Origin of the sequence: Pseudoalteromonas sp. TAB23 (assembly GCF_000498075.1) — a bacterium.
Classification (GTDB): Bacteria; Pseudomonadota; Gammaproteobacteria; order Enterobacterales; family Alteromonadaceae; genus Pseudoalteromonas; species Pseudoalteromonas arctica.
Genome location: NZ_AUTP01000229.1, coordinates 1 through 50,896 on the forward strand (window position 1 = coordinate 1; position 50,896 = coordinate 50,896).

The window sequence follows — 50,896 nt, forward strand, 5'->3', positions numbered from 1 at the left end:
ACTTTTACTGCTTGGCGGTTACGGTTGCCGTCTTGCCCTATACGCACGCCTTCTGGGTTATAGCCGTATGCACCAAAAGGTGATGTGCCGCCAGTGCCCACCCATTTATTGCCGCCTGCGTGGCGTTTTTGTTGCTCTTCTAAACGCTCTTTTAGGGTTTTCATAAGCTCATCGAGCCCGCCCATAGCTTTAAGTTGGGCTTTTTCTTCATCGCTTAGGTTTTTTTCGAATTCTTTACGTAGCCAGTCTTCAGGTAAGTTGTGCTGTTGCTTTAAGCTCTCGAGCAAATCGAGGTCAGCAATACCACTAAAATAGTCGCTAAAGGCTTTGTCAAATCGGTCAAAGTGCGTTTCGTCTTTTACCATTATAGTGCGTGCTAAATAGTAAAAGGCGTCTACGTCGGCAAATATAACGCCTTTTTTTAAGGCGTTTATTAAATCAAGTAGCTCGCGCAGGCTTACAGGCAAGCGGTATTCACGCAGTTTGAAGAAAAACGCAATCAACATCTTAACGGCGGCTCATAAAGGCAAGTTTTTCGATTAGGCTTATATCTTGCTCATTTTTAAGGAGTGCGCCAAACATGGGCATTAAACCGCCTTTTTTAGCTTTATCATGCAGTGTTTTAGCGTCTATGTCTTCTGCCATAAGTAGTTTAAGCCAGTCGAGTAATTCGCTGGTGGAAGGTTTCTTTTTAAGGCCGCTTGCTTCGCGCAGGTTAAAAAACACTTCGAGTGCTTGGCGTACTAAATCCTGTTTAACGTTAGGGTAGTGCACGTCGATAATTTGCTGCATTTCGTCGCTGCTAGGAAAATCAATGTAATGAAAAAAGCAGCGGCGTAAAAATGCGTCCGGTAATTCTTTTTCATTATTGGAAGTGATGATCACAATAGGGCGCTCTTTTGCGACAATACGCTCGTTAGTTTCATAAACATGAAACTCCATTTTATCAAGCTCAAGTAGTAAGTCGTTTGGGAACTCTATGTCGGCTTTGTCTATTTCATCAATTAATAGTACTGGGCGTTTGCCGTTAAGCTCTGCATACGTAAATGCCTGCCAAAGCTTACCTTTAACGATGTAGTTGCCAATATTGTGTACACGCTCGTCACCTAATTGGCTGTCGCGCAGGCGCGAAACCGCGTCGTACTCGTATAAACCTTGCTGCGCTTTAGTGGTCGATTTTATGTGCCACTGAATAAGCGTGGTATCTAAGCTTTTAGCCAACTCCTCAGCCAGCATAGTTTTACCTGTGCCTGGTTCGCCTTTAATTAAAAGTGGTTTTTCGAGCATAATGGCAGCATTTACAGCTTGTTTAAGCGCGCTACTCGCTATGTAATTGTCAGTTGAATTAAATTGCACGGTGTACCCTTGTCTGGTCTGAGGAGTAAGTTGTTTTGCTATAATGCCATAGTTAAACGGCAGGTCCAAGGTAGGCAAAACGCGGTATGACCTCACCTTCTTTTTCAACAGTTTCTAAAAACATACTAAGTGGGCGCGCCCACATACCAAATTCACCATATAGCGCTTGATAAATCACAAGCTGCTCCTCGGTTTCGCTATGGGTGGCAACATGAACAACTTTGTATTGCGGCCCTTTGTAGTGTTGGTATATGCCTGGTTTGAGTGAAAGTGGTTTTATTGCTGTAGTCATGTTTTGATCTCTTGTATAATTTGGCTTTGCACTTTTAATGTTAACTAATTTGCCAATACTATGAACTATATTTCGCTAGATGATTACAAAAAAGCATGGGTTTTTCGTCATAAAGACTTACCTGTATCAGATGAAGACGCAGTAAAAATAAAGCCTATGGGAGATGAGCGCGCAGCCGTACTTTGGACAACCATGGTAAGCCGTGAGTTTGATCACCCAGATTTTTTTGAAGACACCGATTGGTGTGGCCAAGAAAAAAGCTTTAGCCAAGAAGTAGATTGGCAAGATGCGTGGGAAAATGGTGATGCGCAACCACCAGAAGCAATCTTAACGTTTTTAGATTGGGAAGCTAACACCACTGTTTATTTTTGTATGGCACGCGATAATATTATCGAAACAACATTTGATGTATTTAAACGCAATTGGCAAAACTTTATGTTTTTAGCTGATGGCAGTTTGCTGATTGGTAAAAAGCGTAATACGGTTGTGCAATTTTTAGAATCAGGTAAAGCAAAATTAGGTGAAAAGCCAAGCGCTTAATTAGTGCGCTGCGCTTAAAAAACATTCAATACTGTGTTATAAAACATTTATCTGAATATTTTTGAGTACAGCTTTTGGTCGCTAAAAATCAGTCACTTGGTGCTCAGCAGCAAGTTGAAATTTGGCAAACTGATGCACAAAAAGTGTTGTATGCACAATTGTGCAATGCGTTTTATCAGCGTGAGGTTCAGCGATTAGTTGCAGAGCCTAATGCCGATAAACTGCGCCGTCAGTTAAAAAGCCTACCTTATTATATTGAGCGAGCTGCAACGTTAGTTGCCAATGGTGACACGCCTTTTACGCTGGACGCGCAAAATGGTACGTGGCTTGAAAAGCAAAAACCGACCCCACCCGATGTGAATGTTCAAGCTAATGAACTTTTTTATCAAACGTATGCCAAAGTGGGGCTTATAGTGCCCGTTATATTACATGGCTACGATCAGGTGCGTCTTAGAATAGACAGTATCGATCAGTTAGACGAAAATAAGCTGCATTGTAACGAGCTTGGTTGGTTTGATTTTTTAGGAAATGGGCTAGAGCAGCAAAATGCTCAGTTAATAAAGCCAAGTAAAGTGAGTTTAACCGCTGCATGTTGCGGGCATCAGTGGCAATTTTCGAAGCGTTGTATGCCACGGGTTTTATCACTACGCGAAATGCTTTTAGCGGGTAGTATTAATTGGCGCAATTTAAAGCGCCCCTTAGCGTATTAAAGTTAAGGTATTTGGAATTTAAAATAAGGAGTGTTAAATGCGTATTTTTCAAGTTGGCTTACTGTGCTTAGCACTGTTTGTACAATACAGATTATGGTTTGGTCATAATGGTTTACAAGACTACACACGGCTAAAAGGTGCTGTAGCGTCGCATCAAGAAACCAACGAAAAGCTCATTAAACGTAATAAAGTACTTAAAGCAGATATTGAAGACTTAAAGCTTGGCCAAGAAGGCATTGAAGAGCGTGCACGCAACGAATTGGGAATGATTAAACCGGACGAAACATTTATTCGTGTTTTACCGGGCAAACAATATGACAAATAAACAGACTATTGCAGCAATTGTACCTGCTGCGGGTGTTGGCAGTAGAATGCAGCACAATGCGCCTAAGCAATATATACAATTAGCCGGTAAAACCATTTTAGAACACACCTTAGCTAAACTTTCTCAATTATCTCAATTACGCACTATTGTTGTTGCCCTTAGCGACAGCGACCCCTATTTTGACGAACTCCCAACACTTGATAAGCGCATTGTTCGCGCCAGTGGCGGTAAAGAGCGTGCAGATTCGGTACTTAATAGCTTACTTTTTTTAGCGCCTAACCCGCCTACATGGGTGTTGGTGCACGATGCTGCGCGTCCGCTAGTTAATATCAGTGATATAGAACGTTTAATTGATGAATGTATACGCGCTGATGAAGGCGGTATTTTAGCTAGCAAAGTAAAAGACACCATAAAACGCGGCCACACTCATGCCCTACAAACTGTGCCACGAGACGATTTATGGCAAGCACTTACCCCGCAGTTTTTTAAATATGACGAGCTTAAAAATGCACTTCAAGGCGCATTAGCAAGTGGGGCAACTATTACAGACGAAGCAAGTGCAATTGAATGGGCGGGTAAACCGGTAAAGCTTGTAGCAGGTCGCAGCGATAATATTAAAATAACCACGCCAGAGGATTTAGAATTGGCTGGGTTTTTACTACACAAACAACAAAACGAGAGTGCATTATGATACGAATTGGCCATGGTTTTGACGTACATAAATTTGGCGGCGAAGGCCCGTTAACTATTTGTGGTGAAAAAATTGATTATCCACAGGGCTTTTTAGCGCACTCAGATGGCGATGTCGCTATTCATGCATTATGTGATGCTATTTTAGGCTCGCTTGCAATGGGTGATATTGGTAAGCACTTTCCAGATACGGCTANGACAGCCGTATTTTACTTCGCCATGTGGTGAGCTTAGCTAAAGAGCAAGGTTATGTAATTGGCAATGGCGATGTGACTATTGTTGCGCAGGCGCCAAAAATGCTGCCACATATTCAAGCTATGCGCACTAATTTAGCCAGCGATTTAAATTGTGACCTTAGCCAAATTAACGTTAAAGCCACTACTACCGAAAAGCTAGGCTTTGAAGGGCGCAGGGAAGGTATTTCTAGCCATGCAGTGGTTATTATGAGTAAAGAGCTTGCGAGTACAAAAAACGCATGAGCGATTTAAATTATTTATACGGTGCGCCGCTTTCTAAAGCTGATTTTAAAACCACTGCTGAAGATTTTATGGTTGATGAAGACCTAGGTATAGAGTTTACCGGTAGTGGCGAGCACGTGTGTTTGCAGGTGGTTAAAAAAGGCGAAAATACGCAATACGTTGCAAAGCTAATTGCACAGCGTGCGGGTGTTTCACCGCGAGACGTAAGTTACGCCGGCATGAAAGATCGCCACGGAGTGTGCTCACAGTGGTTTAGTGTAAAAGTACCGATTAAAAAGCCTATCGATTTTAGCGATTTAAATAGCGAGAGTATTTTTATTGTGTCGCAACAGCGCCACGACCGTAAATTACGCACGGGCTGCCACAAAGGTAATAGATTTACTATTACGCTTCGTAATGTAACCAAGCCCCTTGATATTTTATGCCGTATTAATGCTGTACGCGCAGGTGTGCCTAATTATTTTGGTGAACAACGCTTTGGACATGGCGGTCATAACTTAGTAATGGCTGAAAAAATGTTTGCAGGGGAGCGCATTCGCGATAAAAAACTACGCGGCATTATTATTTCAGCAGCGCGCTCTCATGTGTTTAATCAAATAGTAAATTTACGTGTTAAAGAGCATGGTTTAGCTAAAACAATGCACCGTGAAGTATTTATGCTCAGCGGCAGTAATGCATTTTTTGAAGATGCAATTAACGACGAAAACATAGAGCGATTAGCCACTGGCGATATTATGATGTCGGCACCTATGGTGGGTAAAAGCGAAAAAGGTTTAACCGAACAAGAAAAAATATGGCTTGAACCTTTCCAAACATGGTGCGATGGCTTAGGTGAGCTAGGCCTTAAAAATGAGCGCAGGATGCTGCGTTTAATTCCGCAAAACTTAACGGTTGAGACCATAGATGAAACCAGTTTAAAACTGAGTTTTGGTTTGCCAAAAGGGTGTTTTGCAACTGCATTATTACGTGAGCTGGTGGATTATAAAGATGCTAGCCCTCGAGAGCGCAAAGAAAAGGATAATGACATAAATGAAGATACTGTTAAGTAACGATGATGGCGTAAATGCTAAAGGCATTGCGGTTTTATATCAGGCGCTTATACAAATTGCAGATGTAACCCTTGTTGCACCTGATCGCAACTGTAGTGGCGCGAGTAATTCTTTAACATTAATGAACCCGCTACGAGCGACTACACTCGAGAATGGTTTTATGTCGGTTAATGGCACACCTACTGATTGTGTACATTTAGGTGTAAATCAGTTAGCTGATGAAAAACCAGATCTTGTTGTTGCTGGTATTAACCATGGTGCCAATTTAGGCGATGATACGCTTTACTCTGGCACTGTTGCAGCTGCAACTGAAGGTCGCCATTTAGGCTTACCTGCAATTGCAGTATCGCTTTGCTCACATAAGGGCGAGCATTTTGAAACAGCCGCTGCTGTTACCGTAAATATTATTAAAGGTTTGGCTTCGCATCCGCTTCCAAAAGATCAAATAATAAATATAAATGTGCCAGATATTCCATTAAGTGAATTAAAAGGGGTGCAAGTAACACGTTTAGGTGCTCGTCATAAAGCCGAAACCATGACCAAACAAACCGATCCTTGGGGTCGAGATATTTATTGGTATGGATCGCTGGGCATAGAAAGCGATGCAGGTGAGGGTACCGACTTTTACGCAATCAATAACGGTTATGCCTCTGTTACGCCATTAAGTGTTGATATGACAGCCAAAGACAGCCTAAAAGCAGTAGGAGACTGGTTAGCCGATTTGGAGATTAATCGTGCTCGCTAATTATACCCGCAGTGCAAAAGCGCTATCTGACTTACTAAAGCGCGAAGGCGTTGAAGATACACAAGTACTGAGTGCTATAGCTGATATTCCGCGACATATATTCGTAGACGATGTGCTAAAACACAAAGCTTATGAAAATACGGCGCTACCTATTGGGCAAGGGCAAACTATTTCCCAGCCTTATATAGTAGCGCGCATGACAGAGCTACTTCGCTTAGCTGGTGTGCGCAATAAAGTGCTGGAAATTGGTACTGGCTCTGGATATCAAACTGCAATATTAGCCAAAACGTTTACAAAGGTTTATTCGGTAGAGCGTATTAAAACGCTTCAGTGGCAGGCAAAGCGTCGATTGCAGCAACTGGATTTATATAATGTAACCATGAAGCATGGTGATGGTTGGCAAGGCTGGCAATCACAAGCACCTTTTGATGGTATTATAGTGACTGCTGCGGCCTCTAAAGTTCCGCAAGACTTACTTGCTCAGTTAGCCGATGGAGGCGTGTTATTAGCGCCCATTGGTGAGAGCGATCAAAAATTAGTAATGGTTATCCGCGAAGGCGATAATTATAAAGAGCATGTTATTGCTCCCGTTAGATTTGTGCCGTTAGTACCTGGCGATATTGAATAGGAATTCATTTTGAAGTTGTTTACCAAGTTATACGATATGGCCCTAGTGTGGGCAAAGCACCGCCATGCGGAACGTTATTTAGCTGCAATGAGCTTTGCAGAGTCAGTTTTTTTTCCGATACCACCCGATGTAATGCTTGCACCTATGTCGCTTGCACAGCCCAAAAAAGCGTGGCGTTTTGCAAGTTTTGCCACAATAGCATCGGTTGTTGGTGGAGTAGTTGGTTACTTGCTTGGGTTTTGGCTATTTGAACCCGTTGTTGAGCCATTGATTGTACAAATGCACTGGCAAGAAAAGTTTGATATCGCATTAAATTGGTTTAAAGATTACGGTGTTTGGGTTGTGTTTTTAGCTGGTTTTTCGCCTATACCATATAAAGTATTTACCATTGGCGCAGGTGTTTTACAAATGGCATTTTTACCATTTTTACTCGCATCGGCGATTGGACGTGGTGCGCGATTCTTTTTAGTTTCAGCCTTAATGAAGTGGGGCGGGGCTAAAATGGAAGCAAAATTACGTCAATATATTGAAATACTTGGTTGGGGATTAGTGGTATTAATTGCGCTAGCGTACTTTTTATTGCGTTAAGCGTTAAAAATATCAATTGTCTAATTTGGGAGAAAAATACAATGAATAAACAGTTTTTACTGTATGTGACTATATTTGTTGGTGTTTTTCTTTCTGGTTGCTCTTCTCGCCATATTCCAGCGCCTGTTAGCAGCCTAAATAATAATGTTAATGATTTAGGTCATACCATTAACATAAATGGCGATATTTATAAGGTGCAAAAAGGTGATACGCTCTATTCGATAGCCTTTAGCGCCGGTAAAGATTTTAGATTACTTGCAAAAAACAATTCAATTCCATCACCTTACACAATTTTCCCTGGGCAAAACATCTCCTTAACCCCCAAGCCCGAAAAAACAAAAAGGGATGAAAAATATACGAATTCGAGTAAAAAGTCTATAAAAAACACACAAAAAAATAACATAATATTAAAGAAAGAGCTTGATCCTCCAAAACAACGAGAGTATGTTCAGAAACAAGCCAGTAACAAAGTTAGTAATGCTAAACGTTTGTCGAGCAGTAAAGTTAATTGGTTTTGGCCTGCAAAGGGCAAAATTACCAAACGCTTTTCTAATAAGGAAAACGGTTATAAAGGTTTACAGATTACTAATCGTAAAGGGGCTTCAGTCTTAGCTGCGGCACAAGGAACAGTGGTATACGCGGGTAACGCTCTACGAGGTTATGGTAGTTTAATCATATTGAAACATAATGATGATTACCTAAGTGCTTATGCACATAACTCGAAATTACTTGTTAAAGAAAAGCAGAAGGTTAAGGCAGGACAAAAAATAGCAGAAATTGGTAATTCAGAATCTCCGGTCACCGCGCTTCGTTTTGAAATTCGCTACCGAGGGCAAGCTGTCAATCCTGCTAAATACCTACCCTAATTTTCAGGTATTGATAATTGCTCGGGAGAAGGCTTATGGCTAGCGCAGCAAAACTTGACAAACACACTACGACTGACGAGAAATTCGATGACATCGCTGCTGATGAAAGCACAACTTTACTAGATAAAGTAGAAGACGATGAAATCTTTGCAAAAGAAGAAGTAACTAAAAACCTTGATGCAACCCAACTTTATTTAGGCGAAATTGGTTTTTCTCCTTTGCTTAGCGCAGAAGAAGAAGTGTTTTTTTCTCGCAAATCACTTCGAGGTTGTGAAGCCTCACGCAAACGTATGATTGAAAGTAACTTACGTTTAGTTGTTAAAATAGCACGCCGTTACAATAACCGTGGCCTTGCTCTACTCGATTTAATTGAAGAAGGTAACTTAGGCTTAATTCGCGCTGTTGAAAAATTTGACCCTGAACGTGGCTTTAGATTTTCTACTTACGCTACATGGTGGATACGTCAAACAATTGAACGTGCCATTATGAACCAAACGCGTACCATTCGCTTACCTATCCATGTAGTTAAAGAGCTTAATGTTTACCTGCGTACAGCACGTGAATTAACTCAAAAGCTTGACCATGAGCCAACAGCTGACGAAATTGCAGCTTGCCTAGACAGACCCGTTGAAGACGTAACTAAAATGCTACGTTTAAACGAAAGAATTGCATCGGTTGATATGCCGATTGGTGGTGAAAACGACAGTGTACTGCTTGATATCATCCCAGATGAAAAAAGTGCAGGCCCTGAAGGCGAAGTACAAAATAATGATATTAATAAACATATTGTAGATTGGTTAGGAGAATTAAACCCTAAACAACGTGAAGTGTTAGCACGTCGATTTGGTCTACTTGGCTACGAGCCATCTACACTTGAAGATGTAGGTCGTGAAATAGGCTTAACACGTGAGCGTGTAAGACAAATTCAGGTAGAGGCATTACGTCGTTTAAAAGACATTTTGCAACAAGAAGGTTTAAGTACAGATAGCTTGTTTAATCAGTTTTCGTAACTAGTTAAATAGTATAAGAGACTATGTGTGTTAAAAAGCCGAAGAATTTATTCTTCGGCTTTTTTATGCTTGTAAATTAGATGATATAAATTACAACAATGCTTTTAGTTTATATAACAAATCGTGCGCTTGGCGTGGCGATAAATTATCAGGGTCAATTGCGCTTAACTGCTCTTCAACTTCGGAAGGTGTACTTTGTGCAATTTCGTTATTAAAAGTAAAGGCTTGTTGCTCTGTATTTGGTGCAGTAACGCTTTGATGATTTTCAAGTAACTTAAGTTTTTGCTTTGCTTGTGCAATAACAGCTTTTGGCACACCCGCAAGAGCAGCTACCTGTAAGCCAAAGCTCTTACTTGCTGCGCCATCAAGTACTGTATGCATAAAGGCGATTGTATCGTTATGCTCTATTGCATCAAGGTGCACGTTTACCAGACCTGTTGTTTGTTCAGCAAGTTCTGTTAACTCAAAGTAGTGCGTAGCAAATAATGTTTTAGCTGATATTTTTGACGCTAAATGATCGGCTGTTGCATACGCAAGCGAGAGCCCATCGTAGGTACTTGTACCGCGACCAATTTCATCCATTAACACTAAAGACTGCGCCGTGGCATTATTTAAAATAGTCGCTGTTTCGGTCATTTCTACCATGAAGGTTGAGCGACCTGATGCTAAATCATCGCTAGCACCAATACGTGTAAATATGCGATCAATATTACCTATTTTAGCGCTGTCTGCAGGTACATAACTGCCAATGTGAGCCATTAGTACAATAAGTGCTGTTTGGCGCATATAGGTTGATTTACCGCCCATGTTTGGACCCGTAATAATCAACATTTTACGTTGGCTGTTTAATTCAACAGGGTTAGCAATAAACGGTTCTTTCATTACTTGCTCAACAACAGGGTGACGACCTTGCTTAATGCTTATATTGTCGTTATCGCACAGTTCTGGTTTTGCATAATTGAGTGCAAAGGCACGTTCGGCCAAGTTATTTAACACGTCTAAATCGGCCAGTGCTGCTGCCATCATTTGCAACTGTTCAATATGTGGAGCGATAAATCTGAACAGCTCCTCGTATAGTTGTTTTTCAAGCGCTAAGGCTTTTGATTGGCTACCAAGTACTTTATCTTCGTGCTCTTTAAGCTCAGGAATTATATAGCGTTCGTTATTTTTGAGTGTTTGACGACGAATGTAGTCGGCTGGCACTAAGTGAGCATTGGCGCGGCTTACTTCAATAAAAAAGCCATGTACGCGGTTATAACCAATTTTAAGCGTACTAATACCCGTGCGTTCGCGTTCACGCAACTCTAGTTGATCAAGTACATCGGTTGCACCTTTACTTAAGTTACGCCACTCATCTAGTTCGCTGTTGTAACCAGGGGCAATAACGCCACCATCACGAATAAGTACCGGTGGGTTTTCTATCACTGCACGTTCTAATAACTCTTGTAAATCAGGGAGCTCAGGCGAGTGCTTGATAATACCCGTAATACGAGGATCGTTAGCACCACCTAACAAAGTGTGCAGTGGCGCAAGTGCTTGTAATGCATTGCGAAGGCGAGTTAAATCGCGCGGGCGAGCTGTGCATAAAGCTAGGCGTGCAATAACTCGCTCTACATCACCAATCTCTTTTAATGATTCGTGTAATTCACCGCACAGTTGTACATCTAAAATAGCGCTAATGGCATTTAAGCGTGAATTTAGCTCGTCTTTATTACGTACAGGTGTATGAATACGGCGCTTAAGTAAACGAGAGCCCATAGGTGTTGCTGTTTTATCAAGTACCTGGGCAAGTGTATTTTCAAACCCACCTGATAAATTAACGGTAAGTTCTAAGTTTTTACGGGTTGCGGCATCTAAAATAACAGCGTGTTCGTTGTGCTCAAGTGTAATTGCACGAATATGTGGCAGTGCAATACGTTGTGTATCTTTTACGTATTGCATTAAACAACCGGCAGCAACAAGCGCGCTGTGGGCTTTATCAACACCAAAACCAACTAAATCTTTAGTACCAAACTGATCGCATAATAAGTGCTGAGCCGTATCTAAGTCGAACTCCCACTCTGGGCGGCGGCGGGCACCTTTTATATGCTCAATTAAATGAAAGTTTTCAAAGCTTTCGCTATACAGAAGTTCTGCAGGAGCTAAGCGCTGAATAGTTGAGCTAAAGGCTTCGTCGGTGTTAACCTCTACAACGTTAAAGCGACCAGAGTTAATATCAAGGTACGCGATACCGTACAGACCTTTTTTACTTTGCCAAACGCTGGTAAGGAGGTTGTCTTGTCGTTCTTGTAAAAGCGCTTCATCAGAAATTGTACCAGGTGTAACTATACGAACAACTTTACGATCGACAGGGCCTTTACTAGTTGCAGGGTCACCCACTTGTTCACAAATAGCGACTGATTCACCCATTTGAACTAAGCGTGCTAGGTAGTTTTCTACTGCATGATAAGGTACGCCCGCCATAGGGATAGGATCGCCACCGGCTTTACCGCGATGAGTTTGCGAAATATCGAGTAATTGAGCGGCGCGTTTAGCGTCATCAAAAAAGAGTTCGTAAAAATCGCCCATACGATAAAACAATAAAATATCGCGATGCTCTGATTTTATTTTTAGATACTGCTGCATCATAGGGGTTTGTTGTTTTATAGTGTGTGGTGCATAAAGATCAAACGACATGTATTTACCCAAAGGCTGAATATGGAATTACATCAAGATATTAAAACACTTGCTGCGCAATTAGGCGCTATTTTAACGGATAAATGCTTATGGATCACTAGTGCTGAGTCATGTACTGGTGGCGGAGTGAGTTATGCCCTTACAGATACGCCCGGAAGCTCTGCTTATATTGACCGCGCATTTGTGACTTACAGCAACCAAGCAAAGCAAGATTTGCTAAATGTAAGTGCAAGCACATTAGCAAAGTACGGTGCTGTGAGCGAACAAACAGTGCGTGAAATGGCATTAGGTGCTATTAAAGCAACAAATGCAAATATATCTATAGCTGTATCGGGTATTGCAGGACCTGGCGGGGCAACTGATGGCAAACCTGTGGGACTTGTGTGGTTTGGCATACAAATTAATGACAAAGTACTGACCTTTAAACAAGTATTCTCTGGCGATAGGGCTCAAGTTAGACTGCAAGCTATTGTATTTGCATTGAAAAGTGTAATAGATGAGATAAAATAAAAAAATTAGCTTGATACTGTGATTTCATACAGTATACTTGATTCCATTAGCTGGATTTGGAGAATAAAATGAACGATAACAAACAAAAAGCGTTGGACGCTGCACTATCACAAATTGAACGTCAATTTGGTAAAGGCTCAATTATGAAATTGGGTGATAACAAAGCGTTAAACATTGAATCTGTATCTACAGGCTCATTAGGTATTGATATTGCTTTAGGTATAGGTGGTTTACCTATGGGACGTATTGTTGAAGTATACGGACCTGAGTCATCTGGTAAAACAACGCTTACTTTACAAGTTATCGCAGAAGCACAAAAAGAAGGCAAAACATGTGCCTTTATTGATGCTGAGCATGCTCTAGATCCAGTATATGCCCAGAAATTGGGTGTAAATATAGATGAATTATTTGTATCTCAACCAGATACAGGTGAGCAAGCACTAGAAATTTGTGACATGTTAGTACGCTCAAGCGCAGTAGATGTTGTTGTAATTGACTCGGTTGCTGCACTAACACCAAAAGCTGAAATTGAAGGCGACATGGGCGACTCGCACATGGGCTTACAAGCACGTTTAATGTCGCAAGCATTACGTAAGCTTACTGGTAACATTAAACGCTCTAACACGTTATGTATTTTCATTAACCAAATCCGTATGAAAATTGGTGTTATGTTTGGTAACCCAGAAACAACAACGGGTGGTAATGCACTTAAGTTTTACGCATCGGTACGTATTGATATTCGTCGTATTGGTTCTGTTAAAGAAGGCGATGAAGTTGTTGGTAACGAAACTCGCGTTAAAATTGTTAAAAACAAAGTAGCGCCGCCGTTTAAACAAGCTGAATTTATCATCATGTATGGTGAAGGTATTTCTAAGCAAGGCGAGCTAATTGACCTAGGCGTTAAGCATAAAATTGTTGAAAAAGCTGGTGCTTGGTATAGCTACTGTGGCAACAAGGTTGGCCAAGGTAAATCTAACTCAATTAAGTTTTTGAAAGAAAACCCAGAAATTGCAGATGAGATTGAAGGCAAGTTACGCGAAATGCTTTTATTAAAAGCAACTATTGAACCAGATGATGGTGAAGATAAGTTGGGCGATGACGCTGATCTTTAACAGTCTCAAATGAGTTTTTAAGCTTGATTTGACCCGAGCTTTAAAAAGCGTTAATCAGTAATGATTAGCGTTTTTTTGTTATTAAAAACTTAAAGTAGATAACCTGAGCTCTGGATAATAAATCTATCTCGAGCAGCTATTTTCAGCGCTAACTGCGTTGAATTTACTTACAATAGGCCAGCTATTGACGCGTAAATTCGCCTTGTTTCCACTGAAAATCTTTGGCTAGAGAAAATAAATTTAAATACCACTATGATTCAATACGTTAGTAAATCTCTTAACCAGAGTTTAGGTTAGATAAAATAAAAACGACACATTAAAAATGTGTCGTTTTTTAATTTAACCGCAAAAATCTACAGCCTTTAATTAATCAAATATATTTATAACTGCCAATTTACAGATAGAGCGTAGTTACGCGGTGCACCGTAGTAACCTTGTTCCCAGTATAGGCTGTGCAAATATTTTTCACCTGTGGTGTTATTAACGTTGAAAGTGACTCCTACGTTATCTGTAATTTTGTAAGTGGCCATTAAATCAAGTAACCCGTATGCATCTTGGTTGGTAGTAACACTTGCAATACCATTAGCATCTTTAACTTGAACTCGGCTAGTTGAATCCTGCCAGCGATAGTTTGCACCAAATGATAAGCCATCAACTAAAGGTACTTGATAGGTTGCGGCCACTTTAAGTTGGTTTTCTGGTGTGTAATCTTTTACTAAATCATCACCATCAATATTTAAATTACTAAAGCTAATACTTGCACTTAAATCATCTGTAAATTTACCACTTAACTCTACTTCAAAACCATTACTACTAATGCCATCAGCTGCATAATAACGCGTATCACTTGGTAATGAGTTAGCTATAGCAACAGCAAGGCCATCTTGTTTTGCATCAAAATAAGCAAACGTTACAAATAACTGGTCGTCTAGAAGCTGTGCTTTGACACCTATTTCGCTACTTTTGCCAGTAACAGCAGGTAGTTGATTGGCATTTATGTCTAGTTCTTTTTGCGGTACAAATGTTTCTGTATAGCTTGCATAAGCCGATAGAGATTCGTTAAAGTCGTACACTGTACCAATGTACGGTATTAGCTCAGAGTCACTTCGAGTTTGAGCAACGCCATAGGCTGTGCCTTTTGTTTCCCAATCGGTATAACGCACGCCAGCGAGCACACTTAAAGGCTCACTTAATTTAATGCGAGTAGATATGTAAGCTGATTTTTGCTCGTTAGTAATATCACTACCATTTACGCCATCAGCAAGTGTTGCCTCTGGTACTACACCATCCCACGTTTTAAGTGATGGCATATCTGGAAAACCATTGCCTGTAGTGTAATCGTAAAGAGATTGCTCGTTGTAATCCATTTTAGCTTGGCTAACACCAAATGATAGATCGTGCTCTTGATTAAATAAATCAAATTTACCACTGGCATATAGATCAAATAAATCATGCTTATCTTCGTAATCATAACGACTTGCATAACCTGTTAAACCAAGTTCAGTGTCTTTATTTGGTGTACCGTATACGTAGAACAGCTCTGAGTCTTGCTCGTTTTCGATGTGCGCATAGCGTGCTCTAGACACCCATGTTGCTGATAAGTTTTGTTCAAGCGTTACATATACTTGCTCTGCACTGTTATCCCAGTAAGACCAATCAGCAGCAGTACTGGTTGATTCGTCATAGTCGGTTGGTGAGCCGTCGGTGTAATAAATAGGTAGTGCCCCCCAAAGTGGGCTATCAGCATCTTTTTGTTGGTTAACGTAGTTAACGCTTAATAATGTGTTGTCTGTTAATTTGCCTTCGTAGGCTAAATAAATAATTGTTTTATCTGTTTCGTAGCGATCTAGGTATGAATCAGCTTTTTGCTTTGTAAATACAGCACGTACGGCGTGTTCTTCATTTATTGGCGTAGATACATCTAAATCTAAACGTTTTTTATTCCATGAGCCATACGAGGCTGATGCATTTGCTTGTGTTGTGTAAATTGGTTTCTTTAAAACCATATTTACAGTTGCAGAAGGATTACCGGCACCGGTCATTAAGCCATTAGCGCCACGAACTATTTCTACACGGTCATAAATTGAAGTATCAAGACTGCCTTGAATAGATCCAGAGCTTTGTGGAATACCTAAGCCATCAACTTGAAAGTTAGTAATTTCAAAGCCACGAGCTTTAAAGTAAGTACGATCTGTTTCTATTTGCTCTACTGTTACGCCGGGGGTGCTTTCAAGTACTGAGTTTATATCGTCTAGTGAAAAGTCGTCCATTAATGCGCGTGATACTACCGAGATTGACTGTGGTGTTTCTTTAATTGTTAAACCTAGTTTGGTAGCTGATTGCGCTTCTTCTGTTATGTAGTTTTTGTGATGTTGACCATATACCGCAATTTTTTCGAGAGGTTCATCTTTTACAGTTGCGTCATCAGCAAGTGCATAACCAGATAGAATTAAAGAAGTAGCAAAGCTTAATTTAGATAAACGCAAAACTTGAGGGGACGACATAAGTTTTTCCAGTTAGTTAAAAAAGAAGTGCGTAACTTAATCTAAATGATATTGATTTGCAATTGAGTTGTGTGTTTTTACCTATTATTATTCTATTTTGTTGGATTTTAGCGTCACATAAAGAGATTATGGGTACGAATTGATGAATTATATAGAACTTAATATCCCTTATAAAAAAAGCGGCCTAGGCCGCTTATTTAAAGTAGTTAGCTTTTTAGTTATTAAAAAGAGTATTTAACAGAGAACTGTAAACGATCTAAATCGCCATCTACACCACTTTCAGTTTCACGCTCAGCATGCTTTAGCTCAGCTCCAAATGTTAGGCGTTTAACAGGGGAGTATAAAATGTTAGCGCTATAGCTTTGGCTTGATTCAGTCGGATCACCAGAAATAGCTAATAAATCAGTGTTGTTATCAGCAGAGAAGAAAGAGTATAAGAACGTTGAACGCCATTGGCTTGTCCACTTGTGCTGGTAAGCAACAAAACCAGAAGTCGAATCAATTGCATCTAGTTCATCGCCATTAAGTACTGCGCCGTGAGCAACGTTTAAGCCTACGTAACGGCCTAAGCCTTTACCTTGAGTAAGCATAAATTTAAGGTTGTCTTCACCAAGGTTTATTTTACCCGACGCACTAATACCAAAAGATGTTTCATCTGCATCAACACTGCCTACTTTATAAGTAAGTTGGCGAGCAAGCGCTGCAACAACAATGTTACCCCAATCAGCTTTGTGTGTGTAACGAGCTGTAAAGTCAGGCAATGATGCATCATCAGTTACTACCATACCGCTAGTAGTAGAAATTGTACTTTCTGGGTTTTCTAATGAGAAAGACCATGCGCCAGTGGTATATTTAATTTGCGATTGACGAACAAATATAGTGCCTTCAGCTGGGCCTACAAAATCAAGCGTTTCAGCAAGGGCACCCACGTTTTGAAAGTTAGACCATGTTTGACCAAATAACCAACCGTCGTATGTCACAAACGCATGGCGAATACGTGGAGCATAAGAGTTTGATACACGTTCATTGCCGCCAGCAGCTGAGGCTAAAAAATCAATCTCAATTTTAGTGTTAACGGTCTTACCGTTATCCATAACAGTGGCTGTGCCAAAGTTAAAGCGTGACTCGCGAGCATGCATATCAAACACAGCATCTGAGCTGTTATCGTCGCCAACTGTTAGCGTACTTGGTACGTAAAAGTCACGACCTACGTTTGAGCCTGCAGGCGCACCCGCTGAATAATCACTCCACATAGAGTCGAGTTTAATATATCCACCGTAAGTAAATTCGGTATCACCAATTTTTGCAGCAGTTGCCGCGTATGCAGTACTTGATAGTGCACATAGTACAGCGCTTGCTGCCAATGTTTTTAATGGGGTAAATTTCATTGTGGTGTCCTTTATAGGCTACTTGTTATTTGTTACTTTTTTTTCATGTAAGGTTGTATTACTTGCTACGAGTATTACTTACGAATAAAAAGGGTTGTTAATTTGGCTTTCAATTCACTTTCTATTTTCATTCGTTAAATAAAGCATTTTAGTAAGTACAACAAAATGTCTTTATTTAGAGTACGAGAACACTGTTGAATATGTGCAATATTTACTCAATTACCTATTGGTCTATAAGACTAAGGTTTGAGAGCTGATTAGTTTGTATTTACTTACATTTAACGCGTTGTATTATTTATGTAAAAAAATTGAAAGCAGAAGGATTATAAACTACAAATGAGGAAATTGAAGGGGTGTACAACTAAGGTCTAATACTTAATGTAGCACTGCTGAGTAATCCTTGATAAAAGCTTAAGGCAAGTAATTTAAATGGAGACTAAGATGTCACAAAGTATCTATCCAGTTCCTGCGCATATTAAAGATGCGACTCTTGTAGATAAAAATAAATATAATACGCTTTACAAGCAATCTATTGATGACCCAGAAAGTTTTTGGCGTGAGCATGGCAAACGTCTTGATTGGTCTACCCCTTATACAAAAGTTAAAAACACATCATTCGACAAAGGCCATATAAATATTAAATGGTATGAGGATGGCTACCTTAATGCTTCGTACAATTGTATCGATCGTCACTTAAAAACCAAAGCAGATAAAACGGCGCTTATTTGGGAAGGTGACAGCCCATCTCAAAGTGAGAATATTACTTATCAACAATTGCATGATGAAGTAGCCAAGTTTGCCAATGGTTTAAAAAAGCTAGGTGTTCAAAAAGGTGACCGTGTAGCGATTTATATGCCTATGACGCCTCAAGCTGTTTATGCAATGCAAGCTTGTGCACGTATTGGTGCTATTCATTCGGTTGTATTTGGTGGCTTTTCACCTTCTGCGATTGCAGATCGTATTCGAGATTCGGGTGCCAAGGTCGTTATTACTTCAGATGAAGGGCGCAGAGCGGGTAATTGTGTTCCATTAAAAGCAAATGTAGATGAAGCGGTAGCGCAAGAAACTGTAACCTCAATTGAGCATGTTATTGTGCACCAATTAACCGGCGGTGAAGTTGATTGGAATGAGCACGATATATGGTGGCATGACCTAGTTGCTGATTTACCAGCAAAGTGTGAACCAGAGCCAATGAACGCTGAAGATCCATTGTTTATTCTATATACGTCAGGTTCAACAGGTCAGCCGAAGGGGGTTGTGCATACGACTGGTGGCTACTTAGTTTACTCATCAATGACACATGAATACGTATTTGATTTAAAAGAAGACGATGTGTATTGGTGTAGTGCCGATGTAGGTTGGATCACAGGCCACAGTTACATTGCATACGGGCCATTAGTAAACGGTTGTACACAAGTATTATTTGAAGGTGTACCAACTTATCCAACTGCAGGACGTATGGGCGAAATTGTTGATAAACACGGTGTAACTATTTTATATACTGCGCCTACAGCAATTCGTGCGCTAATGGCGAAAGGTGATGAGCCAACAGCTTCGTCAAATCGCGATAGTTTACGTATTTTAGGCTCGGTTGGTGAGCCAATTAATCCAGAAGCATGGACGTGGTATTACGAGAGTATTGGTAAATCTAATTGTCCGATTGTTGATACGTGGTGGCAAACAGAAACCGGTGGCATAATGATTACGCCTTTACCGGGTGCAACTGATACAAAGCCTGGCTCTGCAACCCATCCATTTTTTGGTATTGCGCCAGCATTATTTGATGCTGAAGGTAATACACTCGAAGGTGCCGTAGATGGTAATTTAGTTATTTTAGATAGTTGGCCATCGCAAGCGCGAACTGTTTACAACGACCATGAACGTTTTGAACAAACTTATTTTAGCGCCTACCCAGGTGTTTACTTTACTGGTGATGGGTGTCGTCGTGATGAAGACGGTTATTACTGGATCACAGGACGTGTGGACGATGTACTTAACGTATCAGGCCATCGCTTAGGTACTGCGGAGATTGAAAGTGCTCTTGTATCACATCCAGCAGTAGCAGAAGCCGCTGTTGTAGGTTACCCGCATGATATTAAAGGCCAAGGTATTTATGTTTATATTACGCCTAACGAAGGTGTAACAGTAAGCGATGAATTAACTAAAGAGGTACGTAACTGGGTTCGTAAAGAGCTTAGCCCAATAGCATCACCAGATATGATTCAATGGTCTCCAGGTTTACCTAAAACGCGCTCAGGCAAGATTATGCGTCGTATTTTACGTAAAATCGCTGCAAATGAGCACCAACAACTCGGTGATACGTCAACGCTTGCAGATCCATCTGTAGTCGATGAACTAATCGAGAACAGATTAAATCGTTAAATGTGCGTTAAAAACTTGATTACAAGTTGATTCTAAACGTAGTATATCGGCTGTCAGTGAGGGTTTTATACCTAACTGGCAGCCGAATTTATTAGGAGTGAACCATGAGTCAGTTTTTAATAGCGGACGACCATCCGTTATTTCGTGAAGCACTAAAGGGCGCACTGAGCGCAAAATTTGAAGGTTTAGAGGTTTTTGAATCATCCGATTTTGACAGCACACTGCAAGTGTTAAGCGAGCAAGAGGATCTTGATATATTACTGCTAGACCTTCACATGCCAGGTAATGGTGATTTATATGGTCTTATTCGTATTAGAGAAGAATACCCAAGCTTACCTATTGCCGTTGTTTCGGGTAGTGAAGACGCTAATATAGTTTCTAAAGTAATGGGTTACGGCGCTATGGGTTTTATTCCTAAATCGTCATCGTCTGATGATATTGCCAGTGCAATTAACCAAATACTTGAAGGCGATACATGGCTACCAAAAGAGCTAAAAAACAAAGTAGCTGAAATTGAAGGTGAAGACCGAGAAATAGCAGCGCAAGTTGCCTCATTAACACCTCAACAATACCGAGTGCTGCAATATCTGCACGAAGGTTTACTTAATAAGCAAATTGCTTATGAACTGCACATATCAGAAGCAACAGTAAAAGCACACATTACAGCCATATTTAGAAAACTCGGCGTGTACAATCGTACCCAAGCCGTTTTAATTGCCGCTAAATTAAAACTCGAGCCAATAGAGCAGGCATAATTTACATTTAAAAAGTCACTTGCTTATTTATGAGCAAAAAAATGCCAGCAACAATGCTGGCATATTTTTATGTGTAGAATAATCAATCAGAATTCAGGTTAATAACAAAATGCATACCTTGTTATCAACACTGTTTTATTACCTCAAAATAAACTACTTAATTAAGCGAATTGGTACAATGCTAAGAAAACACTACAGTTTTATTACCATTAATAAATAGCTTATGCTCTGATGCAAGTTGGAGTGCTTTACAAAACACTGTTTTTTCTACATCTTTACCCATTTTAGCCATCATTTCGGCGGTATTAGCATGTGTAACGCTTGTTACATCCTGCAAAATAATAGGGCCTTCATCAAGCTCGTTGTTCACAAAGTGAGCGGTAGCACCAATGATTTTTACGCCGCGCTCAAATGCTTGATGATAAGGTTTAGCACCAATAAATGCGGGTAAAAATGAATGATGAATATTAATTATTTTACCTTCAAATCGACCCACAAATTCAGGACTTAAAATACGCATGTATTTGGCAAGGCCAATAATGTCAGGGTTGTAGCTGGCAATTAAATCACCTACTTTTTGATCGTGCTCGCTACGGGTTAACCCTTCGTGCGATACAACATGAAACGGCACATCAAACCCTTTTGCTAAAGGCTCTAAATCAGCGTAGTTAGCAATAACGGCTAATACTTCAATATTAAGAGTTTGTTCAAATTGCTTTAGCAACATACCACCTAAACAATGGGCTTCTTTAGTTGCAAGTAAAACTACTTTAGTTTTTGCACCGCAATGTAGGGTAAGCTTAGCACCTTGTGGCAACAGTGCGCGTAGTTGATCTAAAAAGTCGCTTTGTGGCTCGCCTGTAAGCTCTGTACGCATAAAAAATCGCTGCGCGTCTTTATCTACAAATTCGTTGTTACGCGTAATATTTAAATTATTTTTATGGCAAAGCCCTGTAATTTTAGCTATTAAGCCTACGTCATCAGCACATTGGGTGGTTAGTATATAGCTCATTGTCCTCATTCTTACCCTGTAATTAATCCTTTCATTATTTGTGTTTTGGCACATAAAGCAAGGGCTTTGTGAACTAATCCAATATTAATCATGTTGTTGAGTGCAAAAGAGGTAATAAAGTTAAAAAGTATTGAATAGAGGTTAAAAAAATGCCACCTAATTTACAAGGTGGCATTAATACTAATAATCCAGAGTTTAAGTTAATTAACCCTTTGGCTCGGGAGATAAGTTTTCTTCTTGTCTTAAATACCCTGCAGCTTCTTCGTCATCTTTAGCTATCGCTTGCTGAGTAGGTATAGCACGCGTTTGCTGGTTTAATTGATGTATTTGTGACGCATTACCTAAATCACGCTCACTGGTGATTGAGGCGATAGATTCGCGGTCTTTCAAGAACGCGATAACGTCTTTTTTGATTGCTTGCAATTGTCCTTCGTCTTTATGCATTTCCATAATATGACGAGGATGTTCAAGATTTTTCATACCTGTTGCTGCAAACGTAGTAGAAATAACACGAGAAACAATAATCCAAGGCGTTATGCTACTGCGTACTAAAGTATTTTCTGAGCGAGTACTATCGTGAATACCAGTACCTGTTGATATTTTAGACTCAGTAAATGTGCCTTCGCATTTAAAGTACACTAGTAGTGATTCAAACTGCATTTCAGCAAAAAATAGATGAGCTGTATTTGTAAGCAATTGCGCAAATGCTTTAATAAGTATACCTATTAGCAATAAGTGAAAGCTTGTCATTAATAGCTCACTAAATTGAATAACATGTTGGTTATTAAATGCTTGTTTAAAGCTACTAATATTTGCAGCGTCAACGTAATGATAAATATTAATAAACGAATACGCTAAAAACACAGTAAACGCTAAGGCTATAATATAAAGCAAGTTACCACTTACTAAAGCAAGTAACCTTGCTAGCGTAAAGTTTTTACCTAAGTCTATTGAGTGCAGTTTAGGTTGAATCTCTTGGATCATTTCACCTTTAAAACCGCCTTTACCTTCAATTTGTTCTTGAAGCTTAGGATCTAATTCTCTGTAAACTCTGTTAGGTACTTCTTTATAACGACGGTTAGCCATTACCAGGTTGTCTAGGTTTATAAAAATTTCGTCTGGATGAACAGACTCTTGCCAGTTTTCACGTAGTTCTGATACTTCAGCAGAAGGGGTAACTGCATTTAAACGCGCTTTAATCATAATAAAAGCAATTGCGCAGCTCAGAGTGGCTAATACAATAATCGCAATTAAGTACATGCCAGCATGAAGACTAGGTAGTTGCTCAATCCAGCCATCTATTTCTTGTTTGCTAATGTGTTGTTCTTTCATCAGCCATGACATAGAAAGACCAATAGCGATTGGTAGAATAAAAGATAAAGAAATAATTTTAGCGAGTGCACCGGTACCAAGTGCTTCAATATTTTTTTCAGCGTTTCTAGAAATAGGTTTACCCGTAGAGCGCCACGAAAAAAGCACGTAGAACATTAATATGGCACTATAAACAGGAAATGCTAATTCGCCTGCTTCACCGGTAAAACCCGATAAAGATACAAATGCCACAAGGCCATAAGCAATAAGTGCAACAAGGGTACTTACCCATGAGCCAAATAAGCGCTGAGCAACATTACGAATAGGATAAGGTAGGAATAATAACTTAGGGATTAAGCTGTGAAGTAAACGTGATAAAAAACCATTAGGCTCTTTAAACGTACTGTTTTTACGACCAACCAGCATTTCTTCGAGTGATTGCGCGGTGTAGGCTACTTCTTTTTCTTCTTCTTTGGCGGTTGATGCTTGTGATTTACTGTAGTTATAAGCAAGTGAAGTAGGGTGGTTTCTGCCTACAAAATACTTAAGAGTTGCATAAATACCACTTGAAAGTGAGCGAATGCCAAATGCTAAAATAAGCATGCCAAACACCATTAAAATCCATCCAGCGGTTGTATCTTCTTTTACTGAGCCCGCAGCAATAACAAGTAAACTAATACCCGCTATAGACTCAATGAGTCCTCTTACAGCTGTTACTTTACCTTCAAGTTTGAAGGGGTTTTTTAGTCCAAGATCAATCGATCCATAATCAAAAGCCATTGAATTCTCCATTTAAACAGCACCCCAATTGCGGGGGACAAAGTGTAATTAATCTGAACTTAGGATAATAAATCTATCTCAAGTAGCTATTTTTAGCGCTAAGTGTATTGAGTTTAATCGTAATAGACTTGTTGCTGGCGCGTAAGTTCGACCTACTTTACGAAAACCTAAATAGAATTATTAATATATATTAAGTATTTATAATTGTTGTTGGTTTTTTATTATATATCAATAATCTTGTTCAGTTTAAGGTTATTTTAAAGTGATACATTTTATATTTCGACGCATGCTTAAACATAACTGGAGGATTAATGAAGCTAATTTATGTAGATGATAATTTACCAGGGATCACCCGTAAACTTAAACATAAAAGTTGGCTTTACTTTGATCCAATCGGTAAGCAAATAAAAGAGCAAAATGTGATTGATCGTTTGAATGGATTGGCATTTCCGCCTGCCTATAAAAATGCTTGGTTTTGCCCAGAAGAAAACGGGCATATTTTAGCGACAGGATTTGATAGTAAGGGGCGAAAGCAATACCGCTACCATCCTGAATTTAGGGCGCAACAAGAAGCAAAAAAATACCAAGCATGTGGAGTATTTGGTAATAAACTCCCTTTGTTAAGAGCGCGTTTAGAAACAGATTTACAAGGGGATGAGCTTAATATTGAACGTACTTTAGCGGCAGTTGTAAGACTTATGGATTTAGGTGCGTTGAGGGTAGGTAACGAGCGTAACGTAAAGCAAAATAAAAGTTTTGGCGCTACAACATTACGAACACGCCATGCAAAACTCACGGGCAAAAATATTCAGCTAAAATATCGTGCTAAATCAGGTAAAGAACGTGAAGTAAATATAACCGACAGGGTGCTTAGCCATGTCATAAAAGACTTACAAGATTTACCCGGGCAGCATTTATTTCAGTATATAAATGAAGGTGAGCGCACAAATGTTACATCAAATGAAATAAATCAATACATTCAGCAAATAATGGGCGAGGAGTTTAGTGCAAAACACTTTAGAACTTGGCGAGCAAGCGTTATTGCATTCAAACAATTAGCTAAAGCTAAAGGGGCGCTTACTTTAAAAAGCATGCTTGATAGCGTATCTGAGCAACTTGGTAATACTCCAGCTATAGCACGCAAATCTTATGTGCATCCCGATTTAATTACGCTGTGTAAAGAAGATGAAGATACTCAAACTGCGTGGAGAGAGTCCATTTCATTACCACGAAAAACAAAGTACTTGAGTCGTTATGAACGTGGTTTTTTAGCTTTTTTAAAAGATTAATTGCCATAGCAACTTTACACACTTGAGCATATTAATTACATATTCTTTAATTTAATTTATTAACGTTTAGAATAAGGGTTTTCAAAAAGTCATTAAATTTCAATTGTTTATTTTGAAACTTTAATTTGGCATTACCGTTGCACCTCCAGTGTACTACTTAGTGGTAAGTACAAAAGCATTTATCAACGATATTTAGCGAGGAGGTACATAGTGAAGGAGTCATTTTCAAATCAAGCGCTTACTAAAGCAAAGGGCTTTACTTTAAAAACTGCATTATTTATTGGCATGAGCGGCTTATGCTCAGCACCAACACTCGCTGCCGATGAGCTTGAAAGTGTGGTACTCGCTAACTCTTCACTAACTACTTACAACTCACAAAAGTACATGCAAGCTGATGACACCTACTACTTTGACCAATATTCAGCGCAGTTAATTGAACGTACAGAAAAAGCTATTAATTGGTATCAAGAAATAGTTAACAAAGGTGGTTTTACACACTTATATCACGACGAATTGCTTGAACTGGGCAGTAATAATAAAGAGGTGAGCTTACTTGCACAGCGCTTATATCAAGAGCGTGACTTAAAAACTAATGTGTGCGACGAAGCTATATGCACGTTTGATAAAGATTTAGAGCAAGCTGTTAAGCAATTTCAAAGCCGCCATGGTTTAAAAGTTGATGGCCGAGTGGGTAAGCGTACTTTTGCATCGCTTAATGTGCCCGCACAGCAAAAACTCGATAAATTAAAACTTAACTTTTATAGAATAACTAACTTTGCAGGCGCAAGTGATGAGCAATATGTGTATGTAAATATTCCAGAATACAGCTTACGATTTGTAAAAGCTGGCGATGTAAAATTAAAAAATAACGTAATTGTAGGTAAACCAAGTTGGGAAACACCTGCATTTAGCGACGAAATAGAAAAGTTTGTAGTTAATCCTGAATGGCGTATACCCACATCAATTGCCACCAAAGAAATTGCTCCAAAGGTAGCCGAGGATCCTGACTACCTTGTAAAAAATAACATTGAAATTAGAAAAAACAGCTACCTAGACTCACAAACTGTTAATCCAAGCAATATTGATTGGGATTCTATTAAGCCGTACCAATTTGATCACTTTTTAGTAAAACGTGCTGGTGAAGAAAACCCTCTAGGGGAAGTTAAGTATTTATTTCCCAATGCCGAAGCAATTTATGTTCACGATACACCAGCAAAGCACCGTTTTAGCCAAGCAAACCGAGCCTTATCGCATGGCTGTATAAGAATAGAAAAGCCTTTTTCGTTAGCGCGTGAAATTATTAAGCACGAAGGAGAAGCACAGACACTCAATAATATGGACAGCGCACTTGTTCAAAACAGTACTCAGAAGTTTTATTTAGATGAGCCTCTTCCTATTCATTTAGTTTATTGGACTGCATGGGTTGACGAAAATAAGCTGGTTAACTTTAGAGATGACATATATCAACGCGATAAAAAAGCACTATTAAAAAATGATGAACAGTCGGTGATTGCCGCTTTGTTAAAAAATAAATAATGAGAGGGTTTATGCAATTTATTCATTACATTTCTATCGCCATATTCACAATTATATTTGGCAATAGTGTATTTGCTGCAGCGCTTACAAAGCCTGCACATCAGGTAGTTGATATAAAAAACAAAGCCAACTTTGAAGATGCAGAATTTAGCCTAAAAATTAACGATATAGTTATGCCATATTCGGTGTTTTCAGTATTTGTAATGTCCAAAGAGCAAGTTGAGTTTGAAGTGCTTTTTGCGCAATCAAAAAATGCTTACACGCTAATTAACACTCAAGGAAAATCTAAGCTTACAGACACCAACCGCTGGCAATGGCAAGCACCCAAAGAGCCTGGTTTAACAACGGTAATTATTGAGTCGCCCGATAAAAAACAGCGTATGAAAATCAACGTATTCGTTAAAGTACCGGCAGACAATGTCGAAGGAGGAAAGCTCAAGTATTACCACATTGGGCACTATCCTAAACCTTCACAGATTAAAGACACTTTACACTACATAGTGCCCGATGGCTTTGTTAAGGTGACGCCTGAAAATGAAAACGTAAAAATATCACCTCACTTTTTACTAAAGGAATTTGTTAGTAAGCAGCGAAGTAAGCACCCAAAGTATTTATTTTTACAAAATAAGTTGCTACTTAAACTAGAGAAAATACGAAAAGAACTGATTTTAGAAGGTATACCGGTTAGTAATATGGTGGTTATGAGCGGTTATAGAACTCCGTACTACAACAAATCAATTGGCAATGTAAAACTTAGCCGACATGTATTTGGTGATGCTGCCGATATTTTTATAGATAACGATGGCAACTACCGTATGGATGATTTAAATAATGACGGTAAGCATTCAATTGGTGACGCTAAAGCTATGGCCGATATAGTGGAGTCGTTAGCTAGACGTGAATCATTTAAAGGTTTACTAGGTGGTTTAGGTATTTATGGACCTAAGTCGCACCGAGGCGCATTTATACATGTTGATACGCGTGGTTTTAAAGCGCGTTGGGTGAGTAAATAGTTATATTAATAAATATATTAGCGCAATTATCACCTAGCATATTTAAAAAGTGCTGGTAAAACTCATATTACCAACACTTTTTGAGACAAGCTTATCAAAAGCTAATAGCATTAAGATAACAACGCCCATGTCATTAAGATGCTAAATGTGTACGATTCGCTAAAGTTAATTTGGCGGACATTAAAAATATCTGAAAATAAACGATTCCAAATTTCGTTAAATAACTTTGATAAAACTAACGCACTAGCGATCCATGTCGCTAAAAGTAACGTCGTTTTTACAATCAAAGAGTCAATATACATATCTATAAGGGCATTTGATTCGTGTGTACTTCCTACTTCATAATTAGTTAATGCAAAGACAAAGCTTATAGCCCATAAGGCTATTGTGGCTAAGATATTAAAACGTGTTGTAATTCCTTTTTCCATTTAAATACTTCCTTTTCAATATTATGTTTAAGCTGTAAGTGCTTGTACTGATTTAGTCTATCCTCGCTCTTATTAAGTATAATATATTATTGCAGCATAAACGTTTCGTATTCTAAATCTTCAAATTGTTTTGAAAGCCAAAATAACCCTACTACTGAGGTAATAATAGTTGATAGTGCAAAGCCATAGCCATAAAACTGTGGCCCAAAAGCGATTGATAGCAAAGTTAAAACAACGTTTATTACCAAAAATAACCCCGCTAAAAATAGCACGGTTGAGCGTTTATCTAAATAAAACAAAATATTTAAAATAGATAAAAATATAACTTGTACGCCTACACCTACTACATCAATAAATAAAAGCGTTTTATAGTTTGGATCAATGCCAATAAAGGTAAGTATCTGCTCACCCCATAATAATAAGCAGGCAACGGTAATACCCTGAATTTTAAATATATCGTATAAACCGGCACGCGCAGTTTGGATCATACTGTCTTTTAATATGTAGATCTCTTCAAGAGATGAGCCACCACGAATAGCGGTGTAAAAACGGTCGTACTCTTCTACAAAGTCGGTTTCCATTTTTACTAAAAATACTGCCATACCGGGAATAATAGACAAATAAGCCAAAAATATAGGTAAGTCGTAAATTGGGCTGGCTCTTAATGTGCCAATAATTTGAATTGATGTGCTTGGAGAATACCAAAAAATAATTTTATCAGCCCATACACCAATGTTATAAAACAGACCACAAAAGAATAGGCTGTAATACACTTTTTTATTGCTTAAAAAGTCAAAACTTATAAGTTTTTCACCCGGGTAGCGGCGAATAATCATAAATAAAAAGCTAAAAAAGAGCAGTGCTTCGCCTGCAAAAAACGCAAAAAACAAACCGTCTAACTGCCAGTCTCTTAATAAATATGCAAGCAATACCATAAAGGCGTAACCACTTAGCATGGTAATTAAAATTAACCGGTATTCTTTCATACCCGATAGAAAAATAGCGCCAAGCCACTGATTACATAAGCTTACAAAGGCACCTAAAATTATAATCTTAGTAACAACGGGTATAGGGAGCATAGGCCATACAGCCAAGCCCACCAATAATGCGGCTATTGTTGTTATAAGTTGCGCACCAAGTAAATTAGGGAGTACTTTTGCCTCTTCTTTTTGAAAAAACAAATCGGCAATAAACCGAGTTAGTAATAACTGTAAGCCACCCGTTAAAATAAGTGAGGCTGCCATCATGTAGGTAACAAGCGTTAAAAATTGAATAATAAGTACTTTAGGTAATACAATTCCTAAACTTAAAATACCAATTAGCATTAACGCTACAATAGAGAGCAGCCAAGGCCCTGAGCCTATTAAACCTGCGTAGCCGTATGCTTCAAAAACTGAGAGCAGGGTATTTTTTTTGAGAATTTTTCGTATCTCAAAACCTATTCCGGCCATGCCATTGTATCCTTATAAAGTTTATCGTAACGGGCAAACATGTGGCTCTCGTCATAAAATTTTTGTACGCGGTCTAAACCACTTTTTTGATACTCAAGCCAAGCTTGCTCATTTGTTAGCATGTTTGATATTTGTTGTGCTGTTTCGCTAGGTGAAGCAATTGAGACAACTTCACCGGCTTTACCTAATGCTTTATCTTCATCGGTTCCGCCTTCGATTATTTCGCGGCACGAGCCAACATCACTAGCAAGTACAGGCACACCGGCCGCCATTGCTTCTAAAAGTACTAAAGGCTGCGCTTCGGAAATCGAGGTTAAAGCAACAATTCCGAGCTGAGGCAAAATTTTGGTAATATCTTGCATACCTAAAAACTTAACACTGTTTTGTAAATCAAGGCTGCCTACAAGTAGTTCACACTCTTTGTAATATTGCGGATCTTCTTCATAAGGGCCGATGATCCAGCCTTCGACCTCTGGTAATATCGATTGCGCTTCTTTAATCGCACGTATAAAGGTTTTAATATCTTTTATAGGCACTACACGTCCAATTAATCCAACAACCGGTGGTATCTGTTTTGGACGCTGATCAAGCGCTTCAATAAAGCGCACTGTTTTAATGCCATTAGGTACAACAAATGCTTTTTCTGGCGCTGCACCATCTTTTATTTGGCGCTGCCTGTTACCGTCGTATAGTGAAATGATCTTATCTGCTTCTTGATATGTTGTTCGGCCGATTTGCTCAAAAAAGCTGATCCACATACGGCGAATAAAGCCCATCTCGGTATTTAAGTTTTTACCTAGGCTTTGTTCTGACTCTTTGATCCAACTGGCTTGAATAAGATCTATTTTTCTCTCTTTGGTGTAAATACCATGTTCGGTCAACAAAAAAGGAGTATCGCTTATAACACTGGCACCAGAGCCTAAAATACCAGCATACCCGGTAGATATGGAGTGAATAAGTTTAACTTTTGGAAGTCCACGTGCAATTTCGGCTATTTTAAATAGCGGTTTATATAAATTGCGGTATGACCAAAAAAAGTCAATAAAAGAGGACTCATCACAAAAAGTTGAATAGTAATTGGTGAGCACTTGCCACGATGATTCACTATATAAAAAGTCGGCTTCGTTAATACCGTCTTTTTTAGCCAAAGTTTCAAATGCAAATTTTAACAATTCAGTCGGGATAGGCTCGTTACAATCTCTAAAATAATTTTGTAGTTGTTGCCAGAAATCAAAGAGTTCTTTTTTATATTTAACGCCATGCTTAGCTTTTATTTCAGATGTGTCATTTTCCACTAAATAATGAACATGCAGCTTGGTAACGTTTTTAGGTAAAGTATATTGAATCTCGCCATAATGCTCTGGTGCTCCACCTATAAAAACAAGCTCAAAGTTATAATGAGGTAACCCTTCAATTATTTGATGAACCCAACTAGATACACCACCACGTACGTAAGGGTAGGTACCTTCCAAAAGCAGTAAAATGTCTGCATTTTTATTACTCATGCCAATACTCCTGCAAATGACGTAATTCACTGCCCTTAGGTTGTTCTGGGAGTTCTTTTAAGTAGCGTTTACAGTCGTCAAACTTGTTCATACAAAAGGCAACTTCGGCTTTATAAGGGAGAACATGACGCCTTGCCATACCAAACTCAGTTGCTTTAAGTAAGTACTCATGGGCTATTTCGTATTTGTCTAAGGCTAAAGATATACGGCCTAAAAATATAAAGGTTGCAGGTGTTTTTACGTGCTCAATACTTTGCTCTGCAAGTGCTTCTGCCTTTTCTAAAACGTATTTACGCAGTGCACCTTGGGCTAAGCCTAAGTAGCTTAGTTCCCAATACAGTTCGGCTAGCTGTTTTTGTAAATGGCTCAATTTAGGCTGCTTAGTCGTAACGGCTATTTCTTGCTGATACAAACTGATTTTTTCGTTGAGTTTGGTTTCTTTACCATCAAGGGTTGAGTAGGCGAGTAGTCGAATATCATCTTCTAAATCTTTAAGTGCTAGCTTTAAAATAGGAATTGCTTGTGAGTCACTCATGTGACGAGCTGCCATTACAGCACTTAAACGTTTATTTGGCTCATTAGCGTGCTTCAAAATTGCTTTAAGTCCGCCAATAGAATAGGTCGGATTTGCTGATATTGCTCTGGCTTCAAAAGGAAGCTCAGGTATCTTATGCTCTTCTATTTCTATCTCGTCGTTTTTGAGAGGCTTACAAAGAGCAAACGTAATCGCTACTACAACGCCAATAATTCCAAGTACTGGTAATGTAAACAATAATAAAAACATGAGTAGCAAAGAGCTATAAGGAGTCGTTTTGTATTTTTTAGGTATAAACACATAACTAACAATAGCAAAAAGGATGCTAGCAATAGCATGAAATAGTATAGCTAAAAACCAATTAGGTGTTTCCAGTACTTCTATTAATGCAAAGTACTGACAAATACACCCTAAAATAGCCGCTACAATAATTATAATCATGAAAGTGAAACCAATCTCTTTATATCATCTGAGCTTATTGGTAGTGCAAGTTGTTGCTCAATAACAATATCAAGCTCAGCTAAAGTGTTACCAGTGCGCTCTTTACACCAAGTGTTCATTCGGGCGATAAACCCTGCTTTTTCAAGTTCATCAGCTAATGGCATTAATAGCAGTAATACCTGATTTTGATTATCATACAAATAAATGTCTAAACCACGGCGTGCTTCACTTAAGTAACTCATAAGTTGAGTCGATTTATCAGTAATATTATTGGCTTTTATTTTTAGCAGCTGTGATGGAATGTTGTATCGTTTTGCTTCTTTATTCGCGCGTTTAACTTGGCGAATAAAGTACGGAGACTCTTCATAAGTCATTACTGGGTTTGTTATTTCATGGCGCAGTAGGTCGCCAATATGCCCAGCCATAACAGCAAGTAGTGTAAGAGTGGTATTTTTAAGCGCAAAAAATTGTACTCTTTCAACTAAAATAGCGCCGTAAATTGTATTATTTACGTCGATAAGTGGGATTGCCATATGGTATTTACTTATACCTAACGCAGTTTTTGCGTCTTTTACTGATACTAATTCTTTTTCTTCAATCATCGCTAATATAAGAGGATCATTTTCAGCTATTTGACCCATTTGGCCAATAGAGGCAAGTGGTGGCTCTAAAACAGTGTCGTTTTCAACTTTATATAAACCCGCTCTTTCTAATAAACCATATTCAACGAATAGGTCGATTATTTTTTGCGCTGCGCTATCAAGCCTTCTTTCTTTTAATAGCCCGATAGAGGTTCTTACTGCTTGTAGCGATTCACGCAAACTTAACGTATGGCCAGCAAGCATTTGCTCTATTCTATCGTGAGATGAATTAATTAAGTGATACTGACGAGTAAATGTTTCAAGGCGATCGGTTACGTACTCAAGCTGAATACTTTGTTGTTGATTAGTACGTTCCCACACATCCCTAAATTCGCCAGTGATCATAATTACAATAATGTAGCCAATCATGGCGTTAATATTGAAGTCGCTTTGTGGTGATAAAATATTTGCTTGAAGTAAAAAAAGTTGACCAACAAGCAAACATAAAATACTAATAAAGCCTTTTGAAAAGCCATAACGTAGAGAAACTAAAAGTGGGCCAAGTACAGGCCACGAAAACCCTCCCTCAGTCCAAAATGGGTCCTCTGCGTTAAATAATACAGGCAGCCCTAAAGCAAGCGCGGTAAATATAAATACCTCAGCCCATATTTGTAGCTCAGGAACGTCTCTTGGTCTAAGGAAATGTGTTTTCACTCACTAACCTCTATATAAGAAATTAAATCGGCAATCACATCTTGTGCTGTTGCTGCAATGCTATCGCGGCCCCAACCACTTTTAGCAATAGTACCCGTCCAAATCGGCGTTGTTTGTCCATTTTCAGTAAGTGATAATGTAAGTGCAACAACGGGTTCGCCGTCAAGCCCAGCTTTGTAGCGCCACTCTTCAATGCTGCCTGTTAGTACATAGTCAGCTTGTTGAGTGCTTAACCACTGCATAGCATTGTCTAAACGGTATTGATCGTCCAGTGGTGGAAGCTCTTTGGTGTTTACGCGAGGTGCGCGTATAAGAGTTGGTAATTTATTTTGTTGCCAAATACTGGCTAAAATATCTTCAGCACGCTCACCTGCAAGCGGTGTTTGAGCATGATTAACAAGTGGCATTAATGCCACAATTTTCGAAGGGCTAAGCTCTACATCATCAGCAACTCTGCTGGTGGTACATGCTGATAATAGTAATACCAAACACGGTATAATTAAACGAAACATACTCTCTCCTAACATTAAAAATGTACGTAATAACCTAATTGTAATTGTGTATCTGAGTTACCCACTTTATTACTACTTTGGTAACCCAGCTGTAATTTAAATAAATCATCGCCCAGTACAGACCAACCAGCGCCACTTGAAACTGATACATCTACTGTATCGTTAAGTGTTTGATAGCCAGTACTTATATCAAATAACCATGAAGGGCTTGCGCCTAAATAAGGAGGTTCTAAAGAACCAGTTGAAGCAAATGAGGTCCCTAGTGCAAAACGTCTAAATGGTTGAAGGTCAACTCTTAGAGGTCTTGATTCTGTATTTATCAATGCATTTACACGTTCAAAGTCTTGCCATTGCGCACTAAAATAAGCGTTCCAAATTGGGCGGTCTTTTAAAATGCTGTATTGGTAACGTGCATTATATTCTTGGCCATTTATAAGTGAGCTGCCATCGCTTCTTCGAGAAAAAGACATTGCTGCTGCTGATAGCTGTACGTTTTGTCTACCATCAATATTGTAGTTAACATAGGCCGTGGCTTTATCTAGCTGAGCATAGCTAAGTAGCGCTTCTGATTGGCGGTTTTCAACATTATATTCAAGCTTTAAACCTACCTGTGTACGCGAATCCCATTGATAACGAGAGTCCAAGCTAAAACCTTGACGGCTAACTAAGCTGCCTTGGTGAGAATCTATTTTTGCATCAAAATACCAACGACCAAATGTCATCTTATCTTCTATCGCAAACAGTAATCCGTTGTTATCAAGATTTTGCTGATTACTTAAACTTAATTTCCATTGCCCATTAGCATAAGGAAAATAAACGTTTACATCGTACTGGCTACTGTTTAAACCAGCCTCTGGCGATAGGTTTATTTCAAGCGCTCTAAAATAGGATGTGCGTGCATTTCTGAGTAAACTCAATTGCGATTCATTTGGTTCGCTAGTGAGTTCTTCGTACCAACGTTGCATGGTGGCATAGGGTTGTTTTAAATAGAGTAGGGCGTTTAGCTCATCTAATTTGCTTAGTGAACCTTCAGCTATAAGCTGTTTCGCTTTATTAAATTCGCCGTTGGTCATATAAAGTTGTAGCTTTTGCCATGGCTCTAATTTTTGTGCAGCCCTGCGCGCTAACCACCAGTTTGTTTGAGGTTCACCAATAGTGTCGGGGGCAAGTTCTTCCATTGTGTTTAATTGCATTAAATGAGGAACAGCCATCGCGCCCGCCCAGCGGAACATTAGGCCTCTGTATGCATATTTATCTTTAGGTAAGTGTTGCAGTAAATAGTGATTAAGTTCAGCAGCATTTGCATAGTAGCCAAGTTGTTTCATTACATCGGCTAAGTTAACCAGTGTTGTTAAGTCACTTGGATCTGCAATGGCCAATTTACGCAAATAAAAGTAAGCACTGTTATATGACTTCTCGTGAATAGATAAGCTTGCTAATAGCTGGGTCCACGCATAGGAAGGATCGCTTTGAGAATAGCGAGCTAAAATGCGGCTAATCATCACGGTGTCGTGCATTTGCAGCGCTAACCAACCTTGTGCAAGCACAACATCAGAGTCATATTCACTTAATTTAGCGGCGCGGTTTAAAGTTGTATAAGCTGAATTTAAATCACTTTGGTTTTGATACCAATTTGATAGAATTAACCAAGCAGGGTAGAGGGCTTTATTGTAGCGCTGCTTATCAAGTTCAGCATGAATACGTGCAACTGATTTAGCATCATTTACTTGTGTACTTAATAATGCAATTTGAATCAATTGACGGTCAGTTTGCGACTCGCTTTTCCATAAATAATCAAGAAGCTCCTGAGGCCGACCTTCAAAGCGTAATTGTTGGTAGTGCAGCATGTCGCCTACGCTTAAAGGGCTTATTTGTTGTAACTGCTCTAATGCATATAGCTCATGAGCTTTGTCTTGGACTCGCATTGCCATGTCTACATTGGCACTCCAAAACTCATCGTCAGAACTTTCATGTTTGTTTTTTAGTACTTGCAGAGCTGTAGAAAAGTCATCTTCTAGCCAAAATGCGCGGGCAATCCAAAGTAAATCTTCTTCATTTTTAGGCCCTTTATATGTAGGCCACAAAGCTCTTAATGCTTTTAAATTACCAGTATCGTGAAGTACTTTTGCTTTCCAATATTGTGATAACGCACTTTTACCATTTATTTGCTCAAAGCGTTCAATATTATTTAACTCTTGCTTTGTGTTACCAATAAATTCGTTAGCTTGCATCCAATTAGCAAAGCCATTTCCTTTTAGATTTCTATTTTGGGCTTTATATTCGTATATATCATTAGCATCTTGGTATAAATATAAAGCGGTGGCATCGTTAATACTATTGGTAAGCATCGCAGGGGTTACGGCTTTGTTAGACATTAGCCATTTAAACTCTCGGAGTGCCTCTTTAGGCTTGTTTTGCCAGCGCTTTATCTTCCAATTTAATAAATGTAGCTCTTTGTCATCTGGGCTTTGTAGTAATAGCTTTGCAAGTAATTGCTCAGCCCCTTTTGCATTTCCATTTGCTAAACGCAGGTGCATTGCTTGTGTTAAGTACTCGCTGTTATTTGGATCGGTCTTTAATAAGCTTTCAATAGCTTGAGCTGCATCTTCTGTGTTGCCAGCCAAGTTTGCTAAATAAAGGGTGCGTTTAACATCGGCTTTGTCACCGTAGGTGTTCCACCATGCATAAGCTTGAATCGGATTATTTGCGCCAAGTGCAGTTTCAATCGCTTTAGCTGCAATGTCAGCATTTATATTTGTTTTATAAATAGCGAATGCTTTGTCAGGTTCCCCTGCGCTTAACCAGTAATCGGCTGCAAGGAGTGGCTGATTATTTTTTTGATAATACTGAGCAACTTTTGCGTTTAACCCAACGGCTTTTGCAATTGTCAGTATTTGTTCGTTCCAATTTTTATGAGCTCCTATTTTTAAAGATAGCTCTTCAAAGCGGTCGTCAACTTTAGCACCACTTGCTAGCCATAATGAGTAAAGCAACTTTATTTCAAGTGTTGCTTTGCGCTCGCCCCTAGGTAGCTTTTCAAGCTCGTTAGTGGCTTGTGAATACTCACTAAGCCCTATATGTAGCTCAACCAATTTAGCGCGAAGCTTTTCGTTGTCGGGCTCTGTATTGAGCGCTGCATTAAGGTACGATTTTTCAAAGGTATAATCTTGTGAAAGTGCATCATCTTCAAAAAATAAGGTATGGGGAAATAACGCATAAAGTGCAAAACAACTTACAGCTAGTATCGCTAATATTGTTTTTATAGAAATTAACTGAGGGCGCTTTTTAGTATTCATTATAGAGCAGATCCGTTGCAGTTAAGGTAACCATAAAAGTCACCTGTAGGTATTTTAAAATGTGTTAATTTACCCCGATTAATACCTTTGAAGCGCTCACCCAAATTAGATACAAATTCGCAAGAACGTGCATTAATTAAATCAAGTGAAGCGGGCACCCATGCTTTAAAACTAACCGGTCCGTTAACTTGCCAGTTATTAATAACAACATTTGCAGATGCTAAATAAGGTTTTTTACTATTTTGGCTATGATCAAAGCTAAGGCGAGCTATGTTATTTATAATATGTATGTAGTCACCTTTTTCAGTTACACCAGATACTCCTTCACTTTGAGCTATGTTTGGCACATCAAAATCGCTAGGTATGCGCAGAGTACGAATGTACTTTGAGCTAAATAACCATTCATTATTACTGTTTTTAGCAAGTGCAGAAAAGTAAAAATCTTTTGCTACTTTTGCATAGTGGCTTAAATGCACCGGTGTATTTGGCCTTGCTAAAACATAATCAATGTTGTGTTTAAGAGCGTCTAAGCCCGCAAGAACTTCACCTGAATAAAAGTGATAATAAATAGTGTAAGGTTTTAACCTATATGGCTTTTCTGTTATTTCGAATGTTTCGGTTAAGCGTCTAAAGCCGTAATAAGGGCCATGCCATAAGTTTGTGTAAACATTTTCATTTAATATGGGGGCGTAAATTTGATACAGCAAATCTCTTTCAGGGCGACCGATAGGGGAGATGTGAGAAAGGCTTGGGTTATCAGCATTTACATCAGTATTACCGCCATTGACATTTAATACGCCAGCGTCACGAGCAAGTTCAAGTGCTTTTGGGCCAGGTGTTGCATCACCAGACCATAGCATCATTACTGTTTTTTTATTTTTAGGTGTGAGTTTTTCATCAATGTACTTTATCGAGTCTGTAATTTCTTTTTTAAGGCTAATTGTGTTGTAGCCAGGCACGTCTAGATGAAAACCGTAATCTGTGTCGTCTTCATCTATTTTTTTTCGCCCAGATAGTGCTGTCCAAAAATAGGGATGACTATAAGTGTGTGAAGCAACTTCTACGTAAGGCAGGTTAAAAATACTACGCGCAATGCCTTCGAGTTTGGTACTTTGTTTAGAATGAATACCGCCTTCTTCAATATCAGCTTGGATCACAGATGACGTTAAAGGCAGTTTGTAGTGTTTAATTATTTCATCTCGAATTACTTCTGCTGAATAAGGCTTACCTGCGTAGTGGGCAACACTTGTAAATCCATCTCCATCGATATGCAGCGTAAGCATTCGCCTGCCACTTTCGGTGGTTGTATCTGGCACTAATATAGGTGGTAGTCCCATAGCCTGAGTTAGTAGTGTACGCGGATCAATAACCCATTTGCTGCCTTCCATCGGAAATGCATCAATTAGCCAAGGAGCAACTACTACTGCACCATATTTAGTTTTAGCAGCTTGTATAACTATTGTGTCATCCGATGATTTTATTGTAATTAAAGGAGTCGCATCAGTTGCTAATTTGAGTAAGTATGGTTTAACAATAGGGGGAGGTGTTGTGGATTCTCCTTTGAGCCAAGGTGCAAAGCTATCTTGTTTATATGGACCTTCAGGCAGTGTGTTTAACGACTCAATACCCAAGCTTAATAATAATTTAGTTGATTGTGGTAACTCGCCTAAAATAAGCTCTGGCACCACACCTAAATTAGCTTCAAGCCAATTATTAAGTGTTGGTGTGTAAAATGCGTCGCTTGAGGTCCACGAAATAATACCAGCATGTAAGCTAGGATCAACTAAAGGTAAATCGCGCTTTGCCATATCTATGTAATCAGGTATATACCCCAAATACTCAATCATGGTCGCAAGCTTTAAATGTACGGTAGTGTAAATGAGTGGCTTTACGTTACTGTTGTACGGAATTAGGATGCGCCTAGGCACCGGTGTAATTGATGATGTTCCCCATGTTTGTAAGTGCCCATCAGTTACCCAAGGAGTAAAACCTGCCTGTTTTATTTTTTGCGCCATAGCAAGACGGTTGTCAGGCTGTGCATAATCAATAACTTGGACGTTGAGGCCTAAGTCTTGTGCTGTTTTTAATTGTGCGCTTAGCCAATCTTGGTCGTTTTTGTTGGTCAGTTTATAGCTATTATCGGTCGGATTAAAGTGGCTATACAAACCCTCAGCAACTAAGTCTTTGGCTAAATTAGCGAGTTTAGGTAATAACTCAAAGCCCCGGTTAAGAATAAGGTGCTTATCAAAAGTCTCAGATAGTGAGCTTATTATGGTGACTAACCCAGCTTGTTGATCGGGTTTACTGTGTGTAGCATCTAATAGCTGATAGCTATCAAGGGTATCTAAAAATAAGCCGCTAAAGCCACGTGCTTTTAAAGTAGCTGCGTTATTTTGCACATGTTGTTGCCAATGCGTAGATGTTAAATCGGCAATGTGACTATTCCAGTTAGGGTTAACTGCGAGTGAAGACTCACTTTCAATGAACGACTCACCAACACTTAAATAAGCATAAACAGCTATGTTACGCTGTTTAAACCAATTGAGTTCGTGCTCAGTCACAAGGTCAGGCTGGACTACAACGCGAGAATAAAAGGTCATTTCGGCTAGAGGCATAGGGGATGAGTAGTAAAAAGCTATACTATTATTTACAGGTTTTGCGAATGCGTGAGCCGACACTAAAAGTGCAAGGTATAAAATATACTTCATTAATAATTCATTTTTATTAGATTATAACTGTGACTCAAAGTGATGTGTTCCGATTTAATGCTAATTGTTTAGTATTAGGAATATAGGACTATTATATGTTAATGAAAGATTGATCTCTACATGTAAATTCAACCTTATACTCAATAGGTTAAATTTACATGTAGGTTTGATTAACTCACAGCAGTAAAACTTATTGGTTTGCCACTCGAGTTATTAAGATCAACCTATAAACCTATACTTAGAAAAACGATAAAAGAGTGCATCAATATATTAACTATAATAAGAGTATAGTTTTTTATTGCTCACCATCATGCAGCTATTTTACATTTTAAGTAGCCATAGAATTGTCCTTTTGGCAGACTAAACTGTGTGATATCAGCATTCGATTTACCTCTAAAGCGCTTTCCACCATTAGACACAAACTCACACGAACGACCATTAACTAAATCAATTTTAGCAGGCACCCATGCTTTAAAACTGACAGCTCCATTTACTTGCCAATTATCCATGGAGACATTAGCTGAAGCTAAATAAGGCACATTGTTTTTCTGGCTGTGATCAAAGCTAAGCTTTGCTAGATCATCAGTTATATGAATGTAATCACCTTTTTGAGTGATGCCAGATACACCTGAGCTTTGAACTATATTAGGGATATCAAAATCATTGGGAATACGTAATGCTCGAATGCTTTGAGAGCTAAAAAACCATTCGTTATTGCTGTTTTTAGCAAGAGCTGAAAAATAAAAGTCTTTAGCTATTTTTGCATACTGGCTTAAATGTACTGGCGTATTCGGTCTTGCAAGTACGTAGTCTATGTTGTATTTAAGTGCATCAAGTCCTGCAGGTAATTCACCTGAATAAAAATGAAAGTAAATACTATATTGCTTTAATCTGTATGGCTTTTCTGTAATTTCAAATGTTTCTATTAGGCGTTTAAAACCATAATAAGGGCCATGCCACAAGTTGGTATATACGTTCTCGTTAATAATGGGTGCATAAATTTGGTATAACAAGTCACCTTCAGGTCGACCAATTGGCGAAACATTTGTAAGTGTTGGGTTATCAGCTTTTACTGAAGTATTACCACCATTCACGTTGAGAACGCCAGCTTTTCTTGCTATGGCTAAAGCCTTTGGTCCTGGAACTGCATCGCCGGACCATAGAATTAATACTGTTTTTTTATTCTTTGGCGTCAGTCGTTCATTAATGTATTGAATTGACCCTGAAATTTCTTTTTCTAAATCGACAGAAAGATACCCAGGAATATTTAAATTAAGTCCGTATTTCGTGTCATCTTCATCTATGTTTTGTATTCCTGATAGTACTTTCCAAAAGTAAGGGTGGCTGTATGTGTGGGATGCAACCTCTACATAAGGTAGTTCAAATATATCTCTTGCAACTTGCTCAAGTTCTTTACTTTGTTTTGAATGTAAGCCGTTAGGTTCTATATCTGCTTGTATTATGGAGGAGGTTAATGGCAATTTGTACCTTTTTATTACCTCATCGCGAATTACTTCTGAGTTGTATGGCTTACCTTTGAAGTGCGCAACGCTACTAAATCCATCGCCATCTATATGCAAAGTTAACATACGCCTTCCGCTTAGAGTCGTTGTATCAGGAGCTAATATTGTGGGTAAATTTAGTACTTTATTTAACAAGTTCTTAGGGTCGATCACCCATTTACTGCCTTCCAGTGGTAAATTATCAATTAGCCAAGGGGCTACTATTATGCCACCCAGTTTAGTCTTACTTCCTTGCGCTAAGGTTTTGCCGTTTGCTGAAGTAATGCTAATTAACGCTGTGGCGTCTGAGGTTAATTTAAGAAAGTTTGGTCTGATTATTACAGGTGATTTTGTAGTTTCACCTTTTAGCCAATCAGCAAAGTATTCAACTTTATAAGGTCCAGCTTGCGCAACATTTATATTTTCTACGCCTAAACTAACTAGTAATTTATTTGATTGAGGTAATTCTCCTAATATAAGTTCAGGTACTATTCCTAAACCTTCTTCTAGCCATTTAATAATCTCAGTACTATAAAATATATTATTAGTAGTCCAAGAAATAATGCCGGCATGTAAACTCGGATCTATTTTAGGTAACCTTTCTTTAGCTATGTCTACATAATCAGGAATATACCCTAAGTATTCTATGATTGTAGCAAGCTTTGAATGAACGGATTTTTTAACTAATGGTGAAATATCGCTATTATAAGGGATTAATATTCGCCTTGGCACCGGTGTTATTGATGATGTACCCCATGTTTGCAAGTGGCCATCTGTCACCCATGGATTAAAACCTGCGTTTATAATCTTTTGTGCCATAGCGAGTCGGTCATCGGGCTTTGCATAATCAATAATTTGGACGTTGAGGCCTAAGTTTTGTGCTTTTTTTAATTGTGCGCTTAGCCAATCTTGGTCGTTTTTATTAGTTAGTTTATAGCTATTGTCGTTTGGGTTGAAGTGGCTATACAACCCCTCAGCAACTAAGTCTTTGGCTAAATTAGCGAGTTTAGGCAATAACTCAAAGCCCCGGTTAAGAATAAGGTGCTTATCAAAAGTCTCAGATAGTGAGCTTATTATGGTAGCTAACCCAGCTTGTTGATCTGATTTGCTGTGTTTAGCATCTAATAGCTGATAGCTATCTAGGGTATCTAAAAATAAGCCGCTAAAGCCGCGTGCTTTTAATGCCACAGCGCTACTTTTAATATGTTGTTGCCAATGTGCTGATGCTAAATCGGCAATATGGCTATTCCAATTGGGGTTTATACTAAGTGATGACTTATTTTTATTAAAGGACTCGCCCACACTTAAATAAGCATAAACAGCAATATTACGCTGTTTAAACCAATTAAGTTCGTGCTCAGTGACGTGTTCTGGCTGAACTACAACGCGAGAATAAAAAGTCATTTCGGCTAGAGGCATAGGGGATGAGTAGTAAAATGCAACACTATTATTTACAGGCTTTGCAAATACTTGACTAGAGATTAAAAGCACGAGGTATAAAATATATTTCATTAGTAATTCATTTTTATTTATTCATAACAGTGGCTCAAAACAATATGTTTTAATCTATCTGGTTATTTGTTCCTAGGGAGATAGGGTTATTTTATGTTAATGAAAAATTAATTTCTACTTGTTGATTTAACCTTGAGGTCAATATTTATACTCACTTGCTAAATGATCTAACTTGCTACAAGTAAAACTAATTAACCTAAAATACAGGCAGTAAATCTACATGAATACTATTCTATCAATAGTGTTTTAAATAACGGACAAATGTTGGATAAATTATTTTTTGATTAAGACTAAGGTCTCTGCGTTATTGGTGTCTAAAAACCCTGGTTGGGACTATAATATGGCTAAGCTGACCTCTTAAAACTTGGTCCTACTGATTTTATTTATGCTTTTCTTATATGAGTTAAAAGCGATATAAATGAGCGAAGTTATTTTTGGGCAAATAAGTAAAACTGCAAACTATATTGGTTTTGCTAGATTTTAGTTGTTGCTGCATATACGCCTTTATTTACCCGGAGAACAAATGAGTAATTTAAGCTTGAAAAACAAACTGTTGTTATTAGCTATATTGCCCTTAATGCTACTTTTGATTAGCTTGATGCTGAGTTCTTATTATTTAGAGAATAAAAATCAGCAACAAAATTTTGAAGCATTTCAAACTAAACTAATAAGTGACAAACAAACGTTGCTAAGCACCGAGGTGGAAATTGCCAGTAAAATTGTTCGCTATCAAATAGCAAATGGCTCTGAGCAAGATGCTAAAAACGCTTTAAGAGATTTAACATTTGGTCAAGGTGGTTACTTTTTTATATACGACACAAATGGCGTTAGTGTTTTTCATGCATTATTAGGTGATGCTATTGAAGGGCAAAACAAAATAGGGATGACTGACCCTAACGGTAAAAAAATAATAGTGGGCTTACTAGATCAAGCTAGAAAAGGCGGTGGCGCTTTTAACTATCATTTTCAAAAACCAAATACCACAGGCTTAGTTGAAAAAATGGGCTATGCAGCAATGATCCCAGGTACAAACTGGATGATTGGTACTGGCGCATATATGGATGATATAGACGCAGAACTACTTAAATATCAAACAGCAATGCAAGAGCACATGAATGATAAGGTAATGACCTTATTGCTAATTGCTTTATTTTGGGTTGTGTTAACTATTATATGTGCGTTAGTTGCCGCAAATACAATGGTAAAACCAATACAGCGCATGGCGCAAAGCCTTGACGACATTGCTAAAGGTGAAGGCGATTTAACCAAACGTTTAGATATTGATACTAACGATGAAATAGGCCAACTTGGCGAAGCATTTAATATGTTTGTAAGTAAGCTACATGGCATTATTGCCAATGTGGTTGATGTAACACACGATGTAAAAACAGCCTCTAGTGATATAAATACACAAACACGATTAATTGAAGACAAGCTACTTAATCACAATCATGAAACAGACCTTGTTGCGACGGCTATTACCGAAATGTCGGCTACTTCTCATGAGGTGGCTCAAAATACGAATCAAGTGGCAGAGTCAACCCAAGCGGCAACGCAAGAAGTTGCTAAAGCTCAAGAGTGTGTTGATATTTCACTCAGTGAGGTGTCTAACCTAATGGGCGAGATAAACCTAGCCGCAGAACAAGTTGATTCACTCAGTGATCAATCTAAAAAGATTAATAGTGTACTAAGCGTAATTGGTGGAATTGCCGAGCAAACAAATTTACTTGCACTTAATGCTGCAATAGAAGCTGCACGAGCAGGTGAGCAAGGGCGAGGGTTTGCTGTTGTTGCTGATGAGGTAAGAAGCTTAGCAAGTCGTACTCAAGTTAGCACATTAGAGATTAGTGAAATGTTGAGTGAGCTACATAATTTAGTATCGGATGNTGTAGCCGCAATGCAAGCGAGTCAGAATAGTTGTAATCGCTCAGTAGAATCGTCTCGTGCTATTTCAGAAAGTTTAGGTGCGGTAACAACCTCAGTTAGATCAATTAACGACATGAGTACGCAAATTGCGACAGCGGCGCTGGAGCAAAGTAGCGTTACAGAAGAAATAAACCGTAATGTATTTGCCATTCAAGAAATCGTTAATGAACTAACTATTTCAAGCAAAACTACCTCTTCGGTAGGCCAGCATTTAGCTGCGCGTGGTGAAAACTTAGGCCAGCTTGTTGGCCAGTTTAAAATTTAACAAAGTTTAAAGCTTTACAGTAAAAGCCGCTAATAGCGGCTTTATTTTTGTGGCTTAGTTTTAGCTGCTTAGTTTTTATAAAAATTATTGAATTTTTTGTATGTGTTAAGGTCTATCAGCATGCAAATATACCTATACAGTGGAATAGCCATGCAAAACATGCCATCAATTAAACGTTGTACTCGAGAAGAGTTAGCGCCAGAGCAAGACTTGGGGCGTTTAGTGTCTTTTTTACGCTCGAGATTAGCCATTCATGTTGATGCCAAGTTACTTCCTATGGACTTAACTTCAGCGCAATATATTGTGGTTGTACTACTTGCGAGAGAGTCGGTTAATACGCTTGCAGGACTTTGCGAGTATATGGTTTATGATCGTGGCGCTATGAGCCGCTTACTAAACCGACTTGAAGAAAAAGGACTCATTATTAAAACGCAATGTGAGCTTGATAAGCGCTCAACTATTTTGTGTTTAAGTGAAAAAGGTAAAGCTCTTTGTCCAGAAATAATGCCTGTAGTAAACGAAGTCTATGCTCAAGCATTAAATGGTTTTTCAGAGCCAGAAAAAAATCAAATAATAGACTTATTATTTAAAGCTATAAATAATCTAGATACATTACCCGAAATTCCCCCCACAAATAGATTATCAATAAAATAGCGATACTGTTTCAACAGAAAGTTAGCGTGCTAATTAGTTGATCTGATTGTGCGTAGAATCTAACTTTGATAATATAGTTGCCTAGGCAATTAAAGTTATCATCTTGTTAGGTTTGTTATGATTGAAAATAATTTGTTAGTACAATTACAGCAGCAATATCCAGAACATACTTTTATGCAACATCACTTAAGTGTTGTCCATAAGGGACGTTTTGCTAACGCGATTGTGTATCGATATAAAGATAATGAATTTGATTTAATTGTTAAAGATTTTAGCCAAAGCCCGTTATTTATCCGCAAAACATTTGCGCGACTATCGGTAAATCAAGAGTATAAAGGGTTGAGCCGTTTAGCAGAGCTTGATGCAGTTGCTAACCGCTTTTGTAGATTGTCGCCGATAGCGGTTGCTTATAACTATATTGAAGGCACGCCACTGCGCGCTTTAATTCATGAAGATAAAACGCTACCAGTAAGCTTTTTTAGCGAGCTTGAGCGTCAAGTAGCAAAAATGCATCGTAAAGGCATCGTGCATTTAGACTTGCGTAATATGGGTAACATTTTATGTGGCGCAGACGGTAAACCTTATTTTATTGATTTTCAGTCCACTATTAGCTTTTCACGTTTTCCGCGCTGGTTGCAACGCTTTATGCGAGGGTCTGACATGTCAGGTGTATATAAAGCATGGAATAAATTGGGTGAGCAACCTCTACCACAAAAAAAGCAAGACTATTTAGAGCGCTTTAATCACGTGCGTAAACGCTGGATTTTTAAAGGTTACCCAATACAGCGTGGCTATGCGTGGGGCGCTGCACTTATTACTCAATTTGTAGATTCAGACTTAGTACGAAATATTACTGATAGACTTTAATTTAAAGCACAAACCGTAATTTAAAAACACCTAATTCATTGTGTGATTTTGCCCATATTAGCCTAGCTAATATGGGATTTTTTTTATTATAAGTAATCCCTTTGGTTTGCTTACTTGTTGTTTAATCCCTCAAAAACAATTCCTTTTACTGTTTTTTTAATTTTTTAAAATAAATATTAGTACTGCATTTAGTTTGCCCATACAATGCGCAAAAATAGCCTGCGCATGCTTAATAAGTTCACGTTTTTTCTGCAATTTTTTATTGTTCAAGTAAACTGTGAGTAATGTACGCTTTTAAATTTAAGGTTTTAAGATGATTGAGTATCCGGTAGACCAACTTCCACAACTCATAAATGATTTACTGCAATGCGATACAACAGAACGTAAAAATAAATTATTAGCAGATGCGCAGTTAACGCTTTCTACAGAGCACCTGTCATTACTTTTTGAGGCGATACCAAAAGAACAACGACTTGAAATTTGGCAGTTACTTGACGAAGACACGCAACACGAAATTTTTGTTAATTTAAGTGAAGACAGTTGTCTGTGGTTACTGCAAACACTAGAAGACACCGAGGCTTTTAAGCTTCTTGATGAAGTTAATGTAGAAGAACTACTGGAACTTGAAGAAGTTATACCAGAGCGATTTGTTGAGTATGCAAAAAAGCAACTCGATGAAGCGCAAACCAAACAATATGATTTAGCGCAGCAATACCCGCCAGAACAACTTGGTCACTGGTTAGGTTTTGACTTTTTAAAAGTATCAGAGAAGCTAACTGCCGGTGGCGCTAAAAAATTGCTACATAAAGGTTTACCGCAATACAGTGAAGTTATTTATTTAGTAAGCCGCAAGGGTAGTTTAATAGGTGAGGTTGCGGTAAATGATTTAATAAAAGCCAGCGACACCGATAACTTAATGACATTGGCAAATCATGACTTTTCATCGCTCCATGCTGATGATGATTTATATGAAGCAGCAGAAGTGGTGATCCACAGTGAAAAAATGGCACTGCCAGTGGTTAATGCTGATAACAAATTACTTGGGCGATTAACCATTGCCTCAGCGTATGAATTACGCCAAGAAATTGCTGATGAAGCAGCCGCTAAAGCCGGTGGTTTACGTGAAGACGAAGACCTGTTCGCAAGTGTGCGAAAAAGTGCTAAAAACCGTGGTATATGGTTAGGTATTAACTTAGCTACTGCCTTTTTAGCGTCCTGGTTCATCGGTTTATTTGGCGCAACTATAGAACAGGTTGTAGCACTAGCTGTATTAATGCCAGTGGTTGCTTCTATGGGCGGGATCGCAGGTAGTCAAACATTAACCGTTATTGTGCGTGGTTTAGCGCTCGGACAGGTTACAGATTCAAACCGCAATGCGTTACTTAAAAAAGAGCTACGTGTTGGCGCTGTAAATGGCTTGGTATGGGCGTTTGTAATAGGTCTGCTTACCTTCTTATGGTTTAACGATTTAATGCTCAGTATTACGATTACGGTAGCCATATTATTGAATTTAGTCGCTGCGTCACTAGCGGGTGTTGTTATTCCGTCTATTTTAGACAAAATGAAAATTGATCCTGCGTTATCTGGCTCGGTAATTTTAACTACCGTTACCGATATTGTTGGGTTTGTTACCTTTTTAGGTTTAGGCAGTTTATTGCTTTTATAAGCCTTATACCAATTCGCTTAATTAAGTGATCTATCTTGAGGGAAAAAAATCGTGTCGATAACAAGGCAAAAATTTTGTTATTTAGTTGTTCTCGGCAATTGCTCCTGCATTGCTCTACCTCCTGCATCCATGCAGTTGTATATCAGAAATTTTTAACGTAATTAGCGTCAGATCTAACCCCTCAAATTGATTAAGTATTATTGCGGATTGGTATTACTAACAGGAAAATACAATGACCTTTGAAGTCATGATTTGGTGTGCAATTGCTTTGTGTATTTCACAATCGGCAATATTTTCGGGCTTAAACTTAGCGTTTTTTTCACTAAGTAGGCTTCAGCTCGAAATGGAAAGTGCAAAAGGGAACGAGGCGGCCATAAAAGTGATGGCCCTTCGAAACGACTCTAACTTTTTATTATCGACTATTTTGTGGGGCAACGTAGGTATTAACGTACTACTTACACTACTTTCTGATTCGGTATTAATGGGCGCAAGTTCGTTTTTATTCTCAACTATCGCGATTACTATTATTGGTGAAATAACACCGCAGGCTTATTTTTCACGTAATGCGCTAAAAATGGCGAGCCTACTTTCGCCGTTAATTAAGTTTTATCAGATTCTGTTTTATATAGTTGCTAAGCCAACGGCTTTAATTCTCGATGCATGGTTAGGTAAAGAGGGGATTACGTACTTTGCTGAAAGTGAGCTCAGAGGTATTATTCGCAAACACATAGAAGCAGAAGAGGCTGATGTTCAGCACGTTGAGGGAATAGGCGCGCTTAACTTTTTTAGCTTAGATGAAATAAGCGTAACCAAAGAGGGGGAGGTAATTGATCCAGACTCTATTATTGCTTTGCCTACTAAGCTTGATTTGCCTATTTTCCCAGACCTTACATTAACGACTGATAATGAGTTTTTACGAAAACTACATAAGTCAGGTTATAACTGGGTGATCATTACCAATGAAGACGGTTGGCCTTTATTAGTGGTAGATGCTGACGGCTTTTTACGTTCAGCCTTGTTTGAACCAGATACGTTCGACCCTTATCATTATTGTCACAGACCTATTATTGTTGCTGATGAGGCGATGCGCCTGAGTGAAGTTATTTTAAAAATACGGGCTAGTCATTCTTTAGATAAATCGTTTGATGGGGCCATTGATCACGATGTGGTGTTAGTGTGGAGTGATGTGAAGCGCATTATTACCGGCGCTGATATATTTGGTCGGTTACTCAAAGGTATGAGTGCACCAAAACTCGAACTGCATGAAAATACAGAAAATAAAAAGCCGCTATAAAGCTGTCTCTTGATCACAAGTCTGACTCAAGAGATTTTGCTAAATCGTAGCCTTCCAGGATGGCTTGTAACTTAAGCCATCCTTGCCATAACACTTTCACAGATGCACGCCCTGTGCGCTTGGTATCTTTCCAGCCTCCTAACTTTGCCAGTTCCTGATACGCCCATGACATATTTGGAGCAGTTTCAGGCAATGGTGTTTTTATTCTCTTTAACCACAATAACTTCCATGCTTTGGGAGATAACAGTTGTTCACAACTTGGAGAATCAGGCTGCTCATTGGTGAACTTTAGTTGCAATATTCGCGTCGCAATAAAGCCATTAATCGTCACCAATCTTTCCATGTTATCTTGGCTTTGAAGGCGTAAACTTTCGATATCCGTGCCATCACTTTTCCAGACTTTATGGTATTCCTCTACAAGCCAACGGTGCTCATAGTAGGTGATGATAGCTAAGGCGTCTTCTTTGCTGGTGACTGGTTCACTGGTTAATAGGTGCCAGCTTAAGCCGTTCTCAGCGTTTCCTCGCTCTGCACAGCCGACATAGTAAACTGGTAGGGAGCGTCCTTTCTTATTGTAAGGCGCTTTGAGTGTCACTGGCGCATAGGTGATATCCAGTGTTGCGCTTCGGGCTTTTCTTCCTCCTTTTTGTGCAATGTGGATGTGTTTGGTGCCTGCACTCATCAGCTCGCTTGCGAACGCATAGAGCTTATCCTCACCTTCTTCAATATGACGACTTTGCATCGAGCGTACGACGAATCGTTGCTGCTCGGTCAGTTTATACTGCAAGTATTCGTAGATGTCCGCTTCGCGGTCACACACCGATATCACGTTCGCCATTTGTCCTTGCAGCCGCTCTGCCATCGCTCGTGACGCTGACTCCCACTTGTAACTTTCTTTTTCTTCGTAAGAAGTCGTCGCGTGTTTTTCTCTTTTTCCAATCGTGTTGATATCACGACTCCAGCGAGACTGTTCAATTAATCCCACAACTTGCTTTGTGTCTGGCGCAAACAGTAATACGCTATGAGCTAACAAGCCTCGTTGTTTTGCTCCTCGTCCGACATGACCCAAATCATCTCGAATGGAGGAATGTTTATAAATTAGTGTGGTCGTGTCTTCTAATGCGAGCAATAAGTTATGACTTTTTGCTTGTTCAACCGTGGCTTTAAAGCCTGACTCTGCTATAGCCGTTGCGTCAATATTCTCGTTGCGAATAAAGCGGTAGGCACCTTCCATATCNGGCGGGGGATTGAGTGATGTTCACAAGTGGTTTTCCTGGTTCATTTGCAAGCGTTGATGCTAACTTTACCAGACGCGCTGTTCTTCTTGGATCACCTAAGTCCGATTTACCGAATTGTTGTTTTGCCCAATGAGTATGTTCGTTAATCATAATGTGCCCTCAAACAAGATTTGAAGATCTGATCATGACATTGAGATTTAGTTCAAAAAAATCCCCGCTAATTTCTTAGCAGGGATTTGTGTATAAGAGACAGCT

General features: G+C 38.9%; 38 protein-coding genes and 3 pseudogenes. 23 read left to right on the forward strand and 18 right to left on the reverse strand.

The genetic code is table 11. From position 1 onward, the window contains the following. The 3 genes and pseudogenes from L654_RS0113500 to L654_RS0113510 all read right to left on the reverse strand — a co-directional run. Positions 1–506: pseudogene (locus tag L654_RS0113500) on the reverse strand (hypothetical protein); the annotation flags it as partial. Between the two features lies 1 nt (position 507). After that, positions 508–1,356 carry a MoxR family ATPase gene (locus L654_RS0113505; RefSeq protein WP_024591477.1) on the reverse strand — a complete coding sequence of 283 codons (849 nt, stop codon included), beginning with the start codon at positions 1,354–1,356 and terminating at the stop codon, positions 508–510. 52 nt (positions 1,357–1,408) lie between these two features. Further along, positions 1,409–1,648: a DUF1653 domain-containing protein gene (locus L654_RS0113510; RefSeq protein WP_010554438.1), complete on the reverse strand. Its 240-nt coding sequence runs from the start codon at positions 1,646–1,648 to the stop codon at positions 1,409–1,411. A gap of 60 nt (positions 1,649–1,708) precedes the next feature. Between L654_RS0113510 and L654_RS0113515 the strand changes: the two genes are divergently transcribed. The 11 genes and pseudogenes from L654_RS0113515 to rpoS all read left to right on the forward strand — a co-directional run bounded on the left by L654_RS0113515 (position 1,709) and on the right by rpoS (position 9,278). After that, a complete protein-coding gene (locus L654_RS0113515; RefSeq protein WP_010554439.1) occupies positions 1,709–2,188 on the forward strand; it encodes a DUF2947 domain-containing protein in 480 nt (159 codons plus the stop codon). Positions 2,189–2,262: 74 nt separating this feature from the next. After that, complete coding sequence (locus L654_RS0113520; protein ID WP_024591478.1) at positions 2,263–2,898, forward strand: hypothetical protein; 636 nt, start codon at positions 2,263–2,265, stop codon at positions 2,896–2,898. A gap of 37 nt (positions 2,899–2,935) precedes the next feature. Next, on the forward strand, positions 2,936–3,223 hold the full coding sequence (ftsB, locus tag L654_RS0113525; protein ID WP_007584772.1) for a cell division protein FtsB: 288 nt from the start codon (positions 2,936–2,938) through the stop codon (positions 3,221–3,223). Next, positions 3,213–3,914, forward strand: a complete 702-nt coding sequence (ispD, locus tag L654_RS0113530) for a 2-C-methyl-D-erythritol 4-phosphate cytidylyltransferase (RefSeq protein ID WP_024591479.1) — start codon at positions 3,213–3,215, stop codon at positions 3,912–3,914. Before ftsB ends, ispD begins: the two co-directional genes overlap by 11 nt. Continuing rightward, positions 3,911–4,392, forward strand: a pseudogene (gene ispF, locus L654_RS01000000126085) (2-C-methyl-D-erythritol 2,4-cyclodiphosphate synthase). The gene ispD and the pseudogene ispF overlap by 4 nt, the downstream one beginning before the upstream one ends. Then, on the forward strand, positions 4,389–5,441 hold the full coding sequence (locus L654_RS0113540) for a tRNA pseudouridine(13) synthase TruD (protein WP_024591481.1): 1,053 nt from the start codon (positions 4,389–4,391) through the stop codon (positions 5,439–5,441). Before ispF ends, L654_RS0113540 begins: the two are co-directional and overlap by 4 nt. Continuing rightward, the gene (surE, locus tag L654_RS0113545) at positions 5,422–6,186 is read left to right on the forward strand and encodes a 5'/3'-nucleotidase SurE (protein WP_007584778.1); all 765 of its coding nucleotides are present in this window, start codon (positions 5,422–5,424) and stop codon (positions 6,184–6,186) included. The genes L654_RS0113540 and surE overlap by 20 nt, the downstream gene beginning before the upstream one ends. Then, positions 6,176–6,814 (forward strand): protein-L-isoaspartate(D-aspartate) O-methyltransferase, encoded by a 639-nt coding sequence (locus L654_RS0113550; protein WP_007584780.1) that lies wholly within the window; start codon positions 6,176–6,178, stop codon positions 6,812–6,814. Before surE ends, L654_RS0113550 begins: the two co-directional genes overlap by 11 nt. Positions 6,815–6,823: 9 nt before the next feature. Then, positions 6,824–7,402 (forward strand): YqaA family protein, encoded by a 579-nt coding sequence (locus L654_RS0113555; protein WP_024608207.1) that lies wholly within the window; start codon positions 6,824–6,826, stop codon positions 7,400–7,402. Positions 7,403–7,443: 41 nt separating this feature from the next. Beyond that, the gene (locus L654_RS0113560; protein ID WP_024608208.1) at positions 7,444–8,268 is read left to right on the forward strand and encodes a peptidoglycan DD-metalloendopeptidase family protein; all 825 of its coding nucleotides are present in this window, start codon (positions 7,444–7,446) and stop codon (positions 8,266–8,268) included. 35 nt (positions 8,269–8,303) lie between these two features. Next, positions 8,304–9,278, forward strand: a complete 975-nt coding sequence (rpoS, locus tag L654_RS0113565; RefSeq protein ID WP_007584786.1) for an RNA polymerase sigma factor RpoS — start codon at positions 8,304–8,306, stop codon at positions 9,276–9,278. 90 nt (positions 9,279–9,368) lie between these two features. Here the strand turns inward: rpoS and mutS are convergent, their stop codons facing one another. Continuing rightward, positions 9,369–11,954, reverse strand: a complete 2,586-nt coding sequence (gene mutS, locus L654_RS0113570) for a DNA mismatch repair protein MutS (RefSeq protein ID WP_024608209.1) — start codon at positions 11,952–11,954, stop codon at positions 9,369–9,371. A 21-nt stretch (positions 11,955–11,975) separates the two neighbouring features. On the opposite strand from mutS, the gene L654_RS0113575 reads away from it, so the two are divergent. Both L654_RS0113575 and recA read left to right on the forward strand, forming a co-directional pair. After that, complete coding sequence (locus tag L654_RS0113575) at positions 11,976–12,464, forward strand: CinA family protein (protein ID WP_024608210.1); 489 nt, start codon at positions 11,976–11,978, stop codon at positions 12,462–12,464. A gap of 68 nt (positions 12,465–12,532) precedes the next feature. Continuing rightward, entirely contained in the window at positions 12,533–13,576 is a 1,044-nt protein-coding gene (gene recA, locus L654_RS0113580; protein WP_024591486.1) for a recombinase RecA, read from the forward strand. A gap of 380 nt (positions 13,577–13,956) precedes the next feature. Here the strand turns inward: recA and L654_RS0113585 are convergent, their stop codons facing one another. Both L654_RS0113585 and L654_RS0113595 read right to left on the reverse strand, forming a co-directional pair. Continuing rightward, entirely contained in the window at positions 13,957–16,080 is a 2,124-nt protein-coding gene (locus L654_RS0113585; protein WP_024608211.1) for a TonB-dependent siderophore receptor, read from the reverse strand. A 221-nt stretch (positions 16,081–16,301) separates the two neighbouring features. After that, complete coding sequence (locus tag L654_RS0113595) at positions 16,302–17,468, reverse strand: DcaP family trimeric outer membrane transporter (RefSeq protein WP_010554447.1); 1,167 nt, start codon at positions 17,466–17,468, stop codon at positions 16,302–16,304. Positions 17,469–17,909: 441 nt separating this feature from the next. Between L654_RS0113595 and acs the strand changes: the two genes are divergently transcribed. Beyond that, positions 17,910–19,850 carry an acetate--CoA ligase gene (gene acs, locus L654_RS0113600; RefSeq protein ID WP_024608212.1) on the forward strand — a complete coding sequence of 647 codons (1,941 nt, stop codon included), beginning with the start codon at positions 17,910–17,912 and terminating at the stop codon, positions 19,848–19,850. A 104-nt stretch (positions 19,851–19,954) separates the two neighbouring features. Beyond that, positions 19,955–20,605, forward strand: a complete 651-nt coding sequence (locus L654_RS0113605; RefSeq protein WP_007584799.1) for a response regulator transcription factor — start codon at positions 19,955–19,957, stop codon at positions 20,603–20,605. A 181-nt stretch (positions 20,606–20,786) separates the two neighbouring features. On the opposite strand, the gene purU is transcribed toward L654_RS0113605, so the two are convergent. Continuing rightward, on the reverse strand, positions 20,787–21,617 hold the full coding sequence (gene purU / locus L654_RS0113610; protein WP_024608213.1) for a formyltetrahydrofolate deformylase: 831 nt from the start codon (positions 21,615–21,617) through the stop codon (positions 20,787–20,789). A gap of 204 nt (positions 21,618–21,821) precedes the next feature. Further along, positions 21,822–23,708 carry a hypothetical protein gene (locus tag L654_RS0113615; protein WP_007584801.1) on the reverse strand — a complete coding sequence of 629 codons (1,887 nt, stop codon included), beginning with the start codon at positions 23,706–23,708 and terminating at the stop codon, positions 21,822–21,824. A gap of 311 nt (positions 23,709–24,019) precedes the next feature. Here L654_RS0113615 and L654_RS0113620 point away from each other — a divergent pair, with 311 nt between their 5' ends. The 3 genes from L654_RS0113620 to L654_RS0113630 all read left to right on the forward strand — a co-directional run bounded on the left by L654_RS0113620 (position 24,020) and on the right by L654_RS0113630 (position 27,546). Next, entirely contained in the window at positions 24,020–24,997 is a 978-nt protein-coding gene (locus tag L654_RS0113620; RefSeq protein ID WP_024608214.1) for a DNA topoisomerase IB, read from the forward strand. Positions 24,998–25,207: 210 nt separating this feature from the next. Further along, on the forward strand, positions 25,208–26,533 hold the full coding sequence (locus tag L654_RS0113625) for a L,D-transpeptidase family protein (protein WP_024608215.1): 1,326 nt from the start codon (positions 25,208–25,210) through the stop codon (positions 26,531–26,533). Positions 26,534–26,544: 11 nt separating this feature from the next. After that, entirely contained in the window at positions 26,545–27,546 is a 1,002-nt protein-coding gene (locus L654_RS0113630) for a D-Ala-D-Ala carboxypeptidase family metallohydrolase (RefSeq protein ID WP_024608216.1), read from the forward strand. 110 nt (positions 27,547–27,656) lie between these two features. Here the strand turns inward: L654_RS0113630 and L654_RS0113635 are convergent, their stop codons facing one another. The 9 genes from L654_RS0113635 to L654_RS0113675 form a co-directional block, all read right to left on the reverse strand. Further along, positions 27,657–27,974 (reverse strand): hypothetical protein, encoded by a 318-nt coding sequence (locus L654_RS0113635; RefSeq protein ID WP_024591493.1) that lies wholly within the window; start codon positions 27,972–27,974, stop codon positions 27,657–27,659. A gap of 86 nt (positions 27,975–28,060) precedes the next feature. Beyond that, positions 28,061–29,425, reverse strand: a complete 1,365-nt coding sequence (gene pelG, locus L654_RS0113640) for an exopolysaccharide Pel transporter PelG (protein WP_024608217.1) — start codon at positions 29,423–29,425, stop codon at positions 28,061–28,063. Then, positions 29,413–30,930 (reverse strand): GT4 family glycosyltransferase PelF, encoded by a 1,518-nt coding sequence (gene pelF / locus L654_RS0113645; RefSeq protein WP_024608218.1) that lies wholly within the window; start codon positions 30,928–30,930, stop codon positions 29,413–29,415. Before pelF ends, pelG begins: the two co-directional genes overlap by 13 nt. Further along, positions 30,923–31,906, reverse strand: coding sequence for a hypothetical protein (locus L654_RS0113650; protein ID WP_024608219.1), 984 nt, complete (start codon positions 31,904–31,906; stop codon positions 30,923–30,925). The genes pelF and L654_RS0113650 overlap by 8 nt, the downstream gene beginning before the upstream one ends. Further along, the gene (locus tag L654_RS0113655) at positions 31,903–33,201 is read right to left on the reverse strand and encodes a PelD GGDEF domain-containing protein (protein WP_007584806.1); all 1,299 of its coding nucleotides are present in this window, start codon (positions 33,199–33,201) and stop codon (positions 31,903–31,905) included. Before L654_RS0113655 ends, L654_RS0113650 begins: the two co-directional genes overlap by 4 nt. Next, positions 33,198–33,713 carry a hypothetical protein gene (locus L654_RS0113660; protein ID WP_007584808.1) on the reverse strand — a complete coding sequence of 172 codons (516 nt, stop codon included), beginning with the start codon at positions 33,711–33,713 and terminating at the stop codon, positions 33,198–33,200. The genes L654_RS0113655 and L654_RS0113660 overlap by 4 nt, the downstream gene beginning before the upstream one ends. 14 nt (positions 33,714–33,727) lie before the next feature. Continuing rightward, positions 33,728–37,009, reverse strand: a complete 3,282-nt coding sequence (locus L654_RS0113665) for a tetratricopeptide repeat protein (RefSeq protein WP_024608220.1) — start codon at positions 37,007–37,009, stop codon at positions 33,728–33,730. Beyond that, positions 37,009–39,717 (reverse strand): endo alpha-1,4 polygalactosaminidase, encoded by a 2,709-nt coding sequence (locus L654_RS0113670; protein ID WP_024608221.1) that lies wholly within the window; start codon positions 39,715–39,717, stop codon positions 37,009–37,011. The genes L654_RS0113665 and L654_RS0113670 overlap by 1 nt, the downstream gene beginning before the upstream one ends. Before the next feature lie 308 nt (positions 39,718–40,025). Next, the gene (locus L654_RS0113675; RefSeq protein WP_024608222.1) at positions 40,026–42,731 is read right to left on the reverse strand and encodes an endo alpha-1,4 polygalactosaminidase; all 2,706 of its coding nucleotides are present in this window, start codon (positions 42,729–42,731) and stop codon (positions 40,026–40,028) included. 523 nt (positions 42,732–43,254) lie between these two features. Between L654_RS0113675 and L654_RS0113680 the strand changes: the two genes are divergently transcribed. The 5 genes from L654_RS0113680 (at position 43,255) to L654_RS0113700 (ending at position 49,403) form a co-directional block, all read left to right on the forward strand. Continuing rightward, on the forward strand, positions 43,255–44,922 hold the full coding sequence (locus L654_RS0113680) for a methyl-accepting chemotaxis protein (RefSeq protein WP_024608223.1): 1,668 nt from the start codon (positions 43,255–43,257) through the stop codon (positions 44,920–44,922). 120 nt (positions 44,923–45,042) lie between these two features. Beyond that, positions 45,043–45,576, forward strand: coding sequence for a MarR family transcriptional regulator (locus tag L654_RS0113685; protein WP_225305754.1), 534 nt, complete (start codon positions 45,043–45,045; stop codon positions 45,574–45,576). Between the two features lie 117 nt (positions 45,577–45,693). Next, positions 45,694–46,443: a hypothetical protein gene (locus L654_RS0113690; protein ID WP_007584826.1), complete on the forward strand. Its 750-nt coding sequence runs from the start codon at positions 45,694–45,696 to the stop codon at positions 46,441–46,443. Positions 46,444–46,756: 313 nt separating this feature from the next. Continuing rightward, positions 46,757–48,109 (forward strand): magnesium transporter, encoded by a 1,353-nt coding sequence (locus L654_RS0113695; protein WP_007584828.1) that lies wholly within the window; start codon positions 46,757–46,759, stop codon positions 48,107–48,109. Positions 48,110–48,341: 232 nt separating this feature from the next. Next, complete coding sequence (locus tag L654_RS0113700) at positions 48,342–49,403, forward strand: CNNM domain-containing protein (protein ID WP_024608225.1); 1,062 nt, start codon at positions 48,342–48,344, stop codon at positions 49,401–49,403. Between the two features lie 13 nt (positions 49,404–49,416). On the opposite strand, the pseudogene L654_RS01000000126090 reads toward L654_RS0113700, so the two are convergent. Next, positions 49,417–50,791, reverse strand: a pseudogene (locus L654_RS01000000126090) (IS4 family transposase). Between the last annotated feature and the right edge of the window lie 105 nt (positions 50,792–50,896).

Excerpts from the sequence above, each read along its gene's own strand:
- L654_RS0113510 (WP_010554438.1), bottom strand. The coding sequence starts at position 1,648 with ATGACTACAGCAATAAAACCACTTTCACTCAAACCAGGCATATACCAA.
- L654_RS0113515 (WP_010554439.1), top strand. The coding sequence starts at position 1,709 with ATGAACTATATTTCGCTAGATGATTACAAAAAAGCATGGGTTTTTCGT.
- ftsB (WP_007584772.1), top strand. The coding sequence starts at position 2,936 with ATGCGTATTTTTCAAGTTGGCTTACTGTGCTTAGCACTGTTTGTACAA.
- ispD (WP_024591479.1), top strand. The coding sequence starts at position 3,213 with ATGACAAATAAACAGACTATTGCAGCAATTGTACCTGCTGCGGGTGTT.
- L654_RS0113540 (WP_024591481.1), top strand. The coding sequence starts at position 4,389 with ATGAGCGATTTAAATTATTTATACGGTGCGCCGCTTTCTAAAGCTGAT.
- surE (WP_007584778.1), top strand. The coding sequence starts at position 5,422 with ATGAAGATACTGTTAAGTAACGATGATGGCGTAAATGCTAAAGGCATT.
- L654_RS0113560 (WP_024608208.1), top strand. The coding sequence starts at position 7,444 with ATGAATAAACAGTTTTTACTGTATGTGACTATATTTGTTGGTGTTTTT.
- rpoS (WP_007584786.1), top strand. The coding sequence starts at position 8,304 with ATGGCTAGCGCAGCAAAACTTGACAAACACACTACGACTGACGAGAAA.
- mutS (WP_024608209.1), bottom strand. The coding sequence starts at position 11,954 with ATGTCGTTTGATCTTTATGCACCACACACTATAAAACAACAAACCCCT.
- L654_RS0113575 (WP_024608210.1), top strand. The coding sequence starts at position 11,976 with ATGGAATTACATCAAGATATTAAAACACTTGCTGCGCAATTAGGCGCT.
- recA (WP_024591486.1), top strand. The coding sequence starts at position 12,533 with ATGAACGATAACAAACAAAAAGCGTTGGACGCTGCACTATCACAAATT.
- L654_RS0113585 (WP_024608211.1), bottom strand. The coding sequence starts at position 16,080 with ATGTCGTCCCCTCAAGTTTTGCGTTTATCTAAATTAAGCTTTGCTACT.
- L654_RS0113595 (WP_010554447.1), bottom strand. The coding sequence starts at position 17,468 with ATGAAATTTACCCCATTAAAAACATTGGCAGCAAGCGCTGTACTATGT.
- acs (WP_024608212.1), top strand. The coding sequence starts at position 17,910 with ATGTCACAAAGTATCTATCCAGTTCCTGCGCATATTAAAGATGCGACT.
- L654_RS0113605 (WP_007584799.1), top strand. The coding sequence starts at position 19,955 with ATGAGTCAGTTTTTAATAGCGGACGACCATCCGTTATTTCGTGAAGCA.
- purU (WP_024608213.1), bottom strand. The coding sequence starts at position 21,617 with ATGAGCTATATACTAACCACCCAATGTGCTGATGACGTAGGCTTAATA.
- L654_RS0113615 (WP_007584801.1), bottom strand. The coding sequence starts at position 23,708 with ATGGCTTTTGATTATGGATCGATTGATCTTGGACTAAAAAACCCCTTC.
- L654_RS0113620 (WP_024608214.1), top strand. The coding sequence starts at position 24,020 with ATGAAGCTAATTTATGTAGATGATAATTTACCAGGGATCACCCGTAAA.
- L654_RS0113630 (WP_024608216.1), top strand. The coding sequence starts at position 26,545 with ATGCAATTTATTCATTACATTTCTATCGCCATATTCACAATTATATTT.
- L654_RS0113635 (WP_024591493.1), bottom strand. The coding sequence starts at position 27,974 with ATGGAAAAAGGAATTACAACACGTTTTAATATCTTAGCCACAATAGCC.
- pelG (WP_024608217.1), bottom strand. The coding sequence starts at position 29,425 with ATGGCCGGAATAGGTTTTGAGATACGAAAAATTCTCAAAAAAAATACC.
- pelF (WP_024608218.1), bottom strand. The coding sequence starts at position 30,930 with ATGAGTAATAAAAATGCAGACATTTTACTGCTTTTGGAAGGTACCTAC.
- L654_RS0113650 (WP_024608219.1), bottom strand. The coding sequence starts at position 31,906 with ATGATTATAATTATTGTAGCGGCTATTTTAGGGTGTATTTGTCAGTAC.
- L654_RS0113660 (WP_007584808.1), bottom strand. The coding sequence starts at position 33,713 with ATGTTTCGTTTAATTATACCGTGTTTGGTATTACTATTATCAGCATGT.
- L654_RS0113665 (WP_024608220.1), bottom strand. The coding sequence starts at position 37,009 with ATGAATACTAAAAAGCGCCCTCAGTTAATTTCTATAAAAACAATATTA.
- L654_RS0113670 (WP_024608221.1), bottom strand. The coding sequence starts at position 39,717 with ATGAAGTATATTTTATACCTTGCACTTTTAGTGTCGGCTCACGCATTC.
- L654_RS0113675 (WP_024608222.1), bottom strand. The coding sequence starts at position 42,731 with ATGAAATATATTTTATACCTCGTGCTTTTAATCTCTAGTCAAGTATTT.
- L654_RS0113685 (WP_225305754.1), top strand. The coding sequence starts at position 45,043 with ATGCAAATATACCTATACAGTGGAATAGCCATGCAAAACATGCCATCA.
- L654_RS0113690 (WP_007584826.1), top strand. The coding sequence starts at position 45,694 with ATGATTGAAAATAATTTGTTAGTACAATTACAGCAGCAATATCCAGAA.
- L654_RS0113695 (WP_007584828.1), top strand. The coding sequence starts at position 46,757 with ATGATTGAGTATCCGGTAGACCAACTTCCACAACTCATAAATGATTTA.
- L654_RS0113700 (WP_024608225.1), top strand. The coding sequence starts at position 48,342 with ATGACCTTTGAAGTCATGATTTGGTGTGCAATTGCTTTGTGTATTTCA.